Source organism: Thermococcus aggregans, assembly GCF_024022995.1.
Lineage (GTDB): Archaea > Methanobacteriota_B > Thermococci > Thermococcales > Thermococcaceae > Thermococcus_A > Thermococcus_A aggregans.
The window spans coordinates 1,572,969-1,629,916 of sequence record NZ_CP099582.1 but is presented as its reverse complement, the minus strand read 5'-3'; the positions used below and the strand labels follow the sequence as shown (position 1 = coordinate 1,629,916).

Here is a 56,948-nt window from a genome sequence, read left to right as displayed (position 1 = left end):
AGACTAAGGAGAGCCCCAATTTCACTTATTACTGCATACGATAAAGCAATATGTAAAAAATCCCCTCCAAAAAATCTGGACAATCTGAGAACTATGGGCGCAGATGCCACGGAAAGTATTGACCCGACTATGAGGTTTTCATGGGAGATTGTATAATCCGTGAAGGGAATAGTTATAAATGTCATCAAGGCGTAGGTTACTATGTAAAGGGGAAGACTCTTTTTACCACCTAAATGGACTTCTTCAGGCGTAAGCTCCAATCCAGCATACATCATTAGGAAAAATATGCCAAGCTCTGCAAGAAGATTTAACTCCTCTCTGGGCATTGAAACAAGGAAGCTCCCCAACAATAAGCCTGCTGAAATCTCTCCAAGAAAGCCCGGATATCCTAATCGTTCGAATACCTCAGCAAAAAGCCTTGCAACTGCAATTATAATAAACACATAACCGATCATACCAATTTCCACAGCTGCACCTCCACCTTCTTTGGTGCTTCACTTTATTAAAAAAGTTTCTAAAAAAGGAAGGTTTTTATTTTGCGAAATGTTAACTACCTTTATGAGGCACTACGAGATTTTGAGAATTAGAGAGAACGGAAAGATAGAAGTACCTTTGGAATGGGCGTATGAGGTTGGACTCGTTAAGGACGCCTATTTTCTTGTGGAAATTGATACCGACCTAAATGAAATTCACCTGGAAAGAATAGCGCTTCCTGGAAAAGAGCTTGTAGAGATTGAACTTGTTGTGGTAAAAGATAAGCCCGGAGTTCTGGCTAAAATCACCGGCACTCTTGGAAAGCATAAGGTCAACATCCTATTCAGCGAGGCCGAGGAAATGGAGCAGATTGGCCTTGGTGCCATAGTTGCAGTTGTGGATGTAAGTCGAATGGACATAAGCAAAGAGGAACTTGTTGCAGAGTTGCAAAATATTGAGGAAGTCATGGAAGTTTCGCTAAAGGAAATTGAGTAAAAATAAGAGCAACAATGCAGTGAAGAGGAACATGTAAGCATTTATTTCTTTGCCAAGGCTACTGAACTGCTCTGGTATGAAAGCCTCAGTAGAGATTTCAAAGACTCCCAAGTTCTTAAGCAGGTAAAAGAGAATGAAGGCCATTGCAATGCTGCTCAAGTCTTTAAGAATGTTAAGGTGGGGGTAGAGATAGATGCCCCCAACGAGTGTTAAAGTTCCAAGCAGCAGGGGAATTACTGCCTTTTTTCTGGGGAGTTCGGCTTTTTCCTTTCTCTTTGAAAGGTAATAATTGAGCTTTGTAAATGAGACCAGAGTCCCTATCCCGCCAATATAAAAGAGATACTCCAAGACTCCCTGTAAACCTTCTGAAATCTTGCTCTTTCCAAAAGCTCCTATGAATGGGCTTATGCCTCCTATTGCAAGGCTTAAAAGTATGATTGCTATGGCCAGCGGCTTGCTTGATCTATAGGAAAGCTTTCCTAGGTCTCTTGTGTTATAATGTTCAGCTATTGTTCCAACACTGAGGAAGAGACCTCCCTTGAAGAGGGCATGGGCTAAGGCATAATATGCAGCACCTAAGGGGTTCAGGAGAGCAATCCCCAGGAGAACATAACCCATTTGGGAGATTGTGTGATAAGCCAGAAGCCTCTCAGAGTTTTTCTGCAAAATTGCCATTGCTATGCCAAAGAACATGGAAAAAAATGCCAGAGTAAGTAAAGTTCTCTGCACAAAGATACCAATTGGGAATGTCAGTGTGAGGAGAATCATTCCGTAAGCCGGAGCCTTAACGACCAAACCAGAAAGCAGGGCACTTATGGGGGCGTCAGCCTTTGAATGGGCATCCGGAAGCCAAAAGTGCAGGGGGAATATGCCGCTTTTTAGAAGTAGAGATGTAAAAGCCAAAGCTAGAGCTGCGTTAATTTCTCTTGACATTCTTAGATTCTCTTTTATAAGGGCTAGGTTTAGATAGCCGGTCTTTAGGTAAATTATGCCTATTCCCAGGATGAAAATATAAGATGCTAAAAGGGAAAAGATAGCGTACTTGAATGCCGCCCTCCTTGCCCCCTTCTCCTTTGAAATTCCCACAAGGGCAAAGCTTGCAACCGATGCTATCTCCATGTAAATGTAGTAATTAAAGAGGTCTCTACTTATAAAAGCCCCCAAAAGCCCTGCATGAAGAAGGAGGAGAAGCACATAGGCCTTGTTTTCAATTTTCTTGGGGTAGTAGTTGCCATACACATAGAGGGCGACAAAAGCTGATAGAATTAGCTCTGCCATTATAAAGGGAAGGTTGTAATTATCTGCAGCCACTTCAATCCCCAAAATCCTGTTCCAGTTTCCAACAATTTCGTTAAACGGGAGGTTTTCGATTATTTGAGGCAGAAGAATCCACGGGGACAACATACCAAGAAGGAATATGTACTTGGAAAACTTTTCCTTCCTTAAAGCTGGAAGAATGGAAGTCAAAAATGCCATAATGAGGGGAAATGCAACGATAAGAGGAATCACTCTTCCTCCCTCCTAATTCTTAAGATTAGAGCCAGTGCAAGCGACGTTATGGCAACGTCGACCACAAGGGTAGTTAGCATAAGGGTAGCCGGTAAAGGGTCAACGACTTTCTCCCTTGGCATTATTGGAACATCTGCTCCTTCGACGTAGCCAACGCCAATAAAGAACAGGACAAGGCCGATTGATATTACGTTTATGGAAAGAACTATCTTGATCAGGTTCTCTTTTGTAAGGAGGCCGTATAGCCCTATGAGGATTATCATGATCCCTACAAGTTCGGGACTAATCACGCTCCACCCACCTCAGCAGAATATAAAACATGAACGTAAATGCAGCTCCAACCTTCAATGCAACGCCTATGTTAAAGAGGGGAATTATTCCACCGCTTAGGAGAGAACCGAAATCTCCCCTTCGTAGAAAGTTGTAGAAAAACCCTCCGAAGAATACACCAGCTGTTGCCAAGAGAACTAAAAACCCTCCTGAGGCTCCTTCGATAAGCTGAACCTCCCAAAATTTGAAAGTTTTTCTGACCCTTTTATATCCGTGAGATGTTATGAGGAGGATGACACTAACTGCAACAATAACCCCCGCTTGAAACCCTCCTCCGGGACTTAGATGTCCGTAAATCATAAGGTATGCAGAATAAGCCACCAAAAATGGGCTTATGAGCTTTGTTGTTGTTCGCACTATTAAGCTCATCTTCATTTCTTCTTACCTCCCAGAAGGACGTAAAAGCCAGCGATAGCTGTGAAAAGAAGTGTCGCTTCCCCTAAGCTGTCATATACTCTCCAATCCGCCAAGATTGCTGTGACCAAGTTTGGAATCCCAACTTCTTCCCAGTTGGTGATATAATACTCATAACTTCCCCCTTCGCTTCGGGAGTAGTCCAAATTTACGAAAACATATCCAAGCGAGAGAAGCAAAAGTACAGCAATTACTCGCTTCACTTTTCCACCTCCCGGATTGTAAAGAGAAACACGCCTATCACAATCGCCCCTACAACAATGGCAGAAAGAGCAACATCGGGAGCTCTCAAAAAAGTCAACACCAGCACAAAAGCTAAGCTGAGAAAGGCATATTTAACAACCGCACTAACCAAGTTTTTCTCCTCTATTACCGCAATTGAAAGGGCTATCATGGCTAAGAGCAGTATGTCAAGGATTATCCCATGCATACATATCCACCACAACTTCTGGCTTTATTCCATATTTGTACGCTCCCCTAGCAATCGCATGAGAGACCATGGGGTTTATTAGGGCTATTAAAAACGCTAAGACGAGAAATTTTAGCTTAATCAACAATGGCGCTTCCGAAGCAATCGCCAAAGCAATTAGTATGGTCATCGCTCCGCCAGTATCGCATTTCGTTGCTGCATGGAGCCTTGTATAAACATCGGGAAAGCGGAGAATGCCGAGCGTTCCAAATACCATTATCGATTCCCCAAGGAGAAGGAGAAAATACTCTATCATTTTGCTCCCTCCATGTATTTTGCTAATATCAACCCTCCTACTGCATTTACCATAAGGAGTACAATCGCAAGATCCAAGAAAAAGTATTCCTTTGCAATGAAACCGAAAATTGCCAATATAACAACAGTTTTCGTTGTTACGGTGTTGATACCGACGATTCTATCGGCCAAAGTCGGGCCAAATAGTACTCGATAAGATAGGATCAGAGAAGTAGCCACTAATATTATTGCAGCCCATCCAAAAGGATTCACCAGAAGATTTTCTTCAACCATCTTTCAATATCTCCTTTGATTTTTTCACCCGCAACTTCTCTATTAAGGGTTTCTACATTTATCCAGTGCACGTAAAGATAGGTTTCACCGAGCTTTTTGTTAACGTCAAGAGTTAATGTTCCGGGAGTAAGGGTTATGGAGTTTGCGAGAATTGTTATTCCAGTGTCTGAGTGCAGATCGGTTTTTATCTTCACAATCCCGGGGCTTATGTCCATTAACAGGGCATGTTTCGCTACTTTAAAATTGCTTTCAATTAGCCGGAATGCCATGATAAAAAGATACTGTGGGATGGCAAAAAAACCTATGTAGAGAATTTTCTCTATAATATGACCGCTCTGCCTTATGTCATCGGTGAGCATTTCATACATGAGGAGAGAAATCACCAGTGTTGTTATTCCTCCAATGAATAAATTTTCAATCCTCGTATTTCCGCTTATCACTATCCAGAAGGAGAAGAGTGCAATCCAGGTAAGAATTATTTGTTCACATTTTGGGAGTTTTTGAGCTTCATAAGTTTCAAACAATACCCTCTGCCTTATCTCGTCGAGTCTTTCCCTTAGATAGAAAGGCACTCTGCTCATGTTTTTTATTAGACTTTCATTGATTATAATCCTTTCGTCTGGCAGTTTCCTTAAGTTTTTTATACTTTTGAAACATATTTTTCCATGCATGTTTTTCATATATTGCGGTGATAACGATGCCCAGTAATTGGGAGAAAATAGTCTCCATGACAAAGGAAGGAGTCAAGAGTATTGCAATGATGAGAAAGAAAATCCAGCGAGGAAAAAAGATCGCCCTCCTTATAGATGGACCGAATATTCTCAGAAAGGAATTCAATGTGCATCTTGAGGACATTGTTGCGGCACTGGAAGAGCTTGGCAATATTAGGGTTGCAAGAGTTATTCTAAATCAATACGCCCCTCAGGGGCTCATTGAAGCGGTCGCAAATCAAGGCTTTGAGCCAATAATAGTTGCCGGAGAGACAGGGGTAAAACTGGCCGTTGAAGCAATGAGGGAGATATACAATCCAAATATAGATATTATAGCCTTAGCCACAAGAAACGCGGAATTTCTTCCGATAATTTTGAAGGCAAAAGAAAAAGGAAAAGAAACCGCGATAATTGGGATTGAACCAGGGTTTAGTGCCGCTTTAAAGCATGCTGCGGATTACGTGATAACTCTTAAAAGGGGTGAAGTAAATGAGAGCAGCATTCTTCAAAATACTGAGAAGAGAAGAAAGAGAGCCTAAGGAAAAAGAGAAGCGAGAAAAAGTTGAAGTTCCATCAAAGAGCATAGGGCTGATAATAGACGGACCCAACATACTAAGGAAGGAATTCGGGATTAAGCTTGAAGATATAAAGGAAGCACTGGAAAAAATTGGAAAAATCAGGGTTGCAAAAGTTGTTCTGAATCAATATGCCCCTCAGGGGCTTATTGAAGCAGTTGTTAACCAAGGGTTTGAGCCCATAATAGTTGCCGGAGATACTGATGTAAGAATCGCCATTGAAGCCATGGAGTTGATATACAACAGCGATATAGAGGTAATAGCTTTGGCTACAAGGGATGCGGACTTCCTCCCCATAATAAACGAGGCAAAGAGAAAGGGTAAGGAAACCGTGGTCATAGGGGTGGAACCGGGATTTAGTATTGCACTTCAGAATGCAGCGGACTATGTAATAAAAATGGAGGGAAAAAGCGGTCAGAGCGAGGGGTATGAGGAGTAGTTACTTTTCGAATTCAAGCTTTAGGGATGTATGCTCCCGCTTGAGTCTCTCGATAATTTGGGCAATTTCATCACTGAGCTCTCTTAGTTTCTCCGAAAGTTTGCTCAGCTCTTCTATCGCGATCTCTAAAGCTTTCTCCCTCTCTTCAACTTCTTTCATTGCCTCAGCAAGCTTCTCTTCTTCCTCCTTCTTGTAGACTTCAATTTTTAAGGTATCGTAATTCCACTCTATTTCTCCATTTTTAATGTTGAATTCTATCGAAATTCTCACAACGTCTTCCTTTTTCACGCCCATCTCTTGGAGCTTATCGAAAAGATACTGGTTCAGCTCGGCTGATGCCCTTACAACTGTTTCAGGATTAAGCTTACCTCGAGTTAATGCGAAGAGAACTTTTCTAACTTTGTTGGCATATCCACTCGCTCTAACAAATCCAGTTGAAAGTTTGGGCATTGAACATCACCATAATACTTTAATGCGCTGGGATATATATTCCTATTGGTGATTGAATGAACATTCTGATCTTTGGGTCTCCCGGCTCTGGAAAATCGACACATTCGAGGAGAATAGTTGAGAAATACGGCCTCGAATACATAGCTTCTGGCGATATAATCCGGGCAGAGATAAACAGGGGGACTACTCTTGGTTTGGAAATGAAGAAATACATAGAAAGAGGGGAGCTTCTGCCAGATACCGTTATAAACACGCTCGTGCTTTCAAGACTGAGAAGAAAGAGGGAAAACTTCATTATTGATGGATACCCAAGAACTGCTGAGCAGGTTTTGGCCTTGGAGAACTTCCTTTACGACCACGGCATTAGAATAGACCTGGCAATTGATATTTTCATCTCAAAGGAAGAAAGCATAACCAGAATCTCTGGGAGAAGAATATGCAAAAACTGCGGAGCAGTATATCATATAAAATACAACCCACCAAAAGTTCCCGGCAAATGTGATATCTGTGGAGGCAAAGTAGTTCAGAGAGAAGACGACAAGCCAGAGATAGTCTCCAGAAGATATGACATATACATCAACAATATGGAGCCGATCATCAAGTTTTACAAGGGGCAAGGCATTTACGTGCAGATAAACGGGCACGGTGGGATTGAGGAAGTCTGGGAGAGAATAAGGCCTCTTTTAGATTACATATGGAACAGAGAAAGGAAAAGAGAAGAGTTCAGGTAAACAAAAAGCAAAGTCAACTTAAGGTCAAACATCGAGTAGCAAAGCATTAAGAGCTTGGCGACTACTCAAAACAATTGGGGGGTATAGCTGTGGAGTACTTCAATAAAATAGCGCCCCGCTACGATGAGTGGTACAAAACCAGGGTCGGACGTTATGTGGATAGAACAGAGAAAAAGTTAGTGTTTTCTATGATGAAAACCAAGAGAGGTAAGGCCCTCGACCTTGGATGTGGGACTGGCAATTATACTTTAGAGCTCTATAAGCGAGGATTTGAAGTTGTTGGCGTAGACATAAGCGAGGAAATGCTAAAGATAGCCAGAAAAAAGCTCCCAAACGTTAAGTTCATTAGAGCAGATGCTTATTCACTACCTTTTGAGGAGAATACATTTGATTTAGTACTGAGCGTTACAATGTTTGAGTTTATACACGAACCCGAAAGAGCTCTCAAGGAAATTTACCGGGTTTTGAAACCTGGAGGAGAAGTAGTGATTGGTACAATGAATGGAAGAAGCCTATGGTTCCTGTTTAAGTGCTTGAAAAGCCTTTTTGTGGAAACCGCCTATCGCTATGCAAGGTTTTACACGCCAAAGGAACTCGAAGATCTTATGAAAAAAGCGGGTTTTAAAGACGTTGAGAGCAGAGGGATTATATACTTTCCTTCATTTTTCCCCTTTTTAGGGCTTGCTGAGAAGCTTGACCAAAAGTTCAGCGATAAGCTAAAGAACTTTGGAGCATTTATAGTTGTTAGGGGAGTTAAAAGTGATTAGGCTTATCACTAGGGAAGAGGCATTTGAAAGAGCAGAGAGAATAAAGAAGGAGAATGAAGCACTTTACGGCGTGCCATTTGATATGGAGCACAAATACCTCCCCCTTGAAGCGCTCATACCTACCCAATGGGAACTAAATGAGAAGAAACTGCTGGTAGTTCTTCAAGAAATAGTTCACGGCTACGATGCCCCTGTTATAGTTTTAGAGCACAAAGGGAACTACTACATCTTAGATGGGCATCATAGGGCGTATGCCAGAAAAAAGCTGGGCTTTTCACAAATTGAGACAATAATCCTCAGACCCCTTCGAGAAATCCCCACAAAAATTGAGGAGGCTGCGAAAAGAGCAAGATTAAAAACTCTGGATGATATAGTTATAGCTAAGGAGTAATCCTTCCGGTGATACTGTATGTGCGAGTACGTCTTTGAAAATGGGAAAGAGTGTAAAACAAAGGCTCTATCAGGCTCGAAATACTGCTCACTCCACATCCCTTTTGAGGAGGGCGAACTGCTTTATGGAGATAGAATAAGAGAAATTAAGGAAAGAGCTTTCAAAAGAAAGCTGGAGCGAGGAGTTAGGTATTTTGAAGGTGTCCAGCTTTATGAAGCCAAAGTTTCAAATTTGAAAAGTGACAAGCCTCTTGTGTTTAAAAATTCGAAAATAAAGACCCTTATTGTTGAAAATTCCGAATTAAAAGGCCTGTCCATTTTCAACTGCGAAATTGATAGGGTTATACTCTTAGCATCGTCTATAGCCACAATCTGGGTAAAAAACTCAGTCTTCTTTGGATTTAATATTCTTGACATCAAATTTGAGAACTCGATTTCCATAAAGAACAGCACGGTTCGGTACTTGATGATAAACTCTGTTCAGTATGCAAAGCAGGAAAGGTCAGGTGAAGAGGAATATGGAGAAAAAGAAACAATATACGGAAGGATAGAGTTTTCAGACCTCAAAAACGTCAGAAGAATAGGAGTAAATTCCATGTATCCCTTGCTTAAAGAGATTTTGGAGGAACATGGAATAACACTATCCGGGATGTCAAGAAAGCATGTAAAAGCAAAGATTTTCCTCATAAAGAATATAGAATTTGACCCCAGCCCGAGGTTTAAGAGGCAGGTTAGGCTGTTTATCAGAAACTTTGATGGAGTCCTCCAGCTTGAAAACCTTGAAGTTCTGGGACACGTAGAAATAAGAGGAGGAAGGTTAAAAGTTCCTGAATTTGTACACACTACCATTCATAATAATTTGGTTTTTAGAGGTGTTACATTTTACGGTGATACAACGTGGAACTTGACCGTACTCCCAAATCTTCTGGCAGAACTAAACGTAAAAGGATTCGTCATTCTGGAGGAATGCAGCTTTAATAACCCGACGATGGAAGAATTCTTTTACCGTATGGCAAGGATCACGTGGGAAAAAAGCGGGGACAAGGAAAAGGCGGATCAATATTACTACCTAGAGATGCTTGCCAGGAGAAAGCAAAAAATGGGGAGGTATATGGTCTATTTACCCAAACTTGGACTCAAAATAAGACTTCCATCCCTCCCTGCTGGCAGGATTAAAACCAAAATAAAGCACTATGTTCGCCTTTTAGAGGGCTTTTTTGAGTGGTTTTTTGCTGATTTGACATGTAAATATGGAACCGACTGGAAAAGACCTATCCTTATCTGGATATTTATGGTCAATCTTGTATTTCCAACAATATTTTATCTCACGAAAAGCGTTACAAGCCCAGGCGTGCCTTTAAGGAGTTTTCTCGACTATGAGTATTTTAGTGTAGTGACTGCGACAACCCTTGGATATGGCGATCTCCACCCTATTGGGATCGGCAGAGTTATTGCTTCCCTCGAAGCAATATTTGGAATGTTCATGTGGGCCGTGTTTCTAACGGTCTTTGCAAGGAAATACATGCGCTGAAAAGTGGGTGAAGAAAATGATAGTCGGTTTAATAGTCAATCCAATAGCTGGAATGGGAGGTAGAGTTGCTCTAAAAGGCACCGACGGAGTTATTGAGGAAGCTATAAAACGAGGAGCAAAGCCCTTGGCACTTGATTTTACAAAGCTCTTTTTAAGAGAGCTTTCTCATTACGACATCGACGTTGAATTTCTAACAGGACCCGATGGATTGGGGGAGGACGCTCTTAAAGAATTCAATTTCCCATACAAAGTTATTAAGCATAGAGAAGTGGAGCAAAGGGAAGTATTCGGTGTTAAAATCCCCGATACTACCAAGGAAGATACGAAAGTGCTTGCAAGGTTAATGAAGGACAAAGTGGACGTACTGCTCTTTGCGGGAGGAGATGGAACGGCTAGAGACATATATGAGGCAATAGACAAAGAAAAACCTATCCTTGGCATTCCAACAGGGGTTAAAATGTTCTCTGGAGTTTTTGCAACATCTCCAGAAGACGCTGCGAGGCTTCTTGTTGAGTTCACAAAGGGAAATGCAAAGCTTGTGGAGCGAGAAATCCTTGACCTCGATGAAAACGCCTACAGGCATGATGAAGTCAAGGTAAAACCATATGGAAAAGCTTTAACGCCCTATGTGGAAGTCCTCGTGCAGGGAGCAAAGGAGCCCACTCCCCTTGATGAAGAAGAAGAGCTTGATGCAATAGCAGAAGCTATTGTGGAGGAGCTTGAGGATGGTGTTTACTTCTTGGGCGCTGGTTCAACAATAAAGAAGATCAAAGACAAACTTGGGATAGATGGGACACTGCTGGGAGTGGATATAGTTGAGATAAAAAACGGAAAAGCGAAGCTTCTCGTAAAAGACGCCCAGGAAAAGGATTTGTTAAGATACTTGCACAGAAATCCAAAAATTATAGTAACGGTTGTCGGGGGTTTGAACTTTCTTTTTGGAAGGGGCAATCAGCAGTTTTCTCCAGAGGTTTTGAGAAGTATTCCAAAGGAAAATATCATCATTGTGGCAACCCCGTCGAAAGTTAAGGGGCCAATAAGAGTTTACACCGGGGACAAAGAAGTAGATGAGAAGTTTAAGGGCTATATAAAAGTTAGAATATCTCCATGGGCAGAGAGAATTGTGAGGGTCATCTAACTTAAGGTTTATAACTGAGAACTCCTTTTACATTTTTGGTGAATAAACGTGAGATTTGAAGTGCTTAGTAAGGAGGACATGGTAGAACTCTCAAAAGAGCTCAGCAAAGAGGGGATAATGAACAAAACCCGAGAAGAGCTTGGCTGGGAAATTTACCATATCATTGTGATCAGAGATAAGTTTGGTGAACTTATTAGGAAATCCGAGGGGATATCGATAATTGAAGATACCCTCGAAGAGATAAAGGCTTCTTTCGAAGCTCTTATGGAAGAATGGAATGTAGGAGAAGAGAAAGACTTTAAAGACCTCTTTGATGACGTTAATATTTCCAAGCTGACACTCCTAACTGCTTTGATAGAGAACGGATACGTTGAGGGGGAAGAAAAACTTAAGCTTATCAAAAAGCCCAAGCTTGATGACCTCGAAATCGAGCTCAAGTTTAATATCGATGAGCTTGAAGATGTGCTGGAAGAAGTAGAGGAGAAGCTTAATGCGACTCTTACAACCGAACTCTCCTTTATGAGAAGGTATTTTGTCGAGGTTCTAGAAATAGAGGAAGAGCTAATAAAGAAAGCCTTAGAGATAGCGGAGGAATATGCTACCGAAGAATCTTTAGTTGAGGCAATGTTTGTGGGAATTGGAAAGTCAGTATTGGCAAATACAATACTGGCAATAGCCGAAAAGAAGGACAAAAAAATGGAATTAATCGAAACACTCTTAGAGCATGAGCCCTTAACCGTGGAGGGGAAGAAAGAAAAGATAAACATATATTTTGACGAAGAAGCCGTTGAAGACATATTAAAAGAGCTGCAGAAGATTGGCTATTTGAAGGTGAAGGGAAACAGAATATGGCTTCAATAATGGGATAAAGCTTAAAAATTCATCACTAAACTAGAGCATGGGGTGGGGAGAATGGCAGTGCTTAAAGCAATAAAAATCAAGGACAGGGACGGGGAGATTCTTTTTAGGTGCCCAAGATGTGGGATGGTATTTAGAAGGAGCAAGGATTATACTAGACACATAAACAAATCTCACAGACACCTTTTCAGGAAAGCTTGATTTTATTTTCCCTTTATATGTGGGATGAAGAAAAGTCAGGACGCTGAGATGTGATGAGCGGTAGGGCTTTCTGACCTATTCTTTTTCAAGCTTCGCCCTTTAGGACTGATAGGAGGTCAACTATTCTTTGAGGTCTATCTCTTTTACAAGCTTGACAATGAATGTTTTGCCAACTTTTTCTCTTTCAATCAACTGTTTTTTCTCAAGCTCCTGGATTATCCTGCTCACAGTTGGTCTCGAATAGCCAGTAAGTTCTGGAAGGTCTTCTTGCTTTACTTTCCCTCCCTGCTCTATTAGAGCTTTTACAACGATTCTTTCCTTCTCTGTCAGCACTTCTACCGGTATCTTATTGGAGTACCATTTCTTCTTTGCCCAATACAGGGTTATGGGCACTGCAATTGCGAGTGATACTATAGCACCTATGAGGGAATACCTATATGGAGATGGCTCTTCTGGAGGAGAGACGGGTGGCTTCTCTACGTTCTTGCCGAGCCAGTAGGTTTCATACCCCATGCTTCTTAACTTTGCTTCAATCGTCTCATTCAACCCCGTTCCAACCAGAACAACAAGCTCTGGCTGTAGATGCTTTAGCCCCGCAACTGCATGTTCAGATAAATCATTTTCTAGAGTTAGCAGCAGTGGGAGGTCATACTCCATCGCAAACCTCGAGGCGGCTAAGGCAGAGCCGTAATCCAAAGCACTTGCTAAGACTACCGTTTTTGAGCCTTGAGGATAAAAATGAACGGCTAATTTTTCCGCTGTTTCAGTTCTTACGTCCCCACCTATTCTTGTAACGCTGTACCCCATCTTGAGGAGTTCATCCTCAACCTCCTTGCTAACTGCATTTGAGTTTCCAACTATCAAGATTTTTTTCCATCCTATCTGGATATACGAATATAATTGTGCCCATGTTTTTTCGTCAAGTTTTTGGGGATTGACGGGAAGAACGGGGACTTTTAAAAGATTCGCATAGGGGAGAACAGTAATGTAGTCTATCAAATCATCGTCTCTAACTATTATCAAATCATACTTAGGCCTGTTTTCTTCCTGCTGAGCATAGATGGGAATCGCTATGAGATACATAAACATTAAAGCTGCAATGATTGTTAGTGCAAGATACTTAGCCTTCAATCTCTTCACCACATTGAACCTAAAAAAGAAAGTTTAAAAGGTTTTTCAGAACTCAAAAGCTTCTCCAGGTTTTAGTATAATAACCTCTGCCTTGCCCTCAACAAGTTTCTTGAACTCTTCTGGATCCTTAGCTATTGGCGGGAACGTTCCATAGTGCATTGGAATGACGTATTTAGGCTTAAGGAATTCAACAGCCTTTGCGGCTTCTTTGGGTCCCATTGTAAAGTGTCCGCCTATTGGAAGCAAGGCAAGGTCTATTCCGTAAAGCTCGGCAAAGAGCTCCATGTCCTTAAAAACATAGGTGTCTCCGGCATGATAAATCTTCTTTCCTTCGAGCTCTATGATGTATCCGCATGGATTTCCAATGCTGTATTTGCCATCGCTGCTTGAGTGCCACGCAGGAACCTGAACTATTTTAACCCCATCGACCTCAGTTGGGCCGTAGTTCATACCTACTGTTGTTATGTCCTTATTGTTTTCTACAAGATAGTTGGCTACATCATACATAGCAACTATTTTTGCTCCGGTTCTCTGAGCGATTTTTACTGCATCTCCAAGGTGATCCCCGTGGGCGTGGGTTACGAGAATCAAATCAACCTTATCAAAGTCCTCAGGTTTTGCTGCCGCTTTTGGATTTCCAGTCAAGAACGGGTCTATGAGTATCCTCTTTCCATCTCCCTCTATTTCGAATGCAGCATGTCCCAGAAACCTTACCTTCACCATCTTACCACCCCCTTAAACGTCCAAATGCAAATAATAACAAAAGATTACTTAAACCTTTCGAACAATCCAACTGTGGGATTTCATTTTTAATGTGTGATTGATCGAAACCAAGGTTAAAACTGCCAGTTTGTCTATAAAGGAAGCCTTATACTTTTTGAAAATGCATTCACAAACCAAAAGTTTATAAGCCCTCTGGAATTCCTACTCACTGGTGAGGATGAGTAGGTTAATAAGGTTCTTCTGCACAATCATATATAGGAGGGGTTTAGAGTATGAGCAATGTTGAAGATGTCAATATGAAACACGAAGAGGAATATGACGATTACGTTTACTATCTCAAGCGTAGAATCAGGCAACTCGAACTTCAAGTGAGAACACTGGAAGCAGACAAAGAGAGACTTGAGAGAGAGCTTTCACGCTTAAGGATGGAAATGTCTAGACTAAGGCAACCTCCTGCTTTTGCCGGAACTTTAATTGAGCTTTTGGATGAAGACAGAGCTATTGTCCAGAACTACAATGGACCAAGGTTCGTTGTGAGAATCGCGCCGTGGGTAGAGAGAGAAAAACTAAAACCCGGTGCCAGAGTTGCATTAGACCAAAGGACAATGGCAGTCATAGAGCTTTTGCCGTCTCAAAAGGACCCATCTGTGCTAGGTTTCGAGGTAATTGAGAAGCCCAAGGTTACCTACAAGGACATAGGCGGATTGAAAAAACAGCTTATGGAGTTGAGAGAAGCCATAGAGTTGCCTCTTAAGCATCCGGAGCTCTTCGAAAAAGTTGGAATTGAACCGCCAAAGGGAGTACTTCTCTATGGGCCACCAGGATGTGGAAAAACTTTGATGGCAAAAGCACTAGCTCATGAGGTAAATGCAACATTCATAAGAGTCGTTGGCAGCGAACTTGTGAGAAAGTACATCGGAGAGGGTGCGAGATTGGTAAGCGAGCTCTTTGAGCTGGCTAGGGAAAAAGCACCTTCCATAGTGTTCATCGATGAGATCGATGCAATAGGTGCAAAGAGATTGGACGAAACTACCGGTGGAGAAAGAGAAGTAAACAGGACTTTAATGCAGCTCCTAGCAGAACTTGACGGATTCGACTCAAGGGGCAACGTTAAAGTTATTGCCGCTACAAACAGACCAGATATCCTCGATCCAGCTTTGCTTAGGCCTGGAAGGTTTGATAGACTGATAGAAGTCCCATTGCCGGACTTCAAGGGAAGACTGGAGATTCTCAAAGTCCACACAAGGAGAATGAACCTTAGGGGAGTCGACCTCAAAGCCATAGCGGAGATGACCGAGGGAGCAAGCGGTGCCGACCTTAAGGCAATTGTAACCGAAGCAGGAATGTTCGCCATTAGGGCAAGAAGGGAGTACGTAACTCACGAGGACTTCGTAAAGGCAGTTGAAAAGGTTCTCGGCTCGGAAGAGAGACTGGCACACCAGATGGCTTCACACGAAGTTATGTACGGCTAGCGCTTTCCTAATCCCTTTAGTTTTGTTTTTAGCCTATTATTTTATTTTGAACAGGTCTGAACGGGTTATTATTCCAACAGGCTTGCCTTCCTTGTTCTGTACTATAACTGCTGGATGTTCTTCAAGAAGGAACTTTACGACTTCAATGCTCTCGTCCTCATTTATTATTGGGAAAGGCTCGTCCATAATTTCCATAACCTTTTTTGAGAGAAGATCCTCGTACTCAAAGCTCTTTCTAATGAGTGTTTTTTCCGTTACAGAGCCGACTACCTTATTGCCGGCTATCACAGGCACTTGAGAAATGTTGTGCTCACTCATAAGCTTAACAACCTTCTCAACCGTTTCATAGGGTTTGACACTTATTATGGGGGAAGACATTATTTCCTTCGCTCTAAATCGGGCCTTTTTGCATTCAGCTAAAGCTTGGAGAATTCGGTTGAAAGTAGACAGTCTGGGATCAACTTTGCCGCTTTCGAGCTTTGCTATATACGCCTGCGTAACCCCAGCTTTTTTGGCAAGCTCCTCCTGAGTTATGCCAAGTTCTTTCCTAAGCTTCTTTATCTCTCTTGGATCAATTGGCTTGGGAATGATAACCATAAATAACCCCCAGTTATTAATGCAACAAAAGTTTTAAAAACTTTAGTAGGGGGGCATTGGAGATGTCGCCCCCCTGGGGGTCCCGAGGTCATCGCAACCCAGTACTCCTCGGGCAATTGAGGTTAACCCTAAAGGCTTATAACCCTTAGGGAGTGATGAACCTTCAAGGTGTGAGATATGGCTGGAACAATAAGTAAGGTAGTTAGGTTCACCAATGAAGAGGAGTTTTTGGAGGATATTGAAGAGGTTATGGAGAGGTTTACTTACCTTGCAAGCAGATATGGGGTCAGTGTCATAGAAGGAGTTCTCCTTTGGGATTACGTTGGTGTGAGGGACGAGGACGGTGTAAAGATATTCAGGGTCGGCGAGTTCCCCTATGTGGAGGGAACGCTTAAAGTAGACTTAGAAACATTAAGAACTCTTGAGAGATACTTTGACGAGATGGAGAGCAGATGGGACGACTTAACAACGGATGAAATAAACTATTTCGTTAAAATGCTCAACGAAGCTTTGGGAGAGGAAAGGGTTTATTACGAAGCTTATGACCTTGGCCTAGATAGAGATGAGGCTTACATCATTCTTAACATAAAAGGTCTTTACTATCTGGAGAATGTTGTAGATGCTGAAGACAGACACATCTTAGAAGAAGCCGTTTCCCTTTTGATGAAGTACGTTTAGGTGATGAAAAAATGCTCTTTAAGAAAAAAGGCCTCTTTACAGTTAGTGATGCCATGAAAGTTATAGAAATCGCGAGCAGGGAAGACCCAAGGGAAATTATCATCATGTGTGAGGCGATTGATGACGACGCAAAAAGGAGGCTCTGGGACTACGCTAAAGGCGTTGAACTCATGGCTGATCTGACCGGCGAAGAGCGGAGCGTAAAAGTAGAAATCCTCGAAGGATACGTGAGCGATAAAGTGAAAGGGATAGAGCTTTAGGTGATTCCATGATTCTGGCAGAGATATTCAACAGCTGGCAAGGGGAAGGCGGGAGCGTAGAGGGTAGTGCATTTGGCAGAAGGCAGATTTTTGTTAGGTTTGCTGGCTGTGATCTGAGGTGCATATGGTGTGATTCCAGGGCGTTTATTTCTGCCCCAAGCGTTAAGAAGTGGCGCTACGAAGTGGAGCCCTTCACGGGAAGATTTGAGTACAAACCAAACCCCGCAAAGCTTGACGAAGTTGTTGATGTCATTTTAAAGCTCGATACAGGGGATATACACTCAATAAGCTACACTGGCGGCGAGCCTACTCTTCAGGTTAAATCGCTCAAAGCACTTATGGAAAGGATGAAAGAACTCGGTTTTGCAAATTTCCTAGAAACTCACGGGGGAATTCCAGAGCTCATTGAGGAGGTTGCTCCGCTGGTTGACTACGCAAGCGTTGATATAAAAGACGAGACTGCCCGTGCAACTGAAAACTGGAGGGAGCTGGTGCTCAAGGAAGTGGAGAGCATTAGAATTCTCAAGAAAGCTGGGGTGAAAACTTACGCAAAGCTCGTGGTTACAAAAGATACAAAAGAGGAAAACGTAAAGTGGTATGCGGAGCTGTTAAAGGGCTTAGCCCCTCTCGCCATACAGCCCAAGGAACCGATTGATATTTTCCAGTCCCAGCTTATGAGGCTTTATAACATCGCGGCGAAGGTTATGGGAAGAGACAACGTTGGTTTGAGCTTCCAAGTGCACAAGTATTTGAACGTGCTTTAGTTCACAAGGCGATGATGTAGATTGGCCTTTGGGGCAATTGATGCCCGGGATCGACGAAGCTGAGCCTTTAAATGCCCCTTTTAATTTTTGACTCAAAGCGGAAATTAAAAGAAGAACAGCAAAGACGAGCTCACTTAATTATGTGCTTGTAGTAGTACCAGAGACCCCTTATTATGTCCCTCACTTCTATCATCGTGAACATTGGGCTTCTGTTGATGAACTTAGCGGTCTCTTCCCATGTGTGTGCCTGGAGAACACGGTAGATGAGGAGGTGTATCTGTCTTTCGTCGAGATATGGCTTCATCCAGCCATCGAGGAAATATAGCTTTACCAACGGTTTTACCGCGTCAAGAACTGTGTCGTAGGTTAAAACCTTGCCGACAAACATTTCAAGCCTCTTCTTCTGCACGTCTGTGAGGTGTATTGGATAATTGACGCTCTCTCCAAAGGGCGTCTCGAAGAGCCATCTTGCTATTTCCGGCTCCAAGTCTCTATGCGTGTCCCCAAGCCACTCCGTAAGCCTGATTCTGAATTCGTCATTGGTTTTCTTGACGATTTCTTGAGCTTTTTTGCTTATCGGCTTTATCACTATCGCCGTGTATTCTCCACTAACGGGGTTTCTTGAGGGGCTTAGGTGAACTACTGCGAATCCATTTCTCACCCAGAACCTTATAAGCTCTTCACTTGCTCCAAATCCGCTTCCTACCCAATCAAACCCTTCTCTCTCGGCTTCTTGAATAAGCAACTCGAGCGCCTTACTTCCAAGACCCATATCCATTGCATCTGGGTGAGTGGCTATTCTCACAACTCTATAGCCCTTTAATTTTGCAAATTCCTTTGCGTAGTGATGTTTGACCATCATATCGGGGATTATGTTTCCTCTGGGCTTGTAGCCCTTTACCATCCTATCTATGTCCTTCTTCGGAATTCCGCCCTCCTTGGCTATCTGCACGGCACAGACTATCTTTCCGTTTTTAAGCCTCAAAACTCTCGCTTCATGGTGGGGAGCGTCCGCTAGAAGGGCAACATCGCTCGGTCTGTTCCTGTAGTGGGCAAGGACGTAAATACCAACGAAGTGTCTCAAATCTTCTCTGTCGTTTTCAAACCAATCATCAAGGTCGGGCTTTTCGAAGTAGACTTCCTTCTTTCTAATAAGCTCGTAGTCCTCTTCGGTAAGCTCTACCGGCTCTGCATCCAGTAGAAGGACATTGAAGAGCCACCTCTCAATGGGGTCGTTGCTTTCGTATCTAATCGGCACTGATAAGTGTATCTCCTTGAACTCCCTCTTCTCCTTTGCCTTCTTTAGGAACTTAACCGAGAACCCCCTTCCAGCTCCTTCGTATCCGTGAATTGTGGAGGAATAAATCACTTTGGGCTTGGTGAGGTACTTATGGAGTATCGGCACGTGGATTCCAGCGGCTTCGTCAATTATGTAAACATCTGCGTTCATTTTATACCCTTGGGTTGGCGGGTAATATCTCAACCCTATCCCTTTGGCGTATATTTCCTTTATGAGGCCGTTTTCCATTATAACTTTCGGCTTGTAACCGAGCTTTTGGAGGCTTTTTTTCGCAAAGCGGAAGAGGCTCTGAACGTTTTCGAGTTCTGGAGCCGTAACAACTATCCTCACGCGCTTTTTCTTTGCCCTCACTGCGAGACCAATTGAGCCTATACCGACGCTGACGCTCTTTCCTCTTCCTCTGTCAGCCGTTAAAACCACCATTCCATCCTTTTCTATTAATTCTTCGAGGGCTTTAAGAACCTCAACCTGCCCGTTCGTAAGGCAGAGCTCATAGAGCTCTCTTGGGAACTTTATATCGTCTGGAATTTCAATCTTCTCTCTTTCGGGAAGCTTTGCTTGAGTTTTCTCATTCTTCGGCCCTTTGAGGATTTTTTGGCTTTCGGCGTTTAAGATGTAAATCCCCTCATGCTCTTCAAACTTCCTAATCAGTCTCCGGTTAAATCTCTTCTTCACGTCATCTATGGTGTAGGGGGGAGTAACAAGGCTCTTGTGGAAGCCAGTCCACATATTCTTCCACTTCTCGAAGGGGTTGGCAAGAACAAATATTAGTCCTCCTCCCCTAACCGTTTCTATTATCCTACCAAGGTCATTAGGGGAGAAATCATAGCTGAGATCGAGGACAAGAAGGTCGTAAGTCCTTCCAAGAATTTCCCGAGTGTATTTAAAGGTAACTGCCGTAACGTTTACGTTCTCCCCTACCAAAACGTCAAAGTGCTTCCTGAATTCCTCATACCTCTTTCTTCCAAATGTCTCTTGGCCGAGAGCATCCGTGGCATAGAGAACCTCAACTTTGTTTTCACTTTCATCCCTAAGCTTCTTTTTCATAAGATCCTCAAGAATAGATGAGATTATTTTAGCAGCAGCCCCACCGAGGATTCCAGCCAAGGTTGCTTTTTTCATGGTATCTCCGGCTAAAACTATCATTCTTCTATGAAATTCCTCAATAGCCTCTGCGAGAGCCGTTTCAGTGAGCTTTAACGTTGAATCTTTAACACCCTCGCTTTTAGCGTACTCTCTCACTTCCCTGTCGAATCTCACTTTCACGGTCATTTTTCATCCCCACAAATGAAAAAGACGGCATGCTTAAAAAACTATACTTTTCCTTCAAAGCCCCACGCAAAAATATGGGACACAAATCGGATGTCAAAGTTTCTCGATAACCATCGAAACGCTAAGTTTTTATACGAAAAGGGCGATGATAATTTGGTGGTTTCTATGGCTAAGGGACTGAGTATTAAAGACCTCGAAAAGTTCAAACTCGTTGGAAACATCGATGCGTTCAGGAGAAAGCTGGTTTTCCAGGTGACTGAGATAAGCGTCGAGAAGGACGACTATTTCTCAAGGCTCTACCTTTACGATGGCAGAAAAGTTAAGCCATTTACCTCTGACAAGAAGGACGGAAACCCGCGCTTCTCGCCTGACGGAAAACTCGTTGCTTTCACCTCAAAGCGCGATAAGGAGAGCAGGGAGGCCGAGCTGTACGTAATCCCGACGGACGGCGGCGAGGCCAGGCTTCTGGCGAAGTTCAAATACGGAATCAAGAACATTCGCTTCACCGAGGACGGAAAGAGCATAGCCGTTGTTACGCCGATAGACATCGAGAAGAAGCCCAAGGACGACGTCCACATCATCAAGGAGCTCCCCTTCTGGTTCAACGGTGTCGGCTGGGTCTACGGAAAGAGGAACGTCGTCTATCTCGTGGACGTCGAAAGCGGAAAGAAGAAGCGTCTGACGCCGAAAAATCTAGATGTCTCGCAGATCCGCTTCCACCACGGCAGGCTGTACTTCATTGCCCAGGAAGACCGCGAGAAGAAGCCGATGGTCAGCGACCTCTACGTCCTCGAAGGCAGGAAGGCGAAAAGGTTAACTCCCGGAAAGTGGAGCGTCCAGGACTTCATACCCCTCGACGATGGAACCTTCATCCTCAAGGCCAACACGCGCGAGCGTGGAATCCCAACGAACACGCACATCTACCACTACAACCCAGAGATGGGCGAGATGAGGAAGCTCACCGCCGGACTCGACCGCGCGGCCTACAACTCCCTCAACTGCGACGTCCGTGGCTCTCAAAGGGCCGAGCTGGTCTTCAAGGACGGCTGGATCTATTACGTCGCCACTGATGGGCCGAGGGCTAATCTCTTCCGCGTGAACCTTGAGGGGCAGATTGAGAGAGTCATCGGCGGCGACAGGAGCGTGGAGAGTTTCGCCATCGGCGATTACATAGCCTTCACCGCCCAGGATGCGGTAACTCCAACGGAGCTCTACATATTCAAGGACGGGAAGGAGAAGAAGCTAACCGACTTCAACGGCTGGATTAATGACTACAAGCTCTCGAAGCCCGAGCACTTCAAAGTTAAGGCCAGTGACGGCGTTGAGATAGACGCATGGATAATGAAGCCCGTTGATTTTGAGCCTGGCAAAAAGTATCCAGCCGTGCTTGAAATCCACGGCGGGCCGAAGACGGCTTACGGCTATTCCTTCATGCACGAGTTCCACGTTCTCACAGCCAAGGGCTTCGTCGTGATATTCTCCAACCCGCGCGGCAGCGACGGCTACGGTGAAGACTTTGCGGACATAAGGGAGCACTACGGAGAGCGCGATTATCAGGACATCATGGAGGTCGTTGACGAAGCTTTGAAGCGTTTCGACTTTATTGACCCGGAGAGGCTCGGTGTTACCGGCGGCTCCTACGGTGGCTTCATGACAAACTGGATAGTCGGCCACACGAACAGGTTCAAGGCTGCCGTTACCCAGCGCTCCATTTCCAACTGGGTGAGCTTCTTCGGAACGACGGACATCGGCTACTACTTTGCTCCCGACCAGATAGGCAGCGACCCGTGGAACAACCTCGACGGCTACTGGGAGAAGAGCCCGCTTAAGTACGCCCCCAACGTGGAGACACCGCTCCTCATAATCCACTCGATGGAGGACTACCGCTGCTGGCTCCCAGAGGCTCTCCAGTTCTTCACCGCGCTCAAATACCTAGGTAAGACCGTTGAGCTGGCGATCTTCCCCGGAGAGAACCACGACCTTAGCAGAAGCGGAAAGCCAAAGCACCGCGTCAGGAGGCTTGAGCTCATAGTCGGGTGGATGGAGAAGTGGCTGAAGAAGTAATTTCTTTCCACTCTTTTTCTAATTAATGGAAAAGAAGAGTTTGAAGAGCTAAACATTCAGAGCGTGTAGTTCAGAACCTTTTCAGCCTCTTCAATGTGCTCGGGATAGACGTTCCTAATCTCTGGATGGAGGGCCTTAATGACCCTTCCAACGAGCACGAAGAGAGTTCCCGCAATAATCGGAAGCCCGTTCACGACTTCTTCCTCTAATGGAATGTCACTTGGTATCTTCTTGAGGACGTACTTTCTAATGGGCTCAATTTCCACGTTCTCCTCCTTTATGACAGCCCTGAAGAGGTTCATGCTGTTCCTGAAACCCTTGGTAATTGGTATGTGGCGCATCTTTATTGTGCTTGAGTTCTCGGCCTTGGCGTTCTCGTAAGCCACCTCAAAGAGGTCAGCAAGTTTCTTCTCAACTATGTCCATCATTTCCTCTGCTCTCGGCTTGGCAACTGCAAGCTCACAGGTCTTCTCCAAGATACTTCTGAGCTGCGGGTAGGGTATTATCATCTCAGCCATGTTCTCACCTCCTCTCTACCTTTCATTATATTTTAGTAACTCAAGGTATTTAAAATTTTCGAGCCTCAAAGAAAAAGAATGATAACTAATAATGCCGCAAAGATGAGTGGACCAAAAAGGAACCTCGCAATAGCACTTTCCTCGGTGGGCTTTTCTAGTTTAATTCTCTGAATGATCTAGATACCAAACAAGAAGCCGAGTGTAGTACCGAAGAACCAGCCAAGAAGCTCACCGAAGTGGTATTTCGCGTAGTTCAAAACTATCATCGTCAAGAACAGCATGATCACTCCCAAAGTGGTTTTCCAGATACTCTTCTGGTTTCCCACGATCACAAAAAAATCCTGTCCATGTCAGGATAAAAAGGAAGCCTGCTACAAGTTCCGCCAGCATAGTGGGCCCAAATTCAATTACGAGAGCAGATATAAAAAGCTTGTGGCTGCTCAAGAATCCTAATGCTCTCAACAAATTCTCCCCCAGCTTGCACAATGTTTTAAATCTCCCCGAGACAAATTTTTAATGGTGGTATCCGTGGAAATCCTAAAACATTTGAGCAGATTTCCACCTCGCTATGGCCCCGAATGGGGAAGCGGAGGAATATTTGGCTTAAGGTACCACAACGATGTTCTATACTTTACACTGGCGTTTGAGGCCCGGGCTCACTTTATACGGGACGATTCAAAGAGAGTATACGAATTTGAGCTCGTCGGTGAAAAACCGACTTCCGGTGGCGACACGTATAATGCTGTTGAGACAGTTGACGAGTTTATCTACTTTGGCGGATGGGTGCACGCTCCAGCAGTTTATGAAGGAAAGAACGAGAAGTCAACAATAAGCTTTGTCAACAAATACTCCCATGTTCACGAATACGACACGGAAAACGACGAAATACGGCTTCTATGGAAGGACTCAATTCACCACGAAACGGAATGGGCAGGAGAGGTTAGCGACATAATATACGATCCCTACGAAGACAAGCTCCTTATAGCGAGGGAGGACGGGCATGCTAACCTCGGCATATATGAACTTGACAGAAAAACCGGAGAGGTAAAGCTCCTCAACGAGAATCCCAGCCTTAAAGGTGCACTTCTTCACGATACCGTGTTTTTCGGAGTTGGAAAGAACTTTGATTGGGGAGTAAGGGAATTCCACGCTTTCGACTTGATTACCAGAAAATGGGAAACCTTCCCCATCGGCCCCTCCGTGGATGGAAATCCTCCAGTAAGGCCAGTTTTAGGAGACATGGAGAGCGCATACAACAGGATCTTTGCCTTTGTGAGGGGAGGAATGTTCGTTGGCAATCCCTTTAACGACGAAGAAATGAAATTCATCAGACTGCTGGACTTTCCAAACTTCTACGCGCCCATGAGAACAAACGCACTTCCGCTGGGTGGAGGGGTATTGATAGCCTACAACGCCCATCACGATGCAGTATACAGACCGCTAGATGAGGAATCCAAATTAGTGGCTGAATTTACAAACGCTATAAACGCTCCCTCCTTGCTTCTCTATGTAGCCCCTCCGATGGTCAAGGTAGTTGGTGTTTTTGGGGCAAGAATAACGAGCATAGAGAAAGCCTTCGGAAAGATACTTCTTGGAACAAACACCACCCCCAACACCGGAGCCCTGGAAGCGACGCCTTTTGATACCGGCAACAGGGATATACTTGTTCTTGATGAAGACATCATCCAGAGAAGACCTCCGGCTCTCACCATCTCCATCAATACTGCCTCCCTAGCAAAGGCAAGCAAGTTCCTCGGAATGAACGCCTTTGGAGGAATACCTCTTGATGGGTACAAGGAGGCAGAGTTGATAATAAACTCAAGCAAGGACAACAAATTAACGGTATACGAATACGACCTTTCCCTTCCAGTTGAGGGGGCTTATGAAGATGTTGTTGGAATTAAAAGTGGCAAGAACATTATTGATCTGTCTTCTTTCAGCGGCATAGTCTCGTTTAAGCTGGAAAACCCGGACACTGCAGGAAAAATAAAGATAAAGCTCCTTTAGCCTTTTTTTGATTTTTAAAATTTTAAAGGAAGCCTAAAGAAACAAACTTAGGCTTCTATTGTATTTTTCCAGCTCAAACTGCTTTCGATGAGTTCTTGCGGAGTTAGTTCTCTTTCGCTGATAATCTCTGGTTCAAAGGGTTTAAGCATCTCCAAAAGCTTATCCTTCGGCAGCTTTGTCTCATCGAATACCACGTAGCCAGTCTTGGAATATCCGTTGATGAAAGCCCTGTAGACAGCTAAATCAAGTGAAAGTTTGTACTGCATATCTCTGGCTTCGTCAGGGGTTATTTTGTTGAATTTAAAATCTATCCTCCTCATTGCCATCACCCGAAGTAGTTCTTTATGTCGATGTAGGTTTTTCTATAGAGTTCACTTTTCCTCATCTTTTCAATGAACTCCTTGGTTCTTACATACTTGTCTTTCTGGTACTCCCAGTCTGGATGGAGCTTCTTCCACTCCTCCCAAGTATAGCTGAACTGTGCTTGGACTTTGTCTCTATAGAGCTCTGGGATCACGTTAAAGGTACAGAACGGGACTATTCTTCCATCCGGCATGGCGTAGTGGATGACACAGCGCTCAACCCTCTCGACGTCATAGTTGTACTCGTCCATGAAGTGCATCATACCGAGGAAGAGAGCGTTCTCGTGGAACTTTCCGAGGGCGTCGTAGGTGCCGTGAACGAAGGCGTTCTTTATGAGACTGAGAACGTCCAGCCCCTTCGGTGCGTACTTCTCGTCGTAGAAGCTCTTGAACTTCATGAATATCTCCGCACCGAGCTTGAGCTTCTGGAGCCTACCAAGTTTCTTCCACTTCTCTATTTCCTCTGCTTTAGTCTCAAGGTACTCGACAAAGCCCTCAACGTCTATGAAACGCGGAATCGGGACGACGCGCTTGTTCTCGCGGTCGAGGAAGACGTAAGTGGCCGCTCCACAGGCGAAGTGGCTGGTCATGTAGTAACGCTTTCCAGCGAAGGCCTCAAAGAAGCGCGCTATGTGGCCAGCTATCGGGATTGGGTACCAGTCGTCCTTGGCAATGGCCCCATTGGTCTGCTCCTCTATGCGCTTTATCGCACCAGGAATCGTTATCCTGAACCTCTGGCGCTCCTTCTTTGGGACTCTACCGACCTGCGAGATGGGTTGGAAGTTAACTCCTCTAACGATGTCAAGGTGGTTAAGGCCAAAGTTTATTATGGCTCCAAGCTCGTGGTCGTTGACGTTCCTTATGGTTGTAGGCACTAGGACAATTCCAGGCCCACCTGCTTTTCTCACATTTTCGAAGATTAAAGGAATCTCCCAGTGGTTCTTCCAGTTAGTCTTAGGTGTCATTCCATCGTAGCTTAGGTAAAGGGTATTGACGCCAGCCTCTCTAATCTTTTTCACGAGTTCTGGCTCAAAAGCAAGCCTTATGCCGTCGGTATTGAGCTGAACGTGATCGTATCCTTCTTCCTTTGCAATTTTTATAATCTCAATGAGGTCATCTCTCAGTGTCGGCTCTCCTCCAGTAAACTGCACCGCATTAGCTCCGATAGGCTGTTCCTTTTTCGCATTGCGGAGCATCATGCGTATTTGCTCAAGCGTTGGTTCGTAAATTGGCTGGCCCTCTTTGGCATAGAAAAAGCAATACCAACAGCTCAGGTTGCAGCGATTAGTCAAAACTATGTTCAGAAGGTTCGTGTGTGAGCGGTGTCTCGGACAAAGACCACAATCAAAAGGACAGTTTACACCGGTGTTTTCAACGTTATAGCTCTTTATCTTAAAATCGTATTTCCATTCCTTAAAGCGCTTATACATTTCCGCATCTTCATAATAAACATCGGTTATCAATCCTTCGGGACATTTCTTTGTTATCCAAACCTTCCCATCTTTTTCCCAGACCACAGCGGGAACAACCTTTCTAGTCTCGGGACAGAGGGACCACGTCTTATGGGGGAGATCATCACCATAACCTCTGCTGGCTTTTGTGAGGAGTTCTTGAAATTCTTCCTCGCTTATTTCAGGGTATTCAATCAAATCACGAACATTTTTAGTCAGTTCATCGAATTCTTTCTCCCCGCTTGGTGTCCCTTCGGCTATTTCTTCCATTTCTACCACCTCTACAAATTTTTTACAAATACAAGGTATAAAAACTTTTGCGTAAATATGAAAATTTACTTTCATAGGTATTTCAACAGATTTGATATTTTTTGTCTCCTTAAGTATTTATGGATACTCCCTCACATATGCGAGTCTTTGAAAAGTGTTAAAAACACCAAGAATCCCAAATAAGGTGGTGGTGAAGAATGCCCGCAAGGGAGATGAGAATGGAAATGTTCCTCAGAGCGCTGATGAGAGGAGACTACGCCAAGGCGAAATCTCATCTGGATAAACTCGAAAAGATAGTGGGAGATGATGAATGGGGAAGAGGTTACAGCAAAGCCATAAACGGCTTTTTATCTGCATTGAAAGACAACGATACTGATTCTCTGATAGTTCAGCTTATAAGAAATCCAGACAAGGAAAAGGCCAAAAAACTCCTTGAGCATTTTGAGAGCATACTTCAGCATGAATTCAGAGACGACTACGAAAAGGGGTATTACACAGCTTGGAAAGAGCTTTTAACGGCTTATCTCTCTCAGGAGAGGCTGGGTGTTAAGCATGAAAAAGAATGAAGCTATGAAAAAGCTTGAAGAGAAAATAAAGACCTGTAAAAAGTGTCCATTGGGAGAACTAAGAACAAACGCAGTCCTGGGCTCTGGAAGCTATGACGCTAAAATAATGTTTGTTGGGGAAGCTCCCGGCTATTGGGAAGACCAAAAGGGTTTACCCTTTGTTGGGAGGGCTGGAAAAGTACTGGATGAGCTATTAGCAAGCATTGGGCTTAAACGCGAGGATGTGTACATTACCAATGTCGTAAAATGCCGCCCTCCCAACAACAGAGATCCAACGGAAGAGGAAATTAATGCCTGCTCCCCCTATTTAGACAAGCAAATAGACATAATCCGCCCAAGGATCATCGTGCCATTAGGGAGGCACTCGATGGCGTACATTCTTAAAAAGTTTGGTTTTGAGCCCGAGCCTATAAGCAAGATTCATGGGAAGGTATTTGAAGCCAGAACCCTGTTTGGAAAAATCATTATTGTGCCAATGTACCACCCGGCGGTTGCCCTTTATAAACCTCAGCTTAGGGAAGAGCTTGAAAAAGACTTCAAAAAGCTGAAAAACTTGTTAGAGAACTTATCCTAGGCTTGCAATTTTTATTTCGAATTCTTTTTTGTTAACTTTCGCAGGGCTTTCAAGAATTATCAAAAATGAATGTCTAGGAAATTTATGGCATAAGTGCAGTATTGTATAATGTTAAACTTAATACACCATCTATATGCAACAGGAGACAGAAATTTACACTATTCCTTTTTCGAATTTATTTTGGCAAACTTGGAAAGCTATGCGAAAAAATTCGGTGATTCTCAAAAATGCAATAATATCTACGAAAAATTTATAAAAGACTCGAAAAATTTGGGGGCATAGGAAGGTGTAGGGAGGTGTAAATATGTCAGACTTTGGGGCGCTGTCTTTGCTACCTCCTCTGGTAGCTATTGGATTGGCTATATGGACCAAGAGAGTCATCCTAGCACTGTTTGCGGGAGTGTGGATTGGTGGAGTAATGGTAGCAGGATGGAATCCGGTAACTGGTACAACTCAAAGTTTGGAATGGATAGTTGGGAGTGTAACAGACGACTGGAACGCAAGGATACTCATCTTCGACTTCCTAATCGGAGCAGGTGTTGGACTTGTCTACAAGTCCGGCGCAGTCCACGCGCTTGCTGCTTCCCTAGCAAGGAGAGTCAAAAGTAGCAGGGGTGCTTCACTCCTTGGGTGGCTTCTGGGCGTCCTTGTATTCTTTGACGATTATACTAACACGATAGTCGTAGGAAACACAATGAGGCCCATAACCGACAAAACGAGAGTTTCGAGGGAGATGCTTGCATATATTGACGATTCAACAGCCGCACCAATTGCGGGAATGGCGCTCATATCCACCTGGATAGGTTACGAGCTAGCTATGATAGGAAGGGGATTCACGAGCGCCAAGGTCGACTATGGAACCTACGACGCCTGGCTCTCAAGTGTTCCATACAGGTTCTATTCAATCCTCGCAATAATACTCGTTTTAATAGTGGCATACACCCACAGGCACTACGGAGCTATGCTGAAAGCTGAATATCGCGCCAGAACTGAGGGGAAAGTTCTCCGCGACGGTGCGAAACCACTTATGAGTACCGAGACTGACCTCGGAGCACCCAAAGAAGGTGGAGATCCCTGGGACTTTGTGGTTCCTATCCTTGTCCTCATTGGAGTCTCAATGATAGGTTTATGGTATACTGGTGCAGCGAACCTTGAGGCATATAGTCAAGACTTGGGCTGGTGGACAGAGCTTGAGAACCCCTTCGGAGTCAACTTTCTCAGTTACAGCTTCATCGATTCTTTCCGTGAGGCAGACGCTGCGACTGCCCTTCTCTGGGGATCCTTTGCCATGGTTGTTGTTGCTAGTGTAATGCTCCTGAGCAGAAAGAAAATGACAATAGAGGAGTGGGAGGAGACAGTCATAAGAGGTATGAAGCAGATGATTTTCGCTAACACCGTCCTCGTCCTTGCCTGGAGCCTAGGTACTGCAGCTGAAACCATTGGAACCGGTGACTACGTCATCAGCCTAGCCACCAGCTCTGGAGCGAACCTTGGGCCGTGGATGCCCCTCATAATGTTCCTCGCGGCTATGTTCGTCGCTTTCACCACAGGAACCAGTTGGGGAACATTCTCCATCATGGTTCCGCTCGGTGTTGAGCTTAGCCTCGCATTCACAGGAGGTCAGGTTAATGAGATAGTGTTCGCCACCATCGGAGCGACATTCACCGGCTCAATATTCGGCGACCACTGCTCCCCGATAAGCGACACAACAATAATGAGCTCCATGTTCAGCGGCTCGGATCACATAGACCACGTCACGACCCAGATACCTTATGCCATTACCGTTGCGTCTATAGGCGCTGTGCTCTACGTCCTCTTTGGCCTTGGAGTGAGGAGCTGGACGATACTCCTGCCGCTCGGTGTGGTGCTTCTCGTGGCCGCATGGTACTTCCTCAGCGAGTGGTATGGCAAGAAATATGGCATACCGCACGGCAAAGTGCCAGTATATGTAGTTGAAGAGTGATTTTCTTTTTCCTTTTTTAGTTACAGAACATTATAGAACGGCAAATTCAAGCACGTAACTCCTCCATCTCCTTTCCAGAACTCAGAGACATTAACTGTTATTGGCTTGAAACCTTCTCTTCTTAGTTTTTCCTCGGTTTTTGGATAGCCTTCTGGCAACAACACTCTCTTCTCTCCCAAATAGAGCATGTTGTTTGCATAGAGTTCATCTTCCGGAATTTGGATTAGCTTAAAGCCTCCGAAGTAACTAACATCAACAACTTGAGGAGATATTGCGATGGTTTTACTTCCAAGATAGCTGACGCCAGAAAGCAAGTGAAAAATTTTCGATATGGGAACGCTTACAACTTTCAGTTTGAGGAAGAAGTTGACCAGTTGCTTTATGCCCTCAATGTTGGTTCTCTGGGAAAGCCCTACAAAGACTATTCCTACATCAGTTACCAAAACGTCCCCACCTTCAAGCGTTCCGGGCTCTTCTATGCGTTTTATTTCGAAGCCCTCTTTTCTCAAGACCTTTCCAATGCTCTCCTCCTCTCCCCTTCTGCTCGGTTCTCCAAACCTGCTAAGTATTGCGAGATTTGATTTCACTCCGACTACTGCGGTGTCTTGAACAAAAACACTATCAGGATATCTTTCAAGTGGTTCGAGTTCAATAACTTCAATCCAGTTTTCTTTCAAAATTTTCACGTATTCCCTATGCTGCTTTTTGGCAAGGTTAACATCTATGCTCAAGCGCTCTGGATTTGTTGAAACGCAGTTTTTGTAACTCTCTCCCGGAGGTCTAACTATCACAACATCAAAAAGCCAATCCATGGAAAGCACCACTTAAATATAGGAGCAAGAAAATTAAATACCTTGTCCAAAACTAAGCTCACCTTTAAAAACACCTCTCCCAACTTAGATGGGGGTGAGAAAGTGTTGATAAGAGCCTTTGTTCCAGCACATATCACAGCTTTCTTTGTCCCTAGATTCAATGAGGATCCTCTTTTAGCAGGTTCGCTTGGAGCGGGGATAAACCTAAGCAAAGGAACAAATATCTTCGTAAGCATAGAAGAGGGTTTGGAGAGACATATACACATAGCATTTAATGGAGAACCCGTCAAAAAAGAAGATGCCGTTATTAGCTACTCAGTCGCTAACGAAATTATCCCCAAGGATTTTACTGGAGAGATTGAAATCTGGCAGTATTTTGACTTTCCAAATGGTTATGGTTTTGGAAACAGTGCTGGAGGAGCTTTAGGAACCGTTCTTTCTTTGGCTTTTGCTCTTAAAGAGAAAACCTTCCTTCAAGCCGCCCAGATAGCTCACAAGCATGAAGTCCTTCACAAGGGGGGACTCGGAGACGTTATAGCCCAAGTTCACGGGGGAATAGAGATCAGGACAAAACCCGGCGCTCCCGGGATTGGAGTAGTAGATAACATCTTTTTTGAAGGGTATAAAGTTCTGGCAGTGCCAATGGGAAGGCTTCCTACAAGGGAAGTGCTTGACAGCGATGTTGTTCAATTAATTGAAAAAGAAGGAGAAAAAGCCCTTAATACACTCTTATCCAATCCCAAAGTTGAAGTTTTGATGAAAGTGGCAAGGGAGTTTTCCGAACGGACGGGACTACTATCTGGAGAGCTTTTGGAAATTGCCAAAGAAATTGATAAAGTTCTCCACTTGCCATCCTCAATGATTATGCTGGGAAAGAGCATCTTTGCCCTTTTGAATGAAAATGAAATAGAAAAGGCAAAATCTCTCTTGGAAGATTTATCCATAGAAGAATATCATATATGCGACGTCTACACCCAAAGACCAAGCGTTGAAAGATGGATGGAGGGAAAAATATGAACCCGTTGTACCTTGTTCTCTCAATATTTTCTATCCTTTTGGCAATATACTTTAACAGAAGCAACCAGAGAGAAATTGGGCTTATTGCAGCTGGATTTGCAGGGGGATTTGCATTTTTATATGCTTTTGAAGAAAGGTATTCTGCTCCTCTAGCATTTGCTGGAGGCTTTATAGCGACTGTACTTTTTGAACTTCTGAGGTTCAGACCAATTCGAAAGGACTAATCTTTTTATCCTTTAATGCGATACTTCAATGTGGTGGTGTCGATGTTATACAAAGAACTAGCCGAGCTGTATAGGAGACTTGAGAAAACAACTCTAAAGACTCTAAAGACAAAATTTGTAGCGGACTTTTTGAAAAAAGTTGAAGACCCCGAGTTACTGGAAATTGTTCCCTATCTGATCTTAGGAAAAGTCTTTCCAGATTGGGACGAGAGAGAACTTGGAGTTGGTGAGAAGTTATTAATACGGGCTGTTTCTATGGCAACTGGAGTAGACAGCGAGGAAATAGAAAAATCCGTAAAAGACACCGGAGATTTGGGAGAAAGTGTTGCTCTTGCCCTTCAAAAGAGGAAGCAAAAAAGCTTTTTCTCCCAGCCCCTTACAATAAAAAGGGTTTATGACACTTTGGTTAAAGTTGCTGAGACAACTGGCGAAGGAAGCCAAGATAAAAAGCTAAAATACCTCGCCAATCTCTTCATGGACGCTTCTCCGGAGGAAGGAAAGTACCTGGCAAGGACAATACTGGGGACTATGAGAACTGGAGTTGCAGAAGGGCTGTTGAGAGATGCAATAGCCGAGGCGTTCAGAGTAAAGGTCGAGCTTGTTGAGAGGGCATACATGCTTACAAGCGACTTCGGATTTGTTGCCAAAGTAGCAAAGCTGGAAGGAAATGAGGGCCTTTCGAAAGTAAAAATCCAAATTGGAAAGCCAATTAAACCGATGCTTGCCCAAATGGCGGCTAACGTTAGGGAAGCTTTAATAGAGATGGGGGGAGAAGCAGAGTTTGAAATTAAATACGATGGCGCTAGAGTTCAGATTCACAAGGACGGAGACAAGGTCATCGTTTATTCAAGGCGTCTCGAAAACGTCACAAGATCAATTCCAGAAGTTGTTAAGAGAGTCAAGAATTCCTTAAAACCTGAGAAGGTTATCGTCGAGGGCGAACTTGTTGCCGTTGGAGAAGGGGGAAGACCAAGGCCGTTCCAGTACGTGCTGAGAAGGTTTAGAAGGAAGTACAACATAGAGGAAATGATTGAAAAGATACCCCTCGAGCTCAACCTTTTTGACGTTCTCTACGTTGACGGTAAGAGCATGATAGACGTTCAATTTATAGATAGAAGAAAGACCCTCGAAAGCATCGTGAACACAAACGAATGGATAAAGGTGGCAGAAAACCTGATAACGAGGAACCCAGAGGAGGCGGAGGAATTCTATCACAGGGCTCTTGACATGGGCCACGAAGGATTAATGGCGAAGAGGCTTGACTCGGTGTATGAGCCAGGTAACAGAGGAAAGAAGTGGTTGAAGATTAAGCCGACAATGGAGAATCTCGATCTAGTCATCATAGGCGCAGAATGGGGAGAAGGCAGGAGGAGTGGAGTCCTAAGCTCATTCCTTTTGGGAGCCTACGACCCAGTAAGAGGAGATTTTGTTCCGGTTGGTAAGGTTGGGAGCGGATTCACCGATGAAGACCTAATAGAATTCACTAAGATGCTTAAGCCCTTGATAAAGAGAGAGCACGGAAAATTCGTTGAGATAGAGCCGAAAGTCGTAATAGAGGTAACTTATCAGGAAATTCAGAAGAGCCCCAAGTACGAGAGCGGCTTTGCATTGAGGTTCCCCAGGTATGTTGCCTTGAGAGAGGATAAGGGACCCGAAGACGCTGACACAATACAGAGGATAGCAGAACTCTACCAGCTACAAGAAAGAATGAAAGCAGGCAAATGAACTGGCTACTTGTTTTTGTTTTTTAACCATTTATGGAGCTCAACTCCCACTAAATTTTTCTTTTTGCCCTCAAATTGGCAGAAAAGCTCTTATATGGGGTGTTATAATATCATGATTGCGCTGCTTCTTTGTTGCATATTCTCCTTTAAAAGGTGCTTCAGCGTAAAGTTTTTAAACTCATTTCTAGGATACGTATCTGGCTTGATGAAGTGGGCCGGTAGCTCAGCCTGGGATGAGCGCCGCCTTGGCAAGGCGGAGGCCCCGGGTTCAAATCCCGGCCGGTCCACCACAACTCTTTGGGCGGGCCCGTGGTCTAGACTGGTTATGACGCCACCCTGACAAGGTGGAGGTCCGGGGTTCGAATCCCCGCGGGCCCACCAAAAAGAATTTCTATTCTAAATCCCCAAACTTTCTTGGTGGTACTTATTATAGGCAAGCTATTTTATGCTTCAAAGATTTATTTCTCCAGTTATGGAGTTGCTTGGTTCGACAGTGAGACGTTTTTAAGACTCCTTAGGTTCGTCAATACAAAGCAAGTAGTAACTCCTAACGAAATAGGGTTCTTCCTAAAAGCAACCAGCAAAAATCCCCTTGCCAAAACTGGAAAGGAGGGTTACTATTTTGCTAAATTGCTGTGGCATTTGGGAATCCTAGTCAAAAGTAGTGGAAAGAACTATCAAGTAAGTACCTACGGTAAAAGAATCCTGTCTTCCTTGAAAGAGAGCAAAGAAGATTACAAAGAAGCACTGGCAAGAATCTTCAAAAAGTGGTATCCTCTAATTGTTTTCTTGAGATACATTGATGACGCTGGTTCGGTACGTCCTCAAGATATAGTTTCAGAGCTCGGAGGAGAAATGAAATACTGGACTTCTATACTTTCACAACTGGGCATCATTAAGAAGGGGAATATAGCCAAGCCTTACAATGGATTTGTAGTCAACTCGCTCTTTGTGCCTTTGTCCTTAGAATTGGGACTAGTTGAAAAACGGTCTGGCAAGTTAAGACTTACAAAGGCTGGAAAAGAGTTTATAATGTATTCTACCCCAGAGAATGCTCCAGAAATAATTCGCACAATGCCAGGCGATTATACTATATACGCTGGAATAGCAGATGTCCTTTACGAGGCTAAAGAGCCCGTAATAGTTTCACCATGGATAAACGGAACCCTTGAGAAATTAATAACCACAATACAATCCCTCAACAGCAATCTTTCTAAAATAACGCTTGTCATAAGGAACACAAAAAAGAACAGGACATTTGTGAAAGAACTGCTGAGAACAACTCCTCTAGACATCGACGCCCGCTACTATCAAAATCTGCATTCTAAGATTACTTCGAACTACACAGGCTCAAGCATAGAGTCGTCAGCAAACCTGCTTATTACAAGTCTTAAAAGAAACTACGAGATTGGCACTTATTATCCCAAAACACCTGAAGAACTCTCATTAGCCGTAGAAGAACTAGTTTCCATTTCAAAGCCCTTGACAATATTTTAAAGTGTGGCCCGCCCGTAACGACCGCTCTCATTGAAGCCATAAGGCACTCTCAAGCGGCTTAACCCAGGCGGGCCAGAATAGTGTACTCGGCCAGGGTTTCCCACGGTCATTGCGCTCCGTAACGCGGAAGGCCCTCCCGTGGGGACCTCGCTATGGCCGAGCTGTTGCCCCCGCATCGCCCCCCGGTTCATTTTCCCCGGGGTCCTCGCGCAGGGGCATTGTAAATTAGGACAACCCTTTATAAATCCTTATCCATCAATGAGCGCACCAAGTAAAGAAGTTCCCTCAGGTCTTTTACATAATAATCTGCGCCTTCCACTTTTCCAAACCTCATAACCTGCACTACCTTAACTTCAGCCCTGTGTGCGGCTATTATATCTGAGAGAGAATCTCCTACAACAAGGGCTTCTTTTGGAGACACTCTAAGGGCATTGAGGACTTTGTTTATGAGATATGGACTTGGCTTAGCCCCATCAAGGTAGCTGTAATCTTTCCCAAAGATTACGTCAAAATACTTTTTTAGATCAAACAGCTCCAGCACGAACTCAGTACAATCTTGAGAAGCGTTGCTAACGGCAGCCATTTTTAAGCCCATGCGTTTTAAGTCCTTTAGAACATCAACATCGGGAAAGGCCTTTATTAGCCCGTGCTTTGCAGCCCATTTTCTGTATTCAAGATTCGCCTTGTCTATAGCTTTCCAAAATTCCACATGATTAACTCCCAGCGTTTCAACCCAGCTTCGCGGTAGTTCACCTTTAACCATTTTCTTATAAGTTTCAAAGTCCACACTAACGTTGAGTTTTTCTATTTCCTTCTTTCCCCACTTCTCAAACCACTCTTTACCATCGTAGTTTTCATAATAGACAAGGGTTTCATCAACGTCAAATATCAACGCCTTTAACATTTCTATCCCTCTGATGCATCTCAGATAGGCTAGACATCATCATCTTTCAGCCGGTTGATCCATCATCATCGACTGGGAAATATTGGGGAGAAGTAATAAAAAGTTTTGGAAAAAAGAGAACATCAGAACAGATCTTCAAGCTTCACATCGATTTTGTCGGGAATAAACGGTAGAACGTGTCTGGTTGTCTTTGGTGAGTAGACTTCTCCTCTCTTTACAAGCTCCATGACTTCTTCCTTGGTTGGAGCCTTTCTGATAAAGACATAATCGATTTCGCCCTTGTCCATGTCTTCCCTTGCATCTTCTTTGAGACCGTAGTATATCAGCTCTATCTCGCCTTCCACGCTCATTTCATCAAGAACTTTGCTGACCTTCTTTTGTTCTTCAAGTGCCCCCGGAATAGCAAAGCTTTTCTCTTTTCCAATGAGAGCGAAGGCTATCTCCCCTCTTTCGGCTTTTTCTTCGGCCTCTGGATCCTCCATGACCTCAAGACCTTCAGCCTTGAGCCTCTCAAGAACCTTTTCAAGGCTTCCCTTGAAAGCTGGATACCATGTGTAAACTTTAACATCATCACTGAAATAGTCAAGAATTACTGAGGGTGCTCTCTTTGCTCCAAGCTTCTCCAAGCCCGCCCATCTGTGGTGACCGTCAACGATAAGGTACATATCTTCTCCAGGAACTTTTGCCAAAAGCATGGGCTTCCAAAAGATGCCGGAACCAGTGACGCTTTCAATAAATGCTTCAAGCTCTTTCTGGACGAGCTGTTCGTGAGGCTTCATCTTTTCGAGCTCAATAAAAACATATTCAACTTTCTTTACCGGTATGTCGTATTTTGGGACTTTCTCAACACCCATTTTATCATACCCCCTAGTGGCTACACTATTCTGACCTCCTCCCCGCCTTGAAAGGCGAGGGTTCCAACTAGTTAACCCCTCGCCAGTGGCGGGAAGGTTTGCGGGCCCATAACCTACTCCCGTTGCCGGTTTCGGTTCAGCCCGCAGGCCCGGTCTAGGGCCCGTTACCCCTACCGCAGAGCGGATTGGGGTTATGGTTTAAAGGCCACCCTCCAGAGTTTTCAACTGCCGAGAGGCAGTTTTGAAGGGACGCCTTACGGCGTCATCCCTCCAATGCTGGAGGGTAACATGAAACCCCTCATCTCATCGGGTTGTTCTTTGATGGACTTTCCAAGGCCCTATTACATTGCAAGAGTTCAAAAAAGTTTCTATTCGAATGCCGATTTTAGAATCTCTGCATCCCCGCCCTAAAGGGCAAGGCTTTCACGAGGTAAAACATTTCATGGAATAAAAGCTTTTTCTTTAACTGCCCCTCTGGAGAGGAGACAACCCATGTTGCTTTGCGAAAACTTTAAATACTCTCTCAGTCAAACCTCCCTTGTAACGATTTGTTTCTATTCTCAGACAAAACGAGTATCCTGAAGGGGTGTTGGCTTTGGACAAAATTAAAGGGACAACAACAGTAGGCATTGTTTGTAAGGACGGGGTAGTCTTAGCTGCGGACATGAGGGCTTCACTTGGCAACATGGTCATATCCAAGGAGGTCACCAAGATATTCCAGATAGACGATCATCTAGCTTTAGCAGGAGCTGGAAGTGTTGGCGACATACTGAGCCTTGTAAGACTTTTAAGGGCAGAAGCAAAGCTTTACAAGGCAAGAGTTGGCAAGGAGATGACGACAAAGGCTCTAGCAACGCTAACTTCCAACATCTTAAGCGAGAGAAGGTACTTCCCATATTTTGGCTGGTTTTTAGTGGGAGGTTACAATGAAAAGCCAAGCCTGTATTCAATTGACATGGTTGGAGGAATTACTGAAGATAAGTACGTTTCCGCAGGTTCTGGTATGGAGTTTGCATACTCCATTTTGGATAATGAATATGACGAAAATATGGACGTTAAAAAAGGCGTTAAATTAGCCATAAAAGCCATAAACACCGCAATAAAAAGAGATGTCTTTACCGGGGATGGTATAATGGTCGTTGTTATTACAAAAGAAGGTTATAGAGAACTTTCTAGAGAAGAAGTCGAGAAAATAATTAAAAAGCTTTGATTCTATGGGGTGGTTAGTGTGATAAAAAGAGAGACAAACGTTGATGAGATTCTAAAAGAAATTAGAGAGATTATTAACCAAATGATACCTAAGGAAGCCAAGATAACTGAAGTTGAATTTGAAGGACCGGAGCTTGTTATTTATGTAAAAAACCCTGAAGTTGTAATGCAGGATGGGGAGCTCATAAAAAATCTCGCAAAGGTTCTCAAAAAGAGAATTAGTGTGAGGCCTGACCCAGACGTTCTTCTCCCTCCTGAAAAAGCCGAAGAGTTGATTAAGCAGATAGTCCCACCAGAAGCGGAAATAACGAATATAAGTTTTGACCCCTCTGTGGGAGAGGTAATAATCGAAGCTAAAAAGCCAGGACTGGTAATTGGAAAAAACGGAGAGACGCTCAGAAAGATAGCTCAGAAAGTTTATTGGGCGCCGAAAGTTGTTAGAACTCCTCCTATACAGTCCCAGACCATATATTCTATTAGAAGTATTTTGCAGTCCGAGAGCAAGGATAGAAGAAAGTTCTTGAGACAAGTTGGAAGAAACATCTATAGGAAGCCAGAGCTCAAGAGTGATTGGATAAGGATAACTGGACTTGGAGGATTTAGAGAAGTTGGAAGGAGTGCCCTTCTGCTCCAAACAAATGAGAGCTTTGTACTGGTTGACTTTGGTGTAAACGTCGCGGCATTAAACGACCCCAAGAAGGGCTTCCCACACTTTGATGCCCCTGAGTTTACCTACGTCCTTAAGGAGGGGCTTTTGGATGCAATAATAATTACCCACGCACACCTCGACCACTCTGGTTTGCTGCCTTATCTCTTCAGATACAACCTATTTGACGGGCCTATTTACACAACTCCACCTACTAGGGACTTAATGGTTCTCCTTCAAAAGGACTTCATTGAAATACAGCAGAGCAGCGGCCTTGATCCACTTTATAGGCCTAGAGACATAAAAGAAGTTGTTAAGCACACAATAACCCTCGACTACGGAGAGGTCAGAGACATATCGCCAGATTTGAGACTTACCCTCCACAACGCAGGCCACATTCTCGGCTCCTCAATAGTTCACCTGCACATTGGAAACGGTCTCCACAACGTAGCGGTTACCGGAGACTTCAAGTTCATTCCAACGAGACTCTTTGAACCAGCAAATGCAAAGTTCCCAAGACTTGAGACCTTGGTAATGGAGTCAACCTATGGAGGAAGCAAAGACTATCAGATGCCGAGAGACGAAGCTGAAAAACGGCTTATCGAGGTTATTCTCCACACAATCAAGCGTAAAGGAAAAGTTCTCATCCCCGCAATGGCGGTTGGAAGAGCCCAAGAAATAATGATAGCCCTCGAGGAGTACGCGAGAGTAGGCGGCTTGGATGTCCCGATATACCTAGATGGTATGATATGGGAGGCAACGGCAATTCACACAGCATACCCAGAATACCTAAGCAAAAACCTGAGAAACCAGATATTTCACGAAGGCTACAACCCGTTCTTAAATGAGATATTCAAGCCAGTCGCAAATGCAAATGAGAGGAAAGACATAATAGAAAGTGAAGAACCTGCAATAATCATAGCATCCTCCGGTATGCTGGTAGGAGGGCCGAGCGTAGAGTACTTTAAGCACCTTGCCCCAGACCCAAGGAACTCACTGATATTCGTAAGCTACCAGGCAGAGGGAACTCTGGGCAGACAAGTTCAAAGAGGCTTAAGGGAGATACCCATGGTAGGCGAAGGCGGAAAGACAGAAGTTATCCAAGTAAACATGGAAATCCACACCATAGATGGATTCTCAGGTCACGCTGATAGAAGGGAGCTAATGAGCTATGTTGCAAGGGTAAAGCCAAGACCAGAGAGAGTAATAACAGTCCACGGAGAACCCCAGAAATGTCTTGACCTTGCTTCAAGCATCCACAAGAAGTTTGGCATTTCCACAAGGGCTCCCAACAACCTCGATGCTATCAGGTTGAAGTGATACTTTGATTTTCTTTAACATTCTTTTTTGGTGGGTATAATGATAAAGTGTCCCAAGTGTGGAAAGGAGTACAGGCAGATCGTTCCTCCCCGATGCTCCTGTGGGGCCTTCCTTGAAATATCATATGATTATTCTAGGGTAGATGTTAGTAAGTGGAAACACAGGGAAAGGGGCGTATGGAGATACAAGGAGCTTCTTCCCGGTGTAGCCAAAATAATTTCCCTAAAAGAAGGCGGCACGCCTTTAGTTAAAGCAAAAATCAGTGAGAAGCTTGGAGTGGATGTGTTTATTAAAGATGAAACTAGGAACCCAACAGGTTCATTTAGAGATCGGCTCGCCACAGTAGGAGTTTCTTACGGTTTGCCCTATGCGGATAATGGCTTCATAGTTGCAAGCGATGGTAACGCAGCGGCATCTTTGGCCGCTTATGCCGCAAGAGCCAATAAAGAAGCATTTGTTGTTGTTCCAAAGAAAGTTGATAAGGGAAAGCTCATTCAAATGATAGCTTTCGGAGCTAAGATAATTCGCTATGGCGAGAGCGTTGATGAGTGTATAGAATATGCAAAAGAGCTCTCCCGGTTAAACGGCCTCTACGACATAACTCCTGAAAACAACATAATCGGACTTGAAGGGCAGAAAACAATTGCCTTTGAGCTGTGGGAGGAAATAAACCCCACCCACGTCATCGTCCCAACTGGGAGTGGGAGTAATCTCTACAGCATTTACAAAGGATTTAAAGAGCTTTTGGAAATTGGGGTTATTGAAGAGATTCCCAAGCTAATTGCTGTGCAGACTGAAAACTGTTCTCCAATAGCAGCCGAGATACTGGGAATAGAAGGCAAGAGAGAGTTCACTAAAGCGCTAGGTCTGTACGTTAAAGACCCGGTAAATAAGGAGCTTGCAATAAGGGCCGTTAAGGAAAGCGGTGGTACGGCTGTTGTTGTGAGCGAAGATGAACTCGACTTTGGAGAAAGAGCCCTTACCAAGGAAGGCGTTTTTGCCGAGTATTCTTCAGCTGTTGTTATCCCGGCTCTGTTGAAACTTCACGAAAACGGGTATTTTGAGAAGGGAGACAAAGTGGCTCTAGTTGTCACGGGTTCGGGATTAAAGAGCTACTATGTCGAGGAAAGGGAGCGCTTTTCAATTGGTGGGACAAAGCTCAAAATATTAAAGCTCTTGAGAGAAAAGCCCATGTATGGCTACGAGATTTGGGAAAATCTCGAAAAGCCAATGAAGTATCAGGCCGTCTATCAGCACATAAAGGAACTTGAGGCGTTAGGATTGATAGAAGAGGCATACAAAAGGGGAAGAAGAGTCTATTACAAGCTTACTGAAAAGGGGGAACGATTGCTAGAGAACTTCGAGGAGTGATGGAAAGTATTTTAAATAAACCCTTAAACTAAGTTTTAGGTGGTAAATGGTGAATGTCGAAAACAAGATGTCGCTCATATTTTACGCAATTGGGGCAGTAGCAGGGATAGTGAGTGGAGTATTATCAACTCAAGCCCAGATGGGGTATGTAGTAGGCTTACTGCTGTATTTGATCTCACCAAAAGTCGTTATGGCCCTTGTTAAAGACCTCCCGGATGAGCTGAAAGATGAAAGAGTCCTACTCAGAAAAGGATTCTGGGGATTTTTACTGTTCTGGCTGTACTTCACAATCTTTAGCTATAACCTCATTCTGCAGCCCGAGCCAAAGTTTTATTCAAACCAATCCCTTCTTTATAACCTAACGAGGGGATGATGGATGGAAGAACTAAAAAGAATGGTCGCCAAAGAGGCTTTAAAGTACGTTGACGATGACATGATAATTGGGTTAGGTACTGGTTCTACAACCGCCTACTTCATTCAAATGCTGGGAAAAAAGCTGATGACAGGGGAACTTGAAGACGTCTATGGTATCCCTACATCACACCAATCACGCCTTTTAGCCCTTGAGAGCGGAGTTCCGGTTGTGAGCCTTGATGAAGTCGATGCAATTGACATAGCAATCGATGGCGCAGATGAAGTTGATCAACACCTAAATCTCATTAAGGGCAGAGGTGCCGCATTAACGATGGAGAAGATCATCGAATACAGAGCTGGAACGTTCATAGTGCTTGTGGATGAGAGCAAACTTGTGGAATACCTTGGTCAAAAAATGCCCGTCCCCATAGAAGTTATCCCTGCCGCTTGGAGAGCAATAAAGGAAGAGCTTGAAGTCTTCAACGCAACGGCTGAGCTCAGAATGGGTGTCAAAAAAGATGGCCCCGTGATAACTGACAACGGGAACTTTATCCTCGACGCAAAGTTTGAAAGAATCGAAGACCCGCTTGACATGGAGATCGAGTTAAACAACATTCCAGGAGTCGTCGAAAACGGCATCTTCGCAGATATAGCAGATATTGTACTAGTGGGAACAAAAGAAGGAGTTAAAAAGCTGGAGCGTTAGACGCAGTTAGTTTTCATGGAAAGCTCAGTCTTCTCTTGCTGGTTTCAGAATTTTTTGTGCTCTTCTATTGTTAGTTTCCCTTCGAGAGAGCCCTGTCTTGAAGAACCTCGCTAAAACCTTAAAGGTAATAACCCCTTGACCATAAGGTTTTTAAAACCGAAAAAGTGTATAGAAGGATGAAGCCCTTCGCACATGCGGGGGTTGCCGAGCCTGGTCAAAGGCGGTGGACTCAAGATCCACTCCCGTAGGGGTTCCGGGGTTCAAATCCCCGCCCCCGCACCAAGAAATTTTCTCAAAACTGTTCTTAAAGAGACAATATGATTATCTTCATAAGCGCTCCATTTTTAGCCAACTACAGTTGGTTGGGTTCTCTACGAAATCCAAACTTAAGACTATATGACTATACTCCTTGCGCAAGTGCTTTTTCAGAGAACCTCATGAAATAAATGCAAAGGTTTCACTTCTTCTTGTTCAACTACTGTTCAAAACCATTGGTTGATTTAACAAACGCCGATGTCCAAGTCGGCAAATGAAGAAGGGAAAAGTTATAACTCCTCCTTCGCATTAACCTTTGTAAAGCTAACGGGGTGAAGGAAATGAGCATAGAGGCACTTTTCAAACCAAGGAGCGTTGCCGTTATAGGTGCTTCTGGTACACCCGGAAAAATAGGATATGCCATCATGAAGAACCTTGTAGATTATGGCTACGAGGGCAAAATCTACGCAGTTAATATTAAGGGTGGAGAAATAGAGATCAGCGGAAGAAAGTTCCCAGTGTACAAGAGCATCCTTGATGTTCCTGATGAAGTTGATATGGCTGTTGTAGTAGTCCCTGCTAAGTTCGTTCCACAGGTAGTTGAAGAGTGTGGAAAGAAGGGTGTTAAAGTACTTCCAATCATAAGCTCAGGATTTGGAGAGCTCGGTGAGGAAGGAAAGAAAGTTGAGCAGCAATTGGTAGAGACAGCTCACAAGTATGGAATGAGAATTCTTGGTCCAAACATATTCGGTGTCGTTTACACCCCAGCAAAGCTCAACGCAACCTTTGGTCCAACAGACGTAATGCCCGGAAAGCTCGCACTTATCTCACAAAGTGGAGCCCTTGGGATAGCCCTTATGGGATGGACAATACTTGAGAAAGTCGGTCTCTCAGCTGTCGTTAGCGTAGGAAACAAGGCGGACATCGACGATGCAGACCTTCTTGAGTACTTCGAAAACGACGAGAATACCGGAGCAATCCTAATTTACATGGAAGGCGTAAAAGATGGTAGGAGATTCATGGAAGTTGCAAAGAGGGTCTCAACTAAAAAGCCAATCATAGTTATCAAAGCTGGAAGAAGTGAGAGAGGTGCTAAAGCTGCTGCTTCCCACACAGGTTCACTTGCAGGAGCAGACAACATTTACACCGCTGCATTCAAGCAAAGCGGTGTCCTAAGGGCACTAACAATTGGCGAAGCTTTTGACTGGGCAAGAACACTCTCAAACCTCCCAGAGCCAGAAGGAGACAACGTTGTAATCATTACAAACGGTGGTGGAATAGGTGTTATGGCCACTGACGCCGCAGAAGAGGAAGGACTAAAGCTCTATGACAACCTCGAAGAGCTTAAGATCTTCGCAAATCACATGCCACCCTTCGGAAGCTACAAGAACCCAGTTGACTTAACAGGTATGGCTGGTGCCGAAGCCTATGAAGGCGCAATTAGAGACGCCTTAGCACACCCAGAGATGCACTCAATAGTCGTTCTCTACTGTCAAACAGCCGTTCTTGACCCAAGAGACCTCGCAAAGGTAGTCATAAAGGAGTATGAAGCAAGCGGAAGGAAGAAGCCAATAGTCGTCGGTATCGTCGGCGGTGTTGAGGCTAAGGAAGCAATTGACATGCTCAACGAAAAAGGAATTCCAGCGTATCCAGAACCCGAGAGGGCCGTTAAGGCACTCTCTGCCCTCTACAGGTGGCACAACTGGAAGATGAAGCACAAGAAGGAGTGATTCCTTCTCTTCTTTTCTTACATGCAAAACAGCTTAAAGAAAAATTAAACTGATGAAAAGAAAAAAGGATTAAGCAATGTACCGCTTTATCTCTTGGTACATATCGTTCAGCACATCTTGGTAATCTACCTTATTCTCTTCCACGAGATCCATGAGCTCTTCCAGCTGTCTGGTTCTTTCTTCACTAACAAGCTCCTTGTACTTGGTGATTAAGTAATGGTAAACCTTTGTACCGAGCTCTGTCGGCACTAGCTTTTTCCTGCCTTTCGTTTCTATGACGTAGTGTCTATCGAGGAGAGTCTTGACTATCTTTGCATAGGTGGACGGCCTACCGATCTTGCGCTCCTTCATTAACGCAATTATGTCTCCTTGGGTAAACAACGATACCTTCGGAGCTCTCCATTTCTTAATTTCTTTGACCTTAATTCTCTGTCCCTTCTCAAGTTTTGGAAGCTTCTTTAAGGGCGGAGCCCTGAGCCTTGTCCAGCCATCGAAGAGTATTTCGACGTATCCTTCAATTTCAGCCTTTGCTATCTTTGCATCGATAACTGCCCTCTCGTAGAGTATCTTTGCTGGCTTCATTTGGGAAATCATGAAACGTTTGAATATCATATCATAGAGCCTGAAGTGGTCTCTCGTTAGGCTTCTTGCCAAGGTTATTACTCCATCCCTCAACAGCTGCATAAGCCTTCCAGTGTCTATTGGCCTTGTAGGTCTTATACACTCGTGTGCCCCTTCTTCGCCCCATTTTCTCGGAGCAAAGTATTCTTCACCGATCTCTTCTGTAATGTACTCTTTGGCAACTTCAATACCGACGTTGCTTACATGGGTAGAGTCTGTTCTTATGTAAGTCACCAAACCAAGCTCGAAGAGGTCTTGAGCAAGCCTCATCGCATAATCGCTTGAGAACCCCAAGAACCTCGAAGCGTCTTGGAGCAGTGTATCTGTGGTGTATGGCGGAAGGGGGTTCAGTTCTCTCTCTTCTAACTCTACTTCCTCAACGGCAACCTCTTGGACTTCTTCCTTAACGCCTTCTAAGGTTACTTCAACATCGTTTTCAAGTGTCAGCCTCATGAAGTCGGTCTCACTTTCTACGAACTCCCTGTATCTCTCTATAATCCATCCTAAAACTGGTGTCTGTACTCTTCCAGCTGAGAGGTAGGTGTTCTCAAAGACCTCCCATAGCTTCTGGCTGAGCTCGAATCCTATCCATCTGTCCTCTATCCTTCTCACAAGCTGGGCGTTTACCCTCGCCTCGTTCACATCCCTAGCCTCTTTGAGCGCCTTTAGAATAGCCGGTCTTGTGACCTCATGGAACTCTATTCTTTTTATGGTTGGAGTGTATGGAGAGAGAACATTCCTTATGTCCCAGGCTATCTTTTCACCTTCAACATCTGGGTCGGTGCCTATTAGTATTTCATCGACTTCCTGCGCTATTTCTCTCATTGCAACTACGTTCTCCAAGGCATCTCTCACGTCCCTTGAGCCGCACTTGGGACATACTCCCTTCTCTTCCCAGTCCACAAACTGATGTCCGCAGTCCCTACAGCGCTTTAAGGTGTCATAAACCGGAATGAAGTAGAACTTTCCATCAGCTTCTTTCATCAAAACTCCGTGGTAACCTTCGTTTGTAACTAAGTCAAACATGTGTCCACCGCTCGCCAGGATGGTGAGCATTAAGTCTCCTATGCTTACCTCATAGGCTACCAAGTCCCCAATACGCCTTTTGCTTGGCTGTCCAAAGAAGCTCGCAATAGTTCTAGCCTTGTTCGGCGATTCCACTATCATAAGAGCAGACTTCACTAGGTCTTTTGTTTTCTCTGCTATCTTACCCTCCATGATAAGCCTGACTTTCTCCCTGTCGGCGTCAATTTCCTTTAGTATTTCCTCCAAATTGATCTCATTGAGATGCTTAATATCAAACTCGGCAAAACGCCAGCGCATTTGTCTCTTCAGCCCGTTGAAGACCTTTTCGTTGTCCACTATCACAACGCTAAGTCCCTTTGTAATACCTCCAGCGAAAAGTCTTGAAGTCCTTCCCGTGGCCTGTATGTACGTCCTAACATCGGGAATCTCTATATACCACTTTCCTTCTTCTTTCTTGAGGCTTATGAATGGGTCTTCTTCAATTCTTTTCAGGACTTCGGGCTTTCTTAACACACCCCTAAGGAACTCAACAGCTTCTTTGAATACCTCGAGAACGTGATTTGAGAACCCTTCTAAGGGCAAACCTTCCGCTAATGCCTCTTCGATCTTAAGGATTTCAAACTGCGGGATGTTCCTTATGAGCCTCCTTAGTCTTGCGTACAGCTTTTCTGCGGTTCTCCTGTCCTCATCTTCGAGGAATCCCATGACTTCACTCATTAATCCCAAGACCCTGTAGATGGTTGGCTGTTCAAGGTCTATGCTGAAGCGGAACTTTGGAACTCCGGTAAATATCGCATATCGTATTAAGTGAGGTAAGTCCAGTCCTCTCACAATAGAACCGTAATACGTGGCAACTCCTACGAGGTAGTCAACTTCTCCTTTTTCGAACCTTTCAAGACCCTTCTTGTTTCTTGCCGAGACTAACTCTACTTTAAATCCTAACTCTTTTAGGTAGTTCGTTAGTTTCTCAGCATACGCTATTCCTTGATCTACGGGAACAAATATTAGCCCTCCAGGGCCTAAGGTTTCTAGCAGATCTTTTACGTGCTCCTCTACTGGCTTTTCGGGGAAGATGTAAGTATCTACGACGTTTCTCAGTGCAGATCTTCCGCTTCCCACTTCGAAGTCAAGAAGCTCACGATAAAGCTTTATCCTGTCTCCTCTGGCGCTTCCGGTTGCAGAAGCTACGATTAAAACCCCAATTTTGTTTTCTCTCTTAAACCTTCTAATCTCCCTTTCAAGGGCATTTATCTGCTTGTTCAGCTCTTTTAGTTTTTCGTTTTTCTCATTACTGTTGCCGTTGAGATATTTCGCCATTTGCTTTTTGAGTTTTATAATTTCCCAAGCCTTCTGGATTATCTCCTCGGTGAAGCCAAGGAGGATAAGGGAGCGGTCTATGTTCTTTGACGCTTTTAGGAAGGCATCAACGTCGTCTACAAATATAAAGTCGAACCTTTTATCCTTTAGAATGTCAAAATTCCTCGCCAAGTACTGTGCGGAGGTTATGAGGATATCAAAATCTCCGTTTTGAATCTTTTGGAGCATTTCCTCTTTCTCTTTTTTCTTCATGTTTCCGTGATAATAAGCGAGGTTAACCTCCACACCGGCTCTTTCTGCAAACGTCTGAACTCTCCTAATCGTTTGGATTACGAGAGGAGTCGTTGGTAGGACTATGTACGATTTCTTGCCTTTTTTTGCGTAGTAAACAGACATAAAGGCTCCAAAAACACTTTTTCCCATTCCAGTTGGGGCAATTATAGAGAAGCTTTTTCCTCTCACCAAACGCTTAACCCATGTTTTTTGAGCGCTCCAGAATGTAAAACCAGTAGCTTTCCGGAAGAGTTCTTCAGCTTCTTTCAACTTTCTTTCAAGAGAATATAGCTCTTCCCAATGTTTTAAGGTTCCTCTTAGTTTTAGAGCATCCCTGATTCCTTTTATAAGGTCAAAGTATACCTCAGCTTTTATTTCATCATCAAGGCAGATCTCACAGGGATGCTTCTTGTATAACCGTGAATCACTTATCTTGTCCTCACAGTTCGGACACATGCCTCTGTATATGGCCTTCATATTACTCACCTTCCGATGCTTTTTTAAGGGATGCAAACTTTATAAGGCTTTTTTTGAAGGTCTTCCCGGTGACCCATATGATAGTGGAAAAGCTTAAACTCACTTCAGAGCTCAGTGAGGAAGAGTACAAAAAGGTAGAAGGAATCATAGAAAAGCTGATAAAAAAATTTCCAAATGTCATGGTGCGAGAGTACAAAACACAGAAAAAAGTTACTTTTCTCGATGTAAAGCTTGCTGAAAGACTTAATTTTGATATAACTCTCGGAAAAAGGAAGAACTACTTTGTCTCAGTTGAGATGGAAGGCACCAAGGCAAAATACGCCATTCAAATAATGAAGTTTCTCTTAGATGAAGCTGGGGTAGAGTACAACTTCGACTTCAATGGAAAAGAAGTTTATGACTCTTTAAGAAGAAAGCTCAAAGAGAGCACCCTTTTAGAGTTTCTCTAACCTCTTTCTCCAGTTCTTCAGTTAGGTTGTAGTCTGGGAAAAGCCTCTCAAATTCTCTGAAAATTTCCAGTATCTGGAATCCCATTTCCTTGGATGGAGCAAGGCTGAAGAATTTCAATGCTTCCCTTAGAAGCCTAGCCACTTCACTTCCGCTTTCATCGTTGTTTATCTGGTACTGAAGCTCCTTTAAAAGGACTTCCAGTCCCAATTCGGGGTTATCATGGAACAAATGTCTTTTTAAAACAGCCTCCGGGAAAAACTCTGAGAGCGGCTCGTGGCTTTCTACGTAGAAACCTTCTTCAAAGGCAACTATCGTAGCAGCTACATGTTTGCAGTCCTTTCCCTGTGGACATGTGCACTTGCTGGAGTTTTTTGCCAAATCGACTTCCACATAATACGGATATGTGCCCAAAACCTTGGAAAACAGCTTTTCTCCGTATTTTAAAACCCACAAAACTCTCCCTTTCTTGTAGTAGTTCCTTCCTTTCTGCACCGTTTTCTTCTCCATGGTAACCACTAAATGTGGTAAAACCCGGAATTTTTAAGGTTATCCCTAAACCTTTAAAAAGAGGGCGTTTTAGTTAATCCAGTAACGCTCATCAAAAGTTTTGCGGAGTGTGAGAGTATGAAAAAGATTAGACAGCCAATTATAGCCGTTCTTGGTCACGTGGATCATGGTAAGACGACAATGCTTGATAGAATACGTAATACTCGCGTAGCGGAGAAAGAGGCCGGTGGAATTACCCAACACATCGGTGCAACCGAAGTGCCTATTGAGGTCATTAAAAAGCTCGCTGGGCCTCTTTTAAGCTTGTGGAAGGGCGAAATTAAACTCCCCGGTTTGTTGTTTATAGACACTCCGGGTCACGAGGCGTTTACGAGCTTGAGAGCCAGAGGTGGTAGTTTAGCTGATCTTGCAATCCTCGTGGTAGATATAAACGAAGGTTTTCAGCCCCAGACTATTGAAAGCATAGAGATTTTGAGGAAATACAGGACTCCTTTCGTGGTCGCTGCAAATAAAATTGACCGTATTAAAGGGTGGAAAGTTGTTGAAAATGAGCCGTTCTTAGTGAACATTAAAAGGCAAGACCAGAGGGCAGTCCAAGAGCTCGAAACAAAGCTCTGGGAACTAATAGGAAAATTCTATGAGTTTGGCTTCCAAGCCAACAGGTTCGACCGCGTTCAAGACTTTAGGAGAGAACTCGCCATAGTACCTATCTCGGCGAAATATGGAATCGGTCTTCCAGAATTGCTTGTGCTTATAGCGGGTTTAGCTCAGAAGTACCTAGAGGAAAAGCTGAAGATAGAAGTTGAAGGTCCTGCGAGAGGAACTATTCTGGAAGTTAGAGAGGAAGTGGGCTTCGGAACAACGATAGATGTTATTATCTACGATGGAACCCTCAGAAAAGACGATATAATAGTTGTGGGTGGTAGGGACAAGGCAATAGTCACAAAAATAAGGGCTCTCCTTAAGCCAAAACCCCTTGATGAGATAAGAGACCCAAGATATCGCTTTGACCAAGTAGATGAAGTCTCAGCTGCGGCCGGAATTAAAATAGCTGCTCCAAACTTGGAAGAAGCACTTGCAGGTTCTCCCGTTATAGCAGTGAGAAGTGAGGAGGAAATAGAAAAGGCAAAGAAGGAAATCCTCGAGCAGATAAAGAGCGTAATTATAAGCACGGACAAAGTTGGAGTTATCGTGAAGGCCGACACAATTGGAAGTCTGGAGGCTCTGAGTAAGGAGCTGCAGGAGAAGAACATTCCTATAAGAAAGGCAGATGTAGGAAACATCAGCAAAACAGACGTCATGGAAGCACTGAGCGTAAAGGAAGAAGAGCCTCTCTACGGTGTTGTGATAGGATTTAACGTCAAGGTCAACGAAGACGCGGAAGAAATTGCAAAGGCCAAAAACATCCCGATATTTGTCGGAAACGTTATCTACAAGATTATAGAGGACTACGAGGCATGGGTGAAGGCTGAAAAAGAAAAGAAGAAGAAAGAACTCTTGGCTCAGACAAAGTTCCCGGGGATTATTAGACTCTTTCCAGATGAACGCTACATTTTCAGGAGAAGCCATCCAGCAATAGTTGGAATAGAGGTTCTTGAAGGCAGAATAAAACCGGGATACCCACTCATGAAGCAGAATGGAGAGCGTGTTGGTGTTATAAAGTCAATAAAGTCAAAAGATGACTTCCTGCAGGAGGCAAAGAAAGGCGACCAAGTTGCCATAGCAATTGAGGGGGCAATAGTCGGAAGACACATACACCCAGGAGAAATACTCTACGTCGATATAAGCAGAGATGACGCGATAAGGCTTGTAAAAGAGCTTAGAGACGTGCTGGACGAGACCGACATAAAAGCACTGAAGGAAACCGCAAAAGTAAAAGCCCAAAAAGACCCGTTCTGGAGCGCCCTATGAGTTTTATACATTTTTAATTTTTGGTGGTCTCCATGGAGGTCTACCACCTCTACAGTGGAGGGAAAGACTCTTCGCTCGCGGCTTATATTTTGAGAAAGATTGGCTATGAAGTAAAGCTCGTTACAATTAACTTTGGGGTCCTTGACAGCTGGAAATACGCAAAAGAAACAGCCGAAATTCTCGGCTTCCCTCACGAAGTAGTTTTTCTTGACAGGGAAATCCTCGAGAAAGCTGCCGATATGTGCATCAAGGATGGACATCCAACCAATGCGATTCAGTTTATCCATGAGAAGGCATTGGAGGAAGTTGCAAAGCTTGAAGGCGTGGAAAGAATAAGCGACGGGACAAGAAGAGACGATCGGGTACCTCTGCTGGATCAGAGAAAAACAAGAAGCCTTGAGGACAGGTTTAACGTCCAGTACATAAGACCTCTTTTGGGGTTAGGTTACAAGACGATAAGAGAACTCACGGAGAGGCTTTTCATAGTCGAGGTAAAGGAAAGCGAAAAGCTCGAAAAATCTGACTACGAGGTCGAGCTCAGGCACCTTTTAAGGGAAAGGGGGATAGACCCACTTACGATTTTCCCAAAAAAGCATTTGCAGTCAAGAGTTATAGGATGGAAAAAAGAAAAGGCTCACTTATGAGCAAATATTGCTATCACTTTGTCTTCTTCAACTTTGTCTACCCTTACGAAGCCAAAGCGTTCGAATTGGACAATATCGTCAACTTTTAAGTTTGCATCCTTTTCAAGAAGTCCCTTCCTCACAATAAGCTCCTCTCCCTCCGGGACGAGAACTTCACATGGCTTTCCTTCAGGAACCCAGTGGATCATTCTCCATTTGTGCTCTCTAGCTTTTTCGTATTCAACGCTGTCGAACTCTGCCACGATTTTCTCTTCAGTGACCTCAAGTATTTTGACGTTGAATAAGTCTTTGAGCCTAACGTACTCGCTGCTCTTCAGGAGCTCAAGATCATCTTTTGAAACGTAAATGGGCTTTCCGGGGATGAATGTGAGCCTTCTGACTCCCCTTTCGGGGTAGTTCGGGTGAAGGGGTATCTCAGCCGTGAACTCCTCCTCATAACCTCTGATCTCCATTGGAATTGGGTCTGCAACGAAGAAGTATCTGTTCGCTATTGGCTCAATTATTCTTCTGTTTATTGCCGCCAGGTTGTCCCAGCTTATAGTTGTGTCGCTCTTTTTGAGGCCGACCTCAATTATTAACTCCTTAATCGCTTCCGGTTGGATGCCCCTTCTTCTCAATGCTCTGATTGTTCCAAGTCTTGGATCGTCCCAGCCTAAGTACTTACCCTCTTCAATTCCATTTCTTGTCTTGGATTTGCTTAGGATTACCCCCTCAATGGAGAGCCTTCCGTGGTGCACTGTCTCTGGGTACTGCCATCCAAAGTATTCGTAGATGTATCTCTGCCTTGTCTCGTTTTCTGCGTGCTCTTGCCCTCTGAAGATATGGGTAACACCCAGCTCATGATCGTCTATCGCTGATGCAAAGTTGTAGAGAGGCCATACGCGGTATTTGTTTCCTGTTCTTGGGTGGTTTGGATTGTCAATTATTCTAAGGGCTGGCCAGTCCCTAACGGCGGGATTTGGATGGTTTAAATCGGTTTTAATTCTAACGACTGCTTCTCCCTCTTTGTAAGTGCCATCAAGCATTTTCTTCCACTCTTCTAGCTGAACCTCCGGAGGAAGATCTCTGTGCGGACAGGGCTTCCCTTCGTCCCTAAGCTTTCTGAAGTGTTCTGGGTCGCAAGTGCATACGTAAGCCTTCCCCATTTTAAGGAGCTTTTCCGCGTAGGAGTAATAAATCTCCAGCCTGTCGCTTGCGTAGTGAATTTCATCTATCTTAAAGCCAAGCCACTTAAGATCCTCAATAATCCAGTCGTAGAATATTGGCTCAGGCCTCTTAACCTTTGGATCTGTGTCATCAAACCTCAAGATGAACTTCCCATCGTAGAGCCTTGCATACTCATGGCTTAGAATGGCAGCTCTCGCGTTTCCAAGGTGAAAAGCCCCATCGGGATTTGGAGCAAATCTCGTAACCACTTTGCCTTTTTCAGCTTTGGGCAAGGGTGGAAGGCCTTTTTTCTCTTCCTTTTTCTCCTCTTTTTTCTCTTTCTCAAAGAATTCTGGATAAATTTCCCTAAGCTTTGCTTCCTGCTCTTCTATGCTCATGGAGTTAACTTCCCGAACAATTTCGTTTACAATAGGAACTATTTCCCTCGCCTTCGGCCTCAGCTCTGGGTTCTCGCCAAGTATTTTTCCTATAACTGCCTTTGGATTCGCCTTTCCTCCATGCTGAATTGCATTGATGAGCGCGTATTTGAGTATGGTTTCCCTTACTTCCATTTTCTTCACCAGATTGAGAAGGCGGGGAGAAGTTATAAATCTTGTGCGTTATGTTTCCCCAAAACACTCCTATCCAATGATACGGAGTTTTTCTTTTTATTTCGCAAACCTTTTTAATTGTACTCACCGTTATTCACCTTGGTGTTGCCGATGAACAAGGTAGAGAGAACTTTGGTAATTATAAAGCCCGACGCCGTTGTTAGAGGTCTTATAGGTGAAATTATAAGCAGATTCGAAAAGAAAGGCCTTAAAATAATCGGAATGAAAATGATTCACATTGACAGAGAGTTAGCTGAGAAGCACTATGAGGAACACAAGGGAAAACCCTTCTTTGAGCCTCTGATAGACTACATCACAAAAGCCCCAAGCGTCGTGATGGTTCTCGAAGGGAGATATGCGATAAGTGTCGTTAGAAAAATGTGCGGTGCAACTGACCCCAAGGATGCCGAGCCCGGAACTATAAGAGGGGACTACGGACTGGATGTTGGAGACGCTATCTACAATGTTATCCATGCCTCTGACAGCGAAGAGACCGCAAAGAGAGAGATAGCTCTATACTTCAAAGAAGATGAGCTCTTCGAGTACTGCAAGGCAGCCGAGTGGTTCTACCACTCCCACTGGGACAAAGAGAAAGGGGAATACCTCGACTCCACAAACTGCTTGAAGCCTTGAAGCGATTTCTCTTTTCTAAATTATTAAAAACTTTGGGTTCCAATTCTTTTTTAGGTGCCCGGCATGTGTGACATTCTCGTTGCAACTCCCAAAGCAACTAAGGATAAGACGATGATTTTCGCTAAGAACAGCGACAGAGATCCAAATGAGGCTCAGATTCTTGAGGTCATTCCAAGACAAAAACATGAAGAGAATAGTGTTGAATTAACGTATGTTGAGTTCCCTCAAGTTAGGGAGACCTATGCAGTAATTCTCTCGCGCCCCTGGTGGATCTGGGGAGCTGAGATGGGCGTTAACGAATTTAACCTTGCCATTGGAAACACAGCGGTTTTCACTAAAGAAAAAATCCCGGAGAAAGGCATCCTTGGAATGGACATGATAAGACTTGCCTTGGAAAGGACAAAGAGTGCAAAGGAAGCCATGGAGTTCATAATTAACATAATCGAGAGCTACGGTCAAGGAGGAAATGGGAGTTATGAGCATAAGATGCTCTACAGCAACTCGTTTATAATCGCAGATCCAAAAGAGGCTTGGGTTTTAGAAACAGCGGGTAAACACTGGGTTGCAAAGAAAGTTAAGAGCGTGTATTCCATTTCAAATGCCCTAACTATTGAAGACGATTGGGATTTAGCCTCAGATAGCGTTGAGAAGCTAGCTAAAAAATCAGATTTCAGCTTTGCAAGGTATTTTTCTGATCGGTTTTATACCCATTTTGCCCACGGAAGAGAAAGGAGAACGTTTACCTACAGGAGGCTTAAGGAGAAGGAGGGAGAGATAACGCTTGAATACATGATGGAAATCTTAAGATCCCACAGTTTTGAACCCTACTCTCCAGAAAAAGGCTCCATGAAAGACATATGTATGCACTACGGCGGATTAACAAGACCTTCGCAAACGGCATCTTCTCAAGTATCTGAGCTTGGAAAGGCCATGCACTGGTTTACTGGAACTTCACTCCCATGTTTGAGCATCTTTAAGCCGATATTTTTTGAAACTCCTCTCAAGTTGGAAGAAAGGCCCATAAACAAATACAATCCAAAGAGTTACTGGTGGCGCATGGAGAGGTTCCATAGGGTTTTCCAGACAAACTATAGGAAATACATAAGAGAATTCTCAAGACAAAGAGATGAACTCCAAAGGGAGATAATAGAGAGAGCTAGAAGATCGCAAAATAAGGGAGAGTTAGTAAAGTGGGCTTTTGAATCAGAAAAAGAGTTCGTGGAGAAATGGGAAAAGTTAATTGTCCCTGGCAGGTTGCCTTTCTTATATGGGCTGAGATGGAAAAAAGTCAACGAAAAGGCAGGTTTGAGATAAGTTTTTAACCCTTCTTCATTTTCTCTTTTCTGGTGCCTAGAATGAATGGAATGCTTGAAGTATTTTTACTCTCACTCCTTCCAACCTTTGAGGGGAGATATGCGATAGTTTATGGTATTGGGAGAGGTTACCCAATCTCAAGCACTTTAATCGTGGCATCTATTGGAGTACTGCTTCTTTCCCTGACTTTGCCTCTCCTCTTACCCCTGATAGACTGGGCAATGTTCAAACTTGAAAACACATTTCTGGGAAAGTTTGCCCGGCTCTATTTGAAATACGTTGAAAGAGTTAGAAAGAAAGCCCACCCATACGTAGAAAAGTGGGGATTTCTGGGGCTTGTGGTGTTTGTTGCAATGCCTCTCCCCGGAACCGGTATATGGACAGGAAGCTTAGCAGCCTATATCTTTGGAATAGAGAAAAGAAAGACGATCCCTGCTTTAGTTGTTGGAGGACTTTTGAGCATTTTGATAACCCTAATTCCAAGTCTGGGCTTGGTGAAAATAATTTAAAAAGAGAGAAGTCACTTAGTGGCCTTTGTTATTCCCACGTCTTTCACGAGGACATATGGCGTAAACACAGGTGTAGAGACTTCCCACCAGTGGATGTGGTGGAGCTCTCTTCCTAATGCCACAATGTTCTCGAGTATGTGCTGGAAGTTGTCGCTCACTCTTATGTTCCTTATGGGCTTGACGATTTCACCGTTCTCAATTAGGAATGCCCCATCTCTTGGTATTGTTGAGAAGTCTCCAGTAACGTAGCTCTGGAACCTTGTGTACCACACGTTAGTAATGTAAATGCCGCGCTTAACTTCACTGAAGAGCTCCTCTTTTGAGTAATCGCCTGGCTCAAGGAAGACGTTCCATGCTCTGGGCGTTAGCAAACCAGCGTTTGCAGTGGTCTCGGTCTTGTATTTCTTTGCAAAGCTCGTGTTGAGGAGGTAAGTTTTAAGCTCTCCATTCTCAATTATTGTCGTCTCTTTTGTTGGAACGCCCTCATCGTCGAATTTTCTCGTGCCGTAGGCGTTTGGCATGTTTCCGATGTCTTTAATTGTCACGTTCTCATTTGCAACTTTCTGCCCCAGCTTGCCCACCAAGAAGCTGAAACCCGCTTCAACGGAAAAGGCGGAGGCCATAAAGCTCATGTAGCCGAGAAGGTTTGCAAATGCTAGGGGATCAAAAATAACGTCAAAGGTTCCCGCTTCACCTTGAACCGGATTGACGGCCATCTTTGCAATTTCTCCAGCTTTCCTTCCTGCACTTTCTGGGTCAAACTTCTTTAGAATTCTCACAGAGTTTGTCCCGTGCCCGCTCTCTTCATCGCCTATAAATGCCCTTATGCTTATCTCTATTCCGGTGCCTTCGTCAAAAGCCTCAACGCCGTTGCTTGTAGTTAGGTAGAGTTTGTTGTGGTCTGT

General features: G+C 44.1%; 59 protein-coding genes and 3 tRNA genes (2 of these 62 cut by a window edge). 38 read left to right on the top strand and 24 right to left on the bottom strand.

The window, feature by feature from the left end; genetic code table 11:
- Positions 1-467: the 5' end (the start) of a cation:proton antiporter gene (locus NF865_RS08890; RefSeq protein WP_253304369.1), read on the bottom strand. It extends 667 nt beyond the left edge of the window; only the first 467 of its 1,134 coding nucleotides appear in the window; the start codon lies at positions 465-467; its stop codon lies off the left edge, out of view.
- Positions 468-558: 91 nt separating this feature from the next.
- Here NF865_RS08890 and NF865_RS08885 point away from each other — a divergent pair, with 91 nt between their 5' ends.
- Positions 559-969, top strand: coding sequence for an ACT domain-containing protein (locus tag NF865_RS08885; RefSeq protein WP_253304368.1), 411 nt, complete (start codon positions 559-561; stop codon positions 967-969).
- Here the strand turns inward: NF865_RS08885 and NF865_RS08880 are convergent.
- From NF865_RS08880 to NF865_RS08845, 8 genes are read right to left on the bottom strand one after another with little or no spacing between them, the layout of a single operon-like run.
- Entirely contained in the window at positions 952-2,478 is a 1,527-nt protein-coding gene (locus NF865_RS08880; protein ID WP_253304367.1) for a proton-conducting transporter transmembrane domain-containing protein, read from the bottom strand. The genes NF865_RS08885 and NF865_RS08880 overlap by 18 nt on opposite strands.
- Positions 2,475-2,768 carry a cation:proton antiporter subunit C gene (locus tag NF865_RS08875; protein WP_253304366.1) on the bottom strand — a complete coding sequence of 98 codons (294 nt, stop codon included), beginning with the start codon at positions 2,766-2,768 and terminating at the stop codon, positions 2,475-2,477. Before NF865_RS08875 ends, NF865_RS08880 begins: the two co-directional genes overlap by 4 nt.
- The gene (locus tag NF865_RS08870) at positions 2,761-3,183 is read right to left on the bottom strand and encodes a Na(+)/H(+) antiporter subunit B (RefSeq protein WP_253304365.1); all 423 of its coding nucleotides are present in this window, start codon (positions 3,181-3,183) and stop codon (positions 2,761-2,763) included. Before NF865_RS08870 ends, NF865_RS08875 begins: the two co-directional genes overlap by 8 nt.
- Positions 3,180-3,425 (bottom strand): Na(+)/H(+) antiporter subunit B, encoded by a 246-nt coding sequence (locus NF865_RS08865; RefSeq protein WP_253304364.1) that lies wholly within the window; start codon positions 3,423-3,425, stop codon positions 3,180-3,182. The genes NF865_RS08870 and NF865_RS08865 overlap by 4 nt, the downstream gene beginning before the upstream one ends.
- A complete protein-coding gene (locus tag NF865_RS08860; protein ID WP_253304363.1) occupies positions 3,422-3,652 on the bottom strand; it encodes a hydrogenase subunit MbhD domain-containing protein in 231 nt (76 codons plus the stop codon). The genes NF865_RS08865 and NF865_RS08860 overlap by 4 nt, the downstream gene beginning before the upstream one ends.
- Positions 3,633-3,947, bottom strand: a complete 315-nt coding sequence (gene mnhG, locus NF865_RS08855; RefSeq protein WP_253304362.1) for a monovalent cation/H(+) antiporter subunit G — start codon at positions 3,945-3,947, stop codon at positions 3,633-3,635. Before mnhG ends, NF865_RS08860 begins: the two co-directional genes overlap by 20 nt.
- Positions 3,944-4,219, bottom strand: a complete 276-nt coding sequence (locus tag NF865_RS08850) for a monovalent cation/H+ antiporter complex subunit F (protein ID WP_253304361.1) — start codon at positions 4,217-4,219, stop codon at positions 3,944-3,946. The genes mnhG and NF865_RS08850 overlap by 4 nt, the downstream gene beginning before the upstream one ends.
- Positions 4,195-4,800 (bottom strand): Na+/H+ antiporter subunit E, encoded by a 606-nt coding sequence (locus NF865_RS08845; protein ID WP_253304360.1) that lies wholly within the window; start codon positions 4,798-4,800, stop codon positions 4,195-4,197. The genes NF865_RS08850 and NF865_RS08845 overlap by 25 nt, the downstream gene beginning before the upstream one ends.
- Before the next feature lie 116 nt (positions 4,801-4,916).
- Between NF865_RS08845 and NF865_RS08840 the strand changes: the two genes are divergently transcribed.
- Positions 4,917-5,468: a TIGR00288 family NYN domain-containing protein gene (locus NF865_RS08840; protein ID WP_253304359.1), complete on the top strand. Its 552-nt coding sequence runs from the start codon at positions 4,917-4,919 to the stop codon at positions 5,466-5,468.
- Entirely contained in the window at positions 5,419-5,943 is a 525-nt protein-coding gene (locus NF865_RS08835) for a TIGR00288 family NYN domain-containing protein (RefSeq protein ID WP_253304358.1), read from the top strand. Before NF865_RS08840 ends, NF865_RS08835 begins: the two co-directional genes overlap by 50 nt.
- Here the strand turns inward: NF865_RS08835 and NF865_RS08830 are convergent, their stop codons facing one another.
- Entirely contained in the window at positions 5,944-6,393 is a 450-nt protein-coding gene (locus NF865_RS08830; RefSeq protein ID WP_253304357.1) for a DUF2258 domain-containing protein, read from the bottom strand.
- A 56-nt stretch (positions 6,394-6,449) separates the two neighbouring features.
- Between NF865_RS08830 and NF865_RS08825 the strand changes: the two genes are divergently transcribed.
- The 7 genes from NF865_RS08825 (at position 6,450) to NF865_RS08795 (ending at position 12,009) form a co-directional block, all read left to right on the top strand.
- Positions 6,450-7,124, top strand: a complete 675-nt coding sequence (locus tag NF865_RS08825; RefSeq protein ID WP_253304356.1) for an adenylate kinase — start codon at positions 6,450-6,452, stop codon at positions 7,122-7,124.
- An 89-nt stretch (positions 7,125-7,213) separates the two neighbouring features.
- Entirely contained in the window at positions 7,214-7,891 is a 678-nt protein-coding gene (locus NF865_RS08820) for a class I SAM-dependent methyltransferase (protein ID WP_253304355.1), read from the top strand.
- Complete coding sequence (locus NF865_RS08815; protein WP_253304354.1) at positions 7,884-8,282, top strand: ParB/RepB/Spo0J family partition protein; 399 nt, start codon at positions 7,884-7,886, stop codon at positions 8,280-8,282. Before NF865_RS08820 ends, NF865_RS08815 begins: the two co-directional genes overlap by 8 nt.
- 18 nt (positions 8,283-8,300) lie before the next feature.
- Positions 8,301-9,812, top strand: coding sequence for a potassium channel family protein (locus tag NF865_RS08810; RefSeq protein ID WP_253304353.1), 1,512 nt, complete (start codon positions 8,301-8,303; stop codon positions 9,810-9,812).
- 16 nt (positions 9,813-9,828) lie between these two features.
- The gene (locus NF865_RS08805) at positions 9,829-10,950 is read left to right on the top strand and encodes an ATP-NAD kinase family protein (protein ID WP_253304352.1); all 1,122 of its coding nucleotides are present in this window, start codon (positions 9,829-9,831) and stop codon (positions 10,948-10,950) included.
- Positions 10,951-10,998: 48 nt separating this feature from the next.
- Positions 10,999-11,811 carry a hypothetical protein gene (locus tag NF865_RS08800; protein WP_253304351.1) on the top strand — a complete coding sequence of 271 codons (813 nt, stop codon included), beginning with the start codon at positions 10,999-11,001 and terminating at the stop codon, positions 11,809-11,811.
- A gap of 51 nt (positions 11,812-11,862) precedes the next feature.
- Positions 11,863-12,009 (top strand): C2H2-type zinc finger protein, encoded by a 147-nt coding sequence (locus tag NF865_RS08795; protein ID WP_253304350.1) that lies wholly within the window; start codon positions 11,863-11,865, stop codon positions 12,007-12,009.
- Positions 12,010-12,129: 120 nt separating this feature from the next.
- Here NF865_RS08795 and NF865_RS08790 read toward each other — a convergent pair whose 3' ends face one another.
- Positions 12,130-13,152, bottom strand: coding sequence for a DUF7343 domain-containing protein (locus tag NF865_RS08790; protein WP_436317654.1), 1,023 nt, complete (start codon positions 13,150-13,152; stop codon positions 12,130-12,132).
- A 33-nt stretch (positions 13,153-13,185) separates the two neighbouring features.
- Positions 13,186-13,863, bottom strand: coding sequence for a metal-dependent hydrolase (locus tag NF865_RS08785; RefSeq protein ID WP_253304349.1), 678 nt, complete (start codon positions 13,861-13,863; stop codon positions 13,186-13,188).
- Between the two features lie 272 nt (positions 13,864-14,135).
- On the opposite strand from NF865_RS08785, the gene NF865_RS08780 reads away from it, so the two are divergent.
- On the top strand, positions 14,136-15,335 hold the full coding sequence (locus NF865_RS08780) for a proteasome-activating nucleotidase (RefSeq protein ID WP_253304348.1): 1,200 nt from the start codon (positions 14,136-14,138) through the stop codon (positions 15,333-15,335).
- A gap of 36 nt (positions 15,336-15,371) precedes the next feature.
- Here NF865_RS08780 and NF865_RS08775 read toward each other — a convergent pair whose 3' ends face one another.
- Entirely contained in the window at positions 15,372-15,932 is a 561-nt protein-coding gene (locus NF865_RS08775) for a CBS domain-containing protein (RefSeq protein ID WP_253304347.1), read from the bottom strand.
- Positions 15,933-16,109: 177 nt separating this feature from the next.
- Here NF865_RS08775 and NF865_RS08770 point away from each other — a divergent pair, with 177 nt between their 5' ends.
- The 3 genes from NF865_RS08770 to NF865_RS08760 are packed head-to-tail and all read left to right on the top strand — an operon-like array spanning position 16,110 to position 17,634.
- Positions 16,110-16,610: a hypothetical protein gene (locus NF865_RS08770; RefSeq protein WP_253304346.1), complete on the top strand. Its 501-nt coding sequence runs from the start codon at positions 16,110-16,112 to the stop codon at positions 16,608-16,610.
- A gap of 11 nt (positions 16,611-16,621) precedes the next feature.
- A complete protein-coding gene (locus NF865_RS08765; RefSeq protein WP_253304345.1) occupies positions 16,622-16,870 on the top strand; it encodes a hypothetical protein in 249 nt (82 codons plus the stop codon).
- An 8-nt stretch (positions 16,871-16,878) separates the two neighbouring features.
- Positions 16,879-17,634 (top strand): 7-carboxy-7-deazaguanine synthase QueE, encoded by a 756-nt coding sequence (locus NF865_RS08760; RefSeq protein ID WP_253304344.1) that lies wholly within the window; start codon positions 16,879-16,881, stop codon positions 17,632-17,634.
- A 130-nt stretch (positions 17,635-17,764) separates the two neighbouring features.
- Here the strand turns inward: NF865_RS08760 and NF865_RS08755 are convergent, their stop codons facing one another.
- Positions 17,765-20,206: a tRNA(Met) cytidine acetyltransferase TmcA gene (locus NF865_RS08755; protein ID WP_253304343.1), complete on the bottom strand. Its 2,442-nt coding sequence runs from the start codon at positions 20,204-20,206 to the stop codon at positions 17,765-17,767.
- 165 nt (positions 20,207-20,371) lie between these two features.
- On the opposite strand from NF865_RS08755, the gene NF865_RS08750 reads away from it, so the two are divergent.
- Positions 20,372-22,270 carry a dipeptidyl-peptidase 5 gene (locus NF865_RS08750; RefSeq protein WP_253305645.1) on the top strand — a complete coding sequence of 633 codons (1,899 nt, stop codon included), beginning with the start codon at positions 20,372-20,374 and terminating at the stop codon, positions 22,268-22,270.
- Between the two features lie 56 nt (positions 22,271-22,326).
- Here the strand turns inward: NF865_RS08750 and NF865_RS08745 are convergent, their stop codons facing one another.
- Positions 22,327-22,788, bottom strand: a complete 462-nt coding sequence (locus tag NF865_RS08745; protein WP_253304342.1) for a DUF1931 family protein — start codon at positions 22,786-22,788, stop codon at positions 22,327-22,329.
- 516 nt (positions 22,789-23,304) lie between these two features.
- Here NF865_RS08745 and NF865_RS08740 point away from each other — a divergent pair.
- Positions 23,305-24,795, top strand: coding sequence for a DUF2139 domain-containing protein (locus NF865_RS08740; protein ID WP_253304341.1), 1,491 nt, complete (start codon positions 23,305-23,307; stop codon positions 24,793-24,795).
- 47 nt (positions 24,796-24,842) lie between these two features.
- On the opposite strand, the gene NF865_RS08735 is transcribed toward NF865_RS08740, so the two are convergent.
- Both NF865_RS08735 and tes read right to left on the bottom strand, forming a co-directional pair.
- Entirely contained in the window at positions 24,843-25,115 is a 273-nt protein-coding gene (locus tag NF865_RS08735) for a DUF3213 domain-containing protein (RefSeq protein WP_253304340.1), read from the bottom strand.
- Positions 25,116-25,120: 5 nt separating this feature from the next.
- The gene (gene tes, locus NF865_RS08730; RefSeq protein WP_253304339.1) at positions 25,121-26,878 is read right to left on the bottom strand and encodes a tetraether lipid synthase Tes; all 1,758 of its coding nucleotides are present in this window, start codon (positions 26,876-26,878) and stop codon (positions 25,121-25,123) included.
- 197 nt (positions 26,879-27,075) lie between these two features.
- Between tes and NF865_RS08725 the strand changes: the two genes are divergently transcribed.
- From NF865_RS08725 to NF865_RS08715, 3 genes are all read left to right on the top strand, one after another.
- Positions 27,076-27,444, top strand: coding sequence for a hypothetical protein (locus NF865_RS08725; protein ID WP_253304338.1), 369 nt, complete (start codon positions 27,076-27,078; stop codon positions 27,442-27,444).
- Positions 27,431-28,018 carry a type-4 uracil-DNA glycosylase gene (gene udg / locus NF865_RS08720; RefSeq protein ID WP_253304337.1) on the top strand — a complete coding sequence of 196 codons (588 nt, stop codon included), beginning with the start codon at positions 27,431-27,433 and terminating at the stop codon, positions 28,016-28,018. Before NF865_RS08725 ends, udg begins: the two co-directional genes overlap by 14 nt.
- Before the next feature lie 304 nt (positions 28,019-28,322).
- A complete protein-coding gene (locus NF865_RS08715; protein ID WP_253304336.1) occupies positions 28,323-29,981 on the top strand; it encodes a Na+/H+ antiporter NhaC family protein in 1,659 nt (552 codons plus the stop codon).
- 20 nt (positions 29,982-30,001) lie between these two features.
- Here NF865_RS08715 and NF865_RS08710 read toward each other — a convergent pair whose 3' ends face one another.
- The gene (locus NF865_RS08710; RefSeq protein WP_253304335.1) at positions 30,002-30,793 is read right to left on the bottom strand and encodes a dimethylarginine dimethylaminohydrolase family protein; all 792 of its coding nucleotides are present in this window, start codon (positions 30,791-30,793) and stop codon (positions 30,002-30,004) included.
- Positions 30,794-30,895: 102 nt separating this feature from the next.
- Here NF865_RS08710 and NF865_RS08705 point away from each other — a divergent pair, with 102 nt between their 5' ends.
- The 6 genes from NF865_RS08705 to NF865_RS08680 all read left to right on the top strand — a co-directional run bounded on the left by NF865_RS08705 (position 30,896) and on the right by NF865_RS08680 (position 35,255).
- Entirely contained in the window at positions 30,896-31,810 is a 915-nt protein-coding gene (locus NF865_RS08705; RefSeq protein WP_253304334.1) for a pantoate kinase, read from the top strand.
- Positions 31,807-32,034: a hypothetical protein gene (locus tag NF865_RS08700; protein WP_253304333.1), complete on the top strand. Its 228-nt coding sequence runs from the start codon at positions 31,807-31,809 to the stop codon at positions 32,032-32,034. Before NF865_RS08705 ends, NF865_RS08700 begins: the two co-directional genes overlap by 4 nt.
- Before the next feature lie 42 nt (positions 32,035-32,076).
- Positions 32,077-33,759 carry an ATP-dependent DNA ligase gene (locus tag NF865_RS08695; protein ID WP_253304332.1) on the top strand — a complete coding sequence of 561 codons (1,683 nt, stop codon included), beginning with the start codon at positions 32,077-32,079 and terminating at the stop codon, positions 33,757-33,759.
- 211 nt (positions 33,760-33,970) lie between these two features.
- Positions 33,971-34,048 (top strand) — tRNA-Ala (locus tag NF865_RS08690).
- A 13-nt stretch (positions 34,049-34,061) separates the two neighbouring features.
- Positions 34,062-34,139: transfer RNA gene (locus tag NF865_RS08685), tRNA-Val, on the top strand.
- Between the two features lie 36 nt (positions 34,140-34,175).
- Complete coding sequence (locus tag NF865_RS08680; RefSeq protein WP_253304331.1) at positions 34,176-35,255, top strand: hypothetical protein; 1,080 nt, start codon at positions 34,176-34,178, stop codon at positions 35,253-35,255.
- Between the two features lie 238 nt (positions 35,256-35,493).
- Here the strand turns inward: NF865_RS08680 and NF865_RS08675 are convergent, their stop codons facing one another.
- Both NF865_RS08675 and serK read right to left on the bottom strand, forming a co-directional pair.
- Positions 35,494-36,159, bottom strand: a complete 666-nt coding sequence (locus tag NF865_RS08675; RefSeq protein WP_253304330.1) for an HAD family hydrolase — start codon at positions 36,157-36,159, stop codon at positions 35,494-35,496.
- A 122-nt stretch (positions 36,160-36,281) separates the two neighbouring features.
- Entirely contained in the window at positions 36,282-37,013 is a 732-nt protein-coding gene (serK, locus tag NF865_RS08670; RefSeq protein WP_253304329.1) for an L-serine kinase SerK, read from the bottom strand.
- Between the two features lie 586 nt (positions 37,014-37,599).
- Between serK and psmB the strand changes: the two genes are divergently transcribed.
- The 7 genes from psmB (at position 37,600) to acs (ending at position 44,604) form a co-directional block, all read left to right on the top strand.
- Positions 37,600-38,223 carry an archaeal proteasome endopeptidase complex subunit beta gene (psmB, locus tag NF865_RS08665; protein ID WP_253304328.1) on the top strand — a complete coding sequence of 208 codons (624 nt, stop codon included), beginning with the start codon at positions 37,600-37,602 and terminating at the stop codon, positions 38,221-38,223.
- Positions 38,224-38,241: 18 nt separating this feature from the next.
- Positions 38,242-40,188, top strand: a complete 1,947-nt coding sequence (locus NF865_RS08660; protein ID WP_253304327.1) for a beta-CASP ribonuclease aCPSF1 — start codon at positions 38,242-38,244, stop codon at positions 40,186-40,188.
- Positions 40,189-40,230: 42 nt separating this feature from the next.
- The gene (locus tag NF865_RS08655) at positions 40,231-41,559 is read left to right on the top strand and encodes a pyridoxal-phosphate dependent enzyme (RefSeq protein WP_253305644.1); all 1,329 of its coding nucleotides are present in this window, start codon (positions 40,231-40,233) and stop codon (positions 41,557-41,559) included.
- A gap of 46 nt (positions 41,560-41,605) precedes the next feature.
- Complete coding sequence (locus NF865_RS08650; RefSeq protein WP_436317653.1) at positions 41,606-41,932, top strand: hypothetical protein; 327 nt, start codon at positions 41,606-41,608, stop codon at positions 41,930-41,932.
- A 3-nt stretch (positions 41,933-41,935) separates the two neighbouring features.
- On the top strand, positions 41,936-42,619 hold the full coding sequence (gene rpiA / locus NF865_RS08645; RefSeq protein WP_253304326.1) for a ribose-5-phosphate isomerase RpiA: 684 nt from the start codon (positions 41,936-41,938) through the stop codon (positions 42,617-42,619).
- 194 nt (positions 42,620-42,813) lie between these two features.
- A tRNA-Leu gene (locus NF865_RS08640) sits at positions 42,814-42,901 on the top strand.
- 314 nt (positions 42,902-43,215) lie between these two features.
- A complete protein-coding gene (acs, locus tag NF865_RS08635) occupies positions 43,216-44,604 on the top strand; it encodes an acetate--CoA ligase alpha subunit (RefSeq protein ID WP_253304325.1) in 1,389 nt (462 codons plus the stop codon).
- Positions 44,605-44,673: 69 nt separating this feature from the next.
- Here the strand turns inward: acs and rgy are convergent, their stop codons facing one another.
- Positions 44,674-48,318 carry a reverse gyrase gene (gene rgy / locus NF865_RS08630; protein ID WP_253304324.1) on the bottom strand — a complete coding sequence of 1,215 codons (3,645 nt, stop codon included), beginning with the start codon at positions 48,316-48,318 and terminating at the stop codon, positions 44,674-44,676.
- Positions 48,319-48,395: 77 nt separating this feature from the next.
- On the opposite strand from rgy, the gene NF865_RS08625 reads away from it, so the two are divergent.
- Positions 48,396-48,767, top strand: coding sequence for a hypothetical protein (locus NF865_RS08625; protein ID WP_253305642.1), 372 nt, complete (start codon positions 48,396-48,398; stop codon positions 48,765-48,767).
- Here NF865_RS08625 and NF865_RS08620 read toward each other — a convergent pair.
- Positions 48,736-49,275: an SWIM zinc finger family protein gene (locus NF865_RS08620; RefSeq protein WP_253305641.1), complete on the bottom strand. Its 540-nt coding sequence runs from the start codon at positions 49,273-49,275 to the stop codon at positions 48,736-48,738. The genes NF865_RS08625 and NF865_RS08620 overlap by 32 nt on opposite strands.
- 117 nt (positions 49,276-49,392) lie before the next feature.
- On the opposite strand from NF865_RS08620, the gene infB reads away from it, so the two are divergent.
- A complete protein-coding gene (gene infB / locus NF865_RS08615) occupies positions 49,393-51,186 on the top strand; it encodes a translation initiation factor IF-2 (protein ID WP_253304323.1) in 1,794 nt (597 codons plus the stop codon).
- 32 nt (positions 51,187-51,218) lie between these two features.
- On the top strand, positions 51,219-51,830 hold the full coding sequence (locus NF865_RS08610) for a DUF7411 family protein (protein WP_253304322.1): 612 nt from the start codon (positions 51,219-51,221) through the stop codon (positions 51,828-51,830).
- Here NF865_RS08610 and NF865_RS08605 read toward each other — a convergent pair.
- Entirely contained in the window at positions 51,821-53,548 is a 1,728-nt protein-coding gene (locus tag NF865_RS08605; protein ID WP_253305640.1) for a glutamate--tRNA ligase, read from the bottom strand. The two genes, NF865_RS08610 and NF865_RS08605, sit on opposite strands and share 10 nt — an antisense overlap.
- 150 nt (positions 53,549-53,698) lie before the next feature.
- Between NF865_RS08605 and ndk the strand changes: the two genes are divergently transcribed.
- The 3 genes from ndk (at position 53,699) to NF865_RS08590 (ending at position 56,043) form a co-directional block, all read left to right on the top strand.
- The gene (gene ndk / locus NF865_RS08600) at positions 53,699-54,220 is read left to right on the top strand and encodes a nucleoside-diphosphate kinase (RefSeq protein WP_253304321.1); all 522 of its coding nucleotides are present in this window, start codon (positions 53,699-53,701) and stop codon (positions 54,218-54,220) included.
- Positions 54,221-54,283: 63 nt separating this feature from the next.
- Positions 54,284-55,534 (top strand): C69 family dipeptidase, encoded by a 1,251-nt coding sequence (locus tag NF865_RS08595; protein WP_253304320.1) that lies wholly within the window; start codon positions 54,284-54,286, stop codon positions 55,532-55,534.
- Positions 55,535-55,575: 41 nt separating this feature from the next.
- Positions 55,576-56,043, top strand: a complete 468-nt coding sequence (locus NF865_RS08590) for a COG2426 family protein (RefSeq protein WP_253305639.1) — start codon at positions 55,576-55,578, stop codon at positions 56,041-56,043.
- Positions 56,044-56,054: 11 nt separating this feature from the next.
- Here NF865_RS08590 and NF865_RS08585 read toward each other — a convergent pair whose 3' ends face one another.
- Positions 56,055-56,948, bottom strand: partial view of a TldD/PmbA family protein gene (locus NF865_RS08585; RefSeq protein WP_253304319.1) — the 3' portion only. It continues 432 nt past the right edge of the window; only the last 894 of its 1,326 coding nucleotides appear in the window; its start codon lies off the right edge, out of view; the stop codon is at positions 56,055-56,057.

Coding starts and splice junctions, on each gene's coding strand:
- NF865_RS08610 (WP_253304322.1), top strand. CDS start 51,219: ATGGAGGTCTACCACCTCTACAGTGGAGGGAAAGACTCTTCGCTCGCG.
- NF865_RS08650 (WP_436317653.1), top strand. CDS start 41,606: ATGGTGAATGTCGAAAACAAGATGTCGCTCATATTTTACGCAATTGGG.
- NF865_RS08805 (WP_253304352.1), top strand. CDS start 9,829: ATGATAGTCGGTTTAATAGTCAATCCAATAGCTGGAATGGGAGGTAGA.
- NF865_RS08785 (WP_253304349.1), bottom strand. CDS start 13,863: ATGGTGAAGGTAAGGTTTCTGGGACATGCTGCATTCGAAATAGAGGGA.
- NF865_RS08810 (WP_253304353.1), top strand. CDS start 8,301: ATGTGCGAGTACGTCTTTGAAAATGGGAAAGAGTGTAAAACAAAGGCT.
- NF865_RS08755 (WP_253304343.1), bottom strand. CDS start 20,206: ATGACCGTGAAAGTGAGATTCGACAGGGAAGTGAGAGAGTACGCTAAA.
- mnhG (WP_253304362.1), bottom strand. CDS start 3,947: ATGATAGAGTATTTTCTCCTTCTCCTTGGGGAATCGATAATGGTATTT.
- NF865_RS08605 (WP_253305640.1), bottom strand. CDS start 53,548: ATGGAAGTAAGGGAAACCATACTCAAATACGCGCTCATCAATGCAATT.
- acs (WP_253304325.1), top strand. CDS start 43,216: ATGAGCATAGAGGCACTTTTCAAACCAAGGAGCGTTGCCGTTATAGGT.
- NF865_RS08840 (WP_253304359.1), top strand. CDS start 4,917: ATGCCCAGTAATTGGGAGAAAATAGTCTCCATGACAAAGGAAGGAGTC.
- NF865_RS08760 (WP_253304344.1), top strand. CDS start 16,879: ATGATTCTGGCAGAGATATTCAACAGCTGGCAAGGGGAAGGCGGGAGC.
- NF865_RS08710 (WP_253304335.1), bottom strand. CDS start 30,793: ATGGATTGGCTTTTTGATGTTGTGATAGTTAGACCTCCGGGAGAGAGT.
- tes (WP_253304339.1), bottom strand. CDS start 26,878: ATGGAAGAAATAGCCGAAGGGACACCAAGCGGGGAGAAAGAATTCGAT.
- NF865_RS08775 (WP_253304347.1), bottom strand. CDS start 15,932: ATGGTTATCATTCCCAAGCCAATTGATCCAAGAGAGATAAAGAAGCTT.
- NF865_RS08825 (WP_253304356.1), top strand. CDS start 6,450: ATGAACATTCTGATCTTTGGGTCTCCCGGCTCTGGAAAATCGACACAT.
- rgy (WP_253304324.1), bottom strand. CDS start 48,318: ATGAAGGCCATATACAGAGGCATGTGTCCGAACTGTGAGGACAAGATA.
- NF865_RS08595 (WP_253304320.1), top strand. CDS start 54,284: ATGTGTGACATTCTCGTTGCAACTCCCAAAGCAACTAAGGATAAGACG.
- infB (WP_253304323.1), top strand. CDS start 49,393: ATGAAAAAGATTAGACAGCCAATTATAGCCGTTCTTGGTCACGTGGAT.
- NF865_RS08715 (WP_253304336.1), top strand. CDS start 28,323: ATGTCAGACTTTGGGGCGCTGTCTTTGCTACCTCCTCTGGTAGCTATT.
- NF865_RS08765 (WP_253304345.1), top strand. CDS start 16,622: ATGCTCTTTAAGAAAAAAGGCCTCTTTACAGTTAGTGATGCCATGAAA.
- serK (WP_253304329.1), bottom strand. CDS start 37,013: ATGGGTGTTGAGAAAGTCCCAAAATACGACATACCGGTAAAGAAAGTT.
- udg (WP_253304337.1), top strand. CDS start 27,431: ATGAAAAAGAATGAAGCTATGAAAAAGCTTGAAGAGAAAATAAAGACC.
- NF865_RS08780 (WP_253304348.1), top strand. CDS start 14,136: ATGAGCAATGTTGAAGATGTCAATATGAAACACGAAGAGGAATATGAC.
- NF865_RS08725 (WP_253304338.1), top strand. CDS start 27,076: ATGCCCGCAAGGGAGATGAGAATGGAAATGTTCCTCAGAGCGCTGATG.
- NF865_RS08750 (WP_253305645.1), top strand. CDS start 20,372: ATGGCTAAGGGACTGAGTATTAAAGACCTCGAAAAGTTCAAACTCGTT.
- NF865_RS08795 (WP_253304350.1), top strand. CDS start 11,863: ATGGCAGTGCTTAAAGCAATAAAAATCAAGGACAGGGACGGGGAGATT.
- NF865_RS08870 (WP_253304365.1), bottom strand. CDS start 3,183: ATGAAGATGAGCTTAATAGTGCGAACAACAACAAAGCTCATAAGCCCA.
- NF865_RS08745 (WP_253304342.1), bottom strand. CDS start 22,788: ATGGCTGAGATGATAATACCCTACCCGCAGCTCAGAAGTATCTTGGAG.
- NF865_RS08835 (WP_253304358.1), top strand. CDS start 5,419: ATGAGAGCAGCATTCTTCAAAATACTGAGAAGAGAAGAAAGAGAGCCT.
- NF865_RS08675 (WP_253304330.1), bottom strand. CDS start 36,159: ATGTTAAAGGCGTTGATATTTGACGTTGATGAAACCCTTGTCTATTAT.
- NF865_RS08845 (WP_253304360.1), bottom strand. CDS start 4,800: ATGAGCAGAGTGCCTTTCTATCTAAGGGAAAGACTCGACGAGATAAGG.
- NF865_RS08735 (WP_253304340.1), bottom strand. CDS start 25,115: ATGAGGAGGATAGATTTTAAATTCAACAAAATAACCCCTGACGAAGCC.
- NF865_RS08740 (WP_253304341.1), top strand. CDS start 23,305: ATGGTGGTATCCGTGGAAATCCTAAAACATTTGAGCAGATTTCCACCT.
- NF865_RS08590 (WP_253305639.1), top strand. CDS start 55,576: ATGAATGGAATGCTTGAAGTATTTTTACTCTCACTCCTTCCAACCTTT.
- NF865_RS08850 (WP_253304361.1), bottom strand. CDS start 4,219: ATGGTTGAAGAAAATCTTCTGGTGAATCCTTTTGGATGGGCTGCAATA.
- NF865_RS08885 (WP_253304368.1), top strand. CDS start 559: ATGAGGCACTACGAGATTTTGAGAATTAGAGAGAACGGAAAGATAGAA.
- NF865_RS08625 (WP_253305642.1), top strand. CDS start 48,396: ATGATAGTGGAAAAGCTTAAACTCACTTCAGAGCTCAGTGAGGAAGAG.
- NF865_RS08770 (WP_253304346.1), top strand. CDS start 16,110: ATGGCTGGAACAATAAGTAAGGTAGTTAGGTTCACCAATGAAGAGGAG.
- ndk (WP_253304321.1), top strand. CDS start 53,699: ATGAACAAGGTAGAGAGAACTTTGGTAATTATAAAGCCCGACGCCGTT.
- rpiA (WP_253304326.1), top strand. CDS start 41,936: ATGGAAGAACTAAAAAGAATGGTCGCCAAAGAGGCTTTAAAGTACGTT.
- NF865_RS08860 (WP_253304363.1), bottom strand. CDS start 3,652: ATGCATGGGATAATCCTTGACATACTGCTCTTAGCCATGATAGCCCTT.
- NF865_RS08620 (WP_253305641.1), bottom strand. CDS start 49,275: ATGGAGAAGAAAACGGTGCAGAAAGGAAGGAACTACTACAAGAAAGGG.
- NF865_RS08700 (WP_253304333.1), top strand. CDS start 31,807: ATGAACCCGTTGTACCTTGTTCTCTCAATATTTTCTATCCTTTTGGCA.
- NF865_RS08695 (WP_253304332.1), top strand. CDS start 32,077: ATGTTATACAAAGAACTAGCCGAGCTGTATAGGAGACTTGAGAAAACA.
- NF865_RS08830 (WP_253304357.1), bottom strand. CDS start 6,393: ATGCCCAAACTTTCAACTGGATTTGTTAGAGCGAGTGGATATGCCAAC.